The sequence below is a fragment of the Arthrobacter sp. FW306-1B-F12A genome (assembly GCF_058781865.1).
This window is the reverse complement of the sequence record NZ_JBYSXD010000031.1, coordinates 1-53,747: the sequence shown is the minus strand read 5'-3', so window position 1 is coordinate 53,747 and position 53,747 is coordinate 1. Positions and strand designations below refer to the sequence as shown.

Sequence of the window (53,747 nt, the reverse complement as noted above, 5' to 3'; positions counted from 1 at the left end):
TCCGACTGGACTTGAACCAGTAACCCTTCGATTAACAGTCGAATGCTCTGCCAATTGAGCTACGGAGGAATGAAGCGTGTACAAGCCTAACAAAGGGCTGCCGGGAAACGAAATCGGCGCCAGGGCGGCCCTCAGCTGTCCATGCGGAGCGCGCGGCGCTGCATTTCCAGCTGCATGAGTTCCCGGTTGAGGCGCTGGAACTCCTCAGGCTGGGCCGAGGCGTCCAGACGCTGCAATTGGCCCATCTTGTCCGCCTTGACCCTGGTGATCTGCAGCTCGAAAAGCCGGGCCAAAATGTCGCGGCAATAGCGCTGAAGCGCTTCGGGCGTGCTGGCCGGCAGTGGGACGACGGCAAGCTCGGAGACCAGGCCTTGGAGCGGTTCCGGAACCTCCTGGCGAATCCCTTCCACCCAGGCCACAGGGTCTCCCGCGTGTGCCAGCCCGGCGGCCCGGATGGCGGTGTGCACGGCTGAGTAGGCCGGAGTGACGAAATGGGACGCTTCAAACCGTTCCCATGCTCCGCCGCTAAGCGCAGCTTCGCCACCCAGTACGGCCGGGTTCTGGATGACCACTTCGAGGGCCTGCCGTTCCATGGCGGCAATGGGATCCCGCGGATCCGGGCGCATGAACGCGATGGGAGCGTTCGACGGCGGTGCTGCCGCCGGCTGGCCGGACTGGCCCGGCGCTGCGCCTTGCCCGTGCCCCGGGGTTCCTGGAGTGCCTGCAGATCCCGCAGTTCCTGTATTGCCCGCCGCGCCGGAAGCAGCGCGTTTGGCGGCCAAGCCCACGGCCCGGCTGACTTCCTCGATGGGCATGCCGAGCCAGCCTGCCAGCTCGCGGACATAGGCGGGACGGATACCGGAATCACGAATCTGCGCCACGACGGGGGCCGATTCCCGCAGGGCGGCGACCCGGCCTTCCACGGTGTCCAGGTTGTGGCGTTTGAGTGAGGCCCGGATGGCGAATTCAAAGAGGGGCCGACGGGTGCCGATCAGGTCCCGGACAGCCGCGTCGCCCTTAAGCTGGCGAAGATCACAGGGGTCCGCTCCGCTCGGTTCCACGGCCACGTACGTCTGCGCGACGAAACGCTGGTCTTCTTCAAAGGCGCGCAATGCGGCCTTCTGCCCGGCGGCGTCGCCGTCGAAGGTGAAGATGACCTCTCCCCCGGTGCCGTCGTCGGACAGCAAGCGGCGGGCGATCTTGATGTGGTCCGTACCGAAGGCCGTACCGCACGTGGCCACAGCGGTACCGACGCCGGCAAGGTGGCAGGCCATGACGTCCGTGTACCCCTCCACCACCACCAGTTGCCGGTCTTTGGCGATGTTCCGCTTGGCGAGGTCGATGCCGTAGAGGACTTGGGACTTCTTGTAGAGCACGGTCTCCGGAGTGTTCAGGTACTTCGGTCCTTGGTCGTCCTCGTAGAGCTTGCGGGCGCCGAATCCGATGGTGTCGCCGGCGATGTCCCGGATGGGCCAGATGAGCCGGCCCCGGAAGCGGTCGTAAATGCCCCGGTTGCCTTCGGAAAACATCCCCGTCAGCTTCAATTCGGCGTCCGTGAACCCGCGTCCGCGCAGGTGCTTCAGCAGCGAGTCCCAACCCTGGGGCGCGTAGCCGACGCCGAACTGTTCGGCCGCGGTCCGATCGAAGCCGCGGCCGTGGAGGAAGTTGCGGCCCTCTGCGGCACCTGCCGTGAGCAGTTGGGCACGGAAGAATTCGTCGGCGATCTTGTGGGCATCCAGCAGCCGTTGGCGCTTGCCGACCTCTTCGCGGTTGGGACCCGTGCCGCCGTCTTCATAGCGGAGCTCGTAGCCGATCCGGGCTGCGAGCTTTTCCACGGCTTCGTGGAAGGAGCTGTGGTCCATTTTCTGGACGAAGGAGATGGCATCGCCGTCTTCGCCGCAGCCGAAGCAATGGTACCGGCCCACTTGCGGACGGACGGTGAACGACGGCGAGCGCTCGTCGTGGAAGGGACACAGGCCTTTGAAGGTCCCCAAGCCGGCGCCCTTGAGGGTGACGTAGCCGTCCACTACTTCCTTGATATCGGTGCGCTGGCGTACTTCGTCGATATCTTCACGTTTGATCAGGCCAGCCACGTCACCATCCTAGTCGCTCCGCCCGGTCAGCCGCGGGCCGCCGTCGGGCTACCAGAGCGAGGGGAGGCTGCCCACGAGGCGTTCGTACATCGCCAGCGCCGAAGCGTCCGTCAGGGACGCCACCTGGTCGATGACAACGCGAAGCCGGGCGCCGTCGTCGGGGGCGTCCCGCCAATCCGCGGCGAACATCGGTTCCAGATGCCGGTCTCCGCTCGCGTTGAGCACGCCGACGAGGGCGTGCAGGACTTCGCGCTGGCGCTCATAGACGGGCTGCCGATGGTCGGTGGAGATCACGAACGTCGTGGCAAGGCCCTTCATGGCCGCGATCTCGGTGACGGTTTCCTCGGGGACCATGAGTTCCGCAGCGTACCGGGTGAGGTGGTCCGGGCCGAAATGCGCCCTCGTGGTCTCCAAGGCACTCTGGCAGAACCGGCCGATCAACTGGCTGGTCATGTCCTTCAGCGCGGCCATCGACTTGCGGCTGCCGTCGGCTTCGCGGACCCACACGCTCGTGGCTTCGAGGCGTGCCAGTGCGGCGTCGATTTCAGCGGGATCGTTGTGGGGCAAGTACCACTGCTTGGTGTAGCCCACCACGCGGGCCCGGTGGTCCGGATTGTCCAGCCACTTCAGCTGGAAATGGCCGGCAACAATGGCGTCCTCGACGTCGTGGACGGAGTACGAAATATCGTCGGCCAGGTCCATGACCTGGGCCTCGATGCAGGAACGGTTCCCCGGCGCTCCGTCACGAAGCCAGGCAAACACGGGCAGATCGTCCTCGTAAGCGCCGAATTTGCTGCTCCGCTGTCCGTGGATGACGGGGGCATCGACGGCGGACCACGGATACTTGGACGCGGCGTCAAGGCTGGCCCGGGTCAGGTTCAGGCCCGCGGGCCGGCCGTCGGGGGCAAGGACCTTGGGTTCAAGCCGGGTCAGCAGGCGCAGGGTCTGGGCGTTGCCTTCGAAGCCACCGATTCCATGGGCGACCTCGTTGAGCGCCGATTCCCCGTTGTGCCCGAAAGGCGGATGGCCAAGATCGTGGCTCAGGCACGCCGTGTCCACAACATCCGGATCGCAACCGAGAGCGCGGCCCAATTCGCGGCCCACCTGGGCCACTTCAAGGCTGTGCGTCAACCGGGTGCGCACGAAGTCATCGGTATCCGGGGCCACCACTTGGGTCTTGGCCCCGAGCCGCCGGAGGGCTGACGAATGCAGCACCCGTGCCCGGTCCCGCTCGAAGTCCGAGCGGTAGGTATTCTTCCGGGGTTCCTGGACCCAGCGTGCCGAGTCGGCCTCCACATAGCCTGGAATGCCCGTTGCGTTTTCGGCCGGGCGTGCTGCAGACATCGCTTCAGTTCCCATGGGTATCTGCCTCCTCCGCTTGCCGTGCACCGGCGTCTCTTCAGCCCGTGCCTATGCAGCCAGTTTTCCACGACTCGGGCCGTGCGCGTGCACGCGCCGGTCCGGGCCGCGCTTTAGCCGCCTGAGACGTCGAGTTCGGCTGCGGCGATATCGCGCGTCTGGTCCGCGTCCATCTGCCGGCTGAGAAGCCAATCCTTGGGCAACGCCGGCTTTTTGGGGGAACCTGCGCGTCCGCGCGGGCCTTCCGAATCGATGCCTGGGTACGGCAGGTCCATGTCCAGCTGGTCCAGCAGCTCGCGCAGGACCTCGAGCGTCGGCACCGTGGCCAGTTTGGCACGCAGCTCCCCTCCCACCACGTAGCCCTTGAAGTACCAGGCCATGTGCTTGCGGATCTCACGCAGCGCCTTGTACTCGTCGTTGCCGAAGGTTTCGATCATGAGCTCGGCGTGGCGGTAGACGCCCTCGGCTACTTCGCGCAGCCCCGGACGGTGGCGCTGGTCGCTTCCCTCAAACGCGGCTTGGAGGTCGCCGAAGAGCCACGGGCGACCTTGGCAACCGCGGCCCACTACGACGCCGTCGATCCCGGTTTCGCGCACCATGCGGACGGCGTCTTCGGCGGACCAGATATCCCCGTTGCCCAGGACGGGAATGTCCGGGAGGGCTTCGCGCAGGCGTGCGATGGCGGACCAGTCGGCCTGACCGGAGTAGAACTGAGCGGCCGTGCGGCCGTGGAGCGCGACGGCGGCAACGCCCGAATCGCGGGCGATCCGGCCGGCGTCGAGGTACGTGAGGTGGTCCTCGTCAATGCCCTTGCGCATCTTGATGGTCAGCGGGATGTCGCCCTTGGAGGCTTCCTTGACAGCGGTCTGGACGATCGAGGTGAAAAGGTCGATCTTCCAGGGGAGGGCGGATCCGCCGCCGCGCCGGGTGACCTTGGGCACGGGGCAGCCGAAGTTGAGGTCGATGTGGTCCGCCCGGTCTTCTTCGACGAGCATGCGCACTGCCTGGCCAACGGTGACGGGGTCCACGCCGTACAACTGCACGGAACGGACTTTTTCGTCGTCGTCATGGGAGATGATGCGCAACGATTCCGGAGTGCGCTCCACTAAGGCACGGGAGGTCACCATCTCCGCCACGTACAGGCCGCCGCCGTATTCACGGCACAGCCGACGGAAGGCCGAGTTGGTGATTCCGGCCATCGGGGCGAGGATCACGGGGGTGTCCACCGTGATCCGGCCGAGCTGCAGCGGGGGCAGTTCGAGCTTGGGCGAAGGGGGCGTTGCTACTACAGTCACCCGTCCATTGTCTCAAAGCGGGGCAAATCGACGGGACGGTCGAAGTCGTGCCTGGCCGCTAGAGCAGCCAGCCGTTGTCTTCGGCGATGCGCACGGCCTCGGCACGCGTCCGGCCGCCGGTCTTGGCCATCGCGGCGGACAGGTAGTTCCGGACGGTCCCTTCGGAAAGCATTGCCGACTTCGCGATGTCGGCTACCGTTCCGCCGTCGTACGCTGCCTTGAGCACCTCCCCCTCGCGTTCGGTCAAAGGGCTGTCTCCCGCGGTCAACGATTCCGCGGCAAGCACCGGGTCCACCACCCTGAGCCCTTGGTGTACGCGGCGTACCGCTTCGGCCAATTGCCGGGCGGGCGTGTCCTTGACGACGAATCCGGAGGCGCCGGCCTGCATGGCGCGCTTGAGGTAGCCGGGCCGTCCGAAGGTGGTCACCATGAGGACCCGGCAGGACGGCGCGGCCCGCCGCACGGCCGCTGCCGCGCTGATCCCGTCCAGGCCAGGCATCTCGACGTCGAGCATTGCCACGTCGGCGGAGTGCTCGACGACGGCGGCCGCCACCCCTGTCCCGTCGCCCAGTTCGGCGACCACCTCGATGTCCGGCTCCAGCCCCAGCAACGCGGCCAATGCTCCGCGCACGAGCGCCTGGTCGTCTGCGATCACCAATCGGATACTCATACCTCCACCGCCAATCTGAACCCTCCCAGGTCGCTCGGGCCAATGCTGACCGTTCCCCCGGCGGCACCCACGCGTTCGCGGATCCCGGCCAGTCCATTCCCGGAGCGGCCCCCGGAGGCCGGACCGACGCCGTCGTCCTCGACTAGAACGCTCGACGCCGTCAACCGGACGCGGCAGCGCGCGGCGCCGGAGTGCCGCACAACGTTGGTGACGCCTTCGCGCAGCACCCAGCCGAAGAGCTCCCGGTGACGCGCCGGAACCTGTTCGACGGTTCCCGGCAATTCGGCGTCGATCCCTGCCGATTCCAGGGCCGTCCGGGCGACTGCGAGTTCCGCCAGGACGTTGACGCCGCGGTAACCGGCCACCGTGGCGCGGACGTCGGCGAGCGCGCCACGGGCCAAGTCCTGCACCGCGGAGATCTCGGCGGCGGCCCGGTCGCGGGCCGGGTACTCGCCGGGGACGGTGTCCAGCATCCTGCCGGCCAATTCGGCCTTCACTGCTATGACGGTCAGGGAATGCCCCAGGATGTCGTGCATGTCCCGGGCGACGCGGCTACGCTCCGCCGCCACGGCTGCATCGGCCAGTTCAGTCTGCGCTTCCCGGAGCCGTGCGGTCTGCCTGATCAGCCGCGCGAAGGCGGACATCATGAGGCCGAGGGACACGATGATCCCGGCCTGGAGCAAGGCCTGCTCCCCGTTGCCCGTCACCAACTGGGTGGTGAAGGAAGCGAGGGCCAATCCGACGATGAGGAAGAAATCCGCGCGCGGCGGAAGGGACGTCATGGCGATGGCGCAGGCCAGGAACGTCCAGGTCCACAAGGCTTCCCGTCCGATGATGAGGATCATCAGCCCGTTCAGCGCCAGCAGGATGAAGACGGACACGATCCCCGCCCGGACGCCCAGGCGCCAACTGATCTGTGGCAGGAAGACGTAGGCCGCGAAGAACACGATCAGGGACGCCGACGCCGCCGTTTTCCAGGCCAGCGGCTCGTCCACGGACCACACGATGTTCCACGTCGGCCAGGCCCAGAGCAGGATGGAAAGTCCCGCGCCGATGAACCAGCCCCGCGGCCCAGGACCGCGGAACATGGCACCGCGGAACATGTTGCCGACGAGCATGTCCCTGAAGGAGGTTCGGCCTTGGCTGCTGGTCATGGTGCCCACCCTAGCGGCCTGTTCAGACACGTTTCGTGTCGCGGCGGAACGCCATCGCAGCCCCGGCCACGAAGATCGCGAGCCAGATGAGGACGTTGACGATCCACGCCCAGTCGAACTCGCCGGTGATGGGGCTCCGGGCCAATTGCCCGATCCCGTACGCGGGCGTGAACTTGGCGATGTTCCCGAAGGTCTCCCCCATGATCTCGATCGGCATGAACAGTCCACCGAGCATGGCAAGGATGGCCAGGGCCGGGCCGAGGATCTGCATGACGTTCTGGCTCGGCATAAGGTATCCGACGAACAAGCCCAGGGCCGCGAAGACCAGGGAACCCAGCCAAGCGACCAACCCCGCGGTCAGCCAGGTCTGGGCATCCATGGTGACACCGGCAAGGGCGCCGATGACGAACTGGGCCACGACGGCGACAAGGGACAGCGTGAGGGCGGCCATGGCTTTCACCGCGATGTACGCACCGGGCAGGAGGGGCGTGAGGCGAAGCTGGCGGCTCCACCCTTGGGCACGCTCCACCGCCACTTGGCTGCCGGCGCCCGTAGCTGCGGTCATCGCGGCATAGACCGTGAGGCTGATGAGGATGTACTGGCCGTAGCTGTGCCCGTTGGGCAGGAGCTTGTCCTTGTTGGAGAGGCCGAAAATGAAGAAGAAGACGGCCGGCATGAACACCGTGAACATGATGGTCCGGCGGTTCCGGAGCATCCGCTTGATTTCGATCCACAGGAACGTGCTGTTGACCCCGCCGGAGGACGCTTTCCGTTCCTGGAGGACTGTTGCCGCGCTCATACGAGGTCTCCTTCAAAAGTGATGCTCGTGGATTCCGGCACCGCATCGTCTCCGGTGAGGGCCACGAAGGCCTCCTCGAGGTTGTTGGCCGCCACTTCCACGTCGTGGGCGCCCGTGTTGTTGAGCAGGAAACGCACGACGGCGTCCGAGTCGCCCGTGCGGACGGTGAGGCGGCCGCCGTCGTAATCCATGCTTTCGACGGGCGGCATCCCGGCCAGGAGCACGCGCTCAGCCGCCGGAAGCGAAGCCTTGACGGTTCGGCCCGAGGCAAGGTTCTTGATCTGGGCGGCGGTGCCGTCCGCCACGATGCTGCCTTGCCGGACCAGCACAATCCTGTCCGCGTAGGCGTCGGCTTCTTCGAGGTAATGCGTGGCGAAGATGACGGTCCGTCCGTGCTGGGCGTCGGTCCTGATGGCGGTCCAGAAGTCGCGTCGGCCCGCCACATCCATGCCGGTGGTCGGCTCGTCCAGGATCAGCAAACCGGGATCGGAGACGAGGGCCATGGCGAAGCGCAGCCGCTGCTGCTGGCCACCGGAACACTTCTCCACCTTGCGGTCGGCGATCTCCAGGATGCCCGCCCGCGCCAGGACTTCGTCCACGGGCCGGGAGGAATCGAACATGGCAGCGTTGAGCTGCACGGTCTCGCGGACGCTGATGTCCCGCAGCAAGCCGCCGGTCTGCATCACGGCTGCCACCTGGCCGCGGGCGATGGCTCCCCGGGGAGTGTGGCCGAAGATGGAGACGCTACCCTGGTCCGGGGCGCTCAATCCGAGGATCATGTCGATCGTGGTGGTCTTGCCCGCCCCGTTGGGACCGAGGAACGCCACCACCTCCCCCGGCTGCACGGTGAGGTCCAGGCCGCGTACGGCGTGGACCTTCCCGAAGCTCTTGTGCAGTCCGGCGGCTTGGACGGCCGGCACACTCGCTGTTGTCATGACTCTCCTTGGCTTTGGTTTGCTCCACTACCCATCAAAGCCGGGATCCGTGTCCGGCGCCCGGGCGTGTGTCACCAATGAAGGATGACAAATGTCATCGGAGGCTAGCGGCGCTCGGCTTCCCTGCGTGCCCGCCTGGTCATGACGACGGCGGCAAGCTCGCCAGTATCGAAGGACTCGAAGGCATCGGTGGAACCGGCGTTTTCAAGCTCGCGGACCTTCCCGTCGTCGTCGAGAGCTGGCGCCGCATCCGCCGCGACGGCAGCCGCGAGCCGCCTCGGACCGGTCGCCTTCACCACCAGCACGGCGATCAAGGTGGTCACGGGGATGGCCAGCACCAGGCCGATGGAGCCCACCAGTGTACGGATGACTTCCTCGGACAACTCGGCACTCGTGAGGGCATCAACCAGCGGACGGTCGTACAGCATGACGATGATCAGGAGGGGTAGCGCTGCGCCGGCGTAGGCAAAGGCGATGGTGTAGACCGTGGAGGCGATGTGGTCCCGGCCGATCCCCATGGCCGAGGTGAACAGCTTTCGCGCGCCAGTCTCGGGTGCGAGCTCGTAGAGTTCCCACACGGCCGCGGACTGGGTGATCGTCACGTCGTTGAGCACTCCGAGCCCGGAAATGATCAGACCGCAGAGAATGATTCCGGAGAGCGAGATCTTGTCCGACATGTTCACCAGCGTGGCGCCCTCGCTGCTCGCGATCCCGGTCAGGTTGGCCGCATCCGTGGCCCAGGCCGCCAGCAGCGCCGTAATGCCGAGGCCGAAGATCGTACCCAGCAACGCGGTGGAGGTCTTGGCCGAGAATCCGTGGGCGAAATAGAGCACCCCCATCATGATGGCCGTGGAGCCGACCAAAGCCACGAGCAGCGGCGGCTTGCCTTCCACCAGTCCAGGAAGCATGAAGCTCACCATCACCACGTAGGCTCCGGCCAGCCCGAGGAGCGCCCTGAAGCCGCGCCAGCGCGCCACCGCAATGACCACCACGGCATACAGGATCGCCAGAAGTGCCATGGGAACGGTCCGCACGAAGTCGAGGAAAACGTACGACGGCGAGCCGTTGCCTGCCGCTGCGCCCTGCACCCCGGAGAGGTTCAGGTAGCGGATGCTGTCCCCCACTTTGACGCCGTGGGACTTGGCCACGTCCGGGTTGATGACCACTTTCACCGGGCTGCCGCCGTTATCCGGTTGCGTGGACGCGAAGGTGCATTGGGACCCCTGCGGCTGTGCGCCGCTGCTTTGGTTCGTGCCGTTCGTACTCGGCGCCTGCGTACCTTGCGTGCAGCTTTCCTGAGTAACCGCCTGGATCTTGCCCGTATCGAACGTCACCCCGGGAGCGGCCGTGTAGGGGCTCGCGAACGTGATGCCCTCTTTGCTCCCCGATGGCCACATGACCACCATGGCAACGATCGTGAGTACCGCGATCGGAGCCAGCACGGCCACGAGGAGCCAGTTGGCCCGCCTGCGTGACGCGAGCGCCGTCGGGCTTGGCTCGAAATGCTCTGCGTGTCCGTGTGAATGGCCGTGACCCATTAGCTGCAAAACCTCATGCCCACAAGCCTACGTGGGGCAGCGCTGTGTCCCACCCAACTAGCTCGCAGTTGGTGTCGTTATCAGCGCTCAAAACGACACCTACTGCTAGCCAGTTGGGCGCGGTTGATACGCGAGTGCTCAGGCGGGTTTGATGTTTTGGTTGACGTGGAAGAGGTTTCCTGGATCGTACTTGCCCTTGATGGCTTGCAGCCGCTCGTAGTTGACCCCGTAGTTGTCACTGATCCTGCTCTGGTCTTCCGCATCCATGAAGTTGATGTAGCCGCTGGCAGCCGAATGCGGACGGAGCGCCTCCGCGTAGTTGCGGGCCCAGGCAATGTTGGCTTCGTTGTCCGCGGGGTCCGGCCATTGTGCCGCGATCACCGGGGCGAACTTCATGCCGCGGTTCGCGAAGGCGGTGTCCTGGGCTCCGACCCGGGCCGCCGCGCCGTCGATCGGGTAGACATGGACGGCGGTGTTGAGGCTGGTCACCGTGGACCCGAACTCCGCATGCGCACCAATGACGCCATCGTTGAGTTCGCTGATGAAGTTGGCTTTCCAATATCCTTGCAGCCCCTTGGGATTGAGCCCATCAAATGCCACATTGAGTGCCGGGTACGGCATCGGGGTGATCAGGGATCCGGCTACGGGTGCGGCTTCGAGGAACGGCGCCCAGCGGGATTCGCCTTCGGCCATGTCTCCCGTCCACATCCCGACCACGACGCACACTGGCTTGCCGTGCCATTCTCCCGGAAGGAACGGCACCGGCGGGCCTTGATGGAAGCCGAGGAACGCGCCGAACTCTTCGGGAGCGGAGTCCATGTAATCCCGGTAGAACTTCGCCACCGTCTCGGTGTTCTCAGCTCCATAGATGACAATGCCCACATGGACCATGTCCACCGGGTGCAGCTTGTACTCCAGCGACGTCACCACACCGAAATTTCCCCCGCCTCCCCGCAAGGCCCAGAAGAGATCCTCGTTCCGGGTTTCGCTCGCAGTCAGGAACTTGCCGTCCGCTGTCACCACGTCGGCGGAGATCAAGTTGTCACAGGACAGGCCGTGCTTGCGGGCAAGATAGCCGATGCCGCCACCCAGGGTCAGGCCTGCGATGCCGGTGGATCCCACAATCCCGCCAGTGGTAGCGAGTCCGAAGGCGTGGGTGGCGTGGTTGAAATCTGCCCAGGTTGTTCCCGCCTCGGCACGGGCCGTACCGGCGTCGGGGTCAACACGGACCCCGGTACGGTTGACGAAATCTATGACAAGGGCATCGTCCCAGGTCCCGAAACCGGGGGCGCTGTGGCCGCCGCCGCGGATAGCCAATGGCAGGGAATTGTCCCGGGCGAAGTTCACGCTCGCGATGACGTCCGCCACTTGGGCCACCCGGACGACTCCCGCCGGACGCTTGTCGATCATCCCGTTAAAGACGGCACGGGCGGAGTCATAGTCAGGATCGCTGGGAGTGACGAGTTGCCCACGGAGCTGTTCACGGAGTCCGTCGAGGGCTGTTCCATTCATGGGTGTTACCGCCGATTCTCTTCATGAGACCGGATTCGTTCCACCCGCCGCTACCCCACCAGAGCAACGGCCGGGGCTTACGTCGTCATGCCTACACCCAGGGCAGCGGCGCCGTCAAGGGTTCACCCAACTGGCTCGCAGTTGTTGTCGTTATGAGGGCTCAAAACGACAACAACTGCGAGCCAGTTGGGCCAGCCGCAAGCTATTCGCTGACCACCAGGGTGTCCGCACCGCGGAGCTTCGCCTTGCCCTGCTCGAGCAAGGGATCGACGACGGCGCACACGGCCGTCATGGAATCGTCCACTTCAAGGAGCACGGGGTGCTGGTAAGCAATAAGCGCCAGCAGGTCGCGGACCGCCTCCCGCGCCTCGTCATCCGGCAAAAGCGGGTCGTGGCCAAGGAACACTTCCGAGGGCTCGTCCGAGCTGCCCTGGGCATAGCTGATGGCGAAGGCCTGCAGCTTGCCCTTGCGGGTGGCCGGAACGCCGGCGCCAAAGGCACTCGCCTTGGGCGCTCGCAGCACGACGGCTCCGTGGGCCCCTGTCAGATCGTCGAGGAACAGCCGCTGCACGGTGGGGATGCCCAGCTCGCCGGGGTTGTCCCAGTGGTGCACGGCTGTGTAGTACCGGCCGACGACGTCGCTCAGTTCCACCGATCCCGTGGCGAGGTCCTCCACCCGCTCGGAAGCGGCTTCTTCGGAGCCGTCACCAAACACAGGCAGCCTGAGCGGCTCGGGATCCACCACCACAAGCCGGGAACGCTGGATGGGTGCAAGCCCTGCCCACTCGGCGAAGGCGGCACCGGCCGTGCCGGGCTCCACTTTGCTGCGCAGCTTGGTGACGCCCGACGGCGACTGCCCGGCTTCGCGCCGCAGCATGGTCAGGAGCGTGGCCCCGATCCCGCTCCGGCGGTGGTCCTTGGCAACCTCGATGTAGGCCCAGAGACGTTCCGCGTGCAGGGACGCCTCGTGGACCACCCCCGCGGCCACCGGAATTCCGATGCCGTCAACGACGTCTTCCGCCACGATGCACCGGCGCCAAGGCTGGCCCTGGCCGCTGTTGCTCGACGGCGCAAGGGCGGCGCGGAATTGCTGGGCCGGCAGGGTCTCCGGCCCACCCCACATTTCCAGGAGCGCGAGGTCGTCGCCCTCACGCCATTCGCGGTACTCGATGGACACGCTTAGGCGCCGATCAGTCGTGCGGCCAGGTAGCCCTCCACCTTGTCCAGGGACACACGTTCCTGGCTCATGGTGTCGCGCTCACGAATGGTGACGGCCTGGTCATCGAGGGTGTCGAAGTCCACGGTGATGCAGAACGGGGTACCGATCTCGTCCTGGCGACGGTAGCGGCGGCCGATGGCGCCGGCGTCGTCGAAGTCGATGTTCCAGTTCTTGCGCAGCTGGGTGCCCAAGTCCTTGGCTTTCGGGGACAGGTCCTCGTTGCGGCTCAGGGGCAGCACGGCTGCCTTGACCGGCGCCAGGCGCGGGTCAAGCTTCAGGACGGTACGGACGTCGACGCCGCCCTTGGCGTTGGGTGCCTCGTCTTCTGTGTAGGCGTCCACAAGGAAGGCCATGAAGGAGCGCGTCAGGCCGGCGGCCGGTTCAATGACGTACGGCGTGTAGCGCTCGTTGGTGGCCTGGTTGAAGTAGCTGAGGTCCTGACCGGAGGCCTTCGAGTGGGTGGAGAGGTCGAAGTCGGTGCGGTTGGCGATGCCCTCGAGCTCGCCCCACTCGGAGCCCTGGAAACCGAAGCGGTACTCGATGTCCGTGGTGCCCTTGGAGTAGTGGCTGAGCTTGTCCTGCGGGTGCTCGAAGAAACGCAGGTTCTCCGGCCGGATGCCCAGATCGGTGTACCAGGACATGCGTTCTTTCATCCAGTACTGGTGCCATTCCTCATCCGTGCCCGGCTCGACGAAGAATTCCATTTCCATCTGTTCGAACTCGCGGGTGCGGAAGATGAAGTTGCCCGGCGTGATCTCGTTGCGGAAGGACTTGCCGATCTGGCCGATGCCGAACGGCGGCTTCTTGCGGGACGTGGTGAGCACGTTGCTGAAGTTGACGAAGATGCCTTGCGCGGTTTCCGGGCGCAGGTAGTGCAGGCCTTCTTCGCTGGCCACGGGGCCCAGGAACGTCTTGAGCAGGCCGGAGAACTCCTGCGGTTCGGTCCACTGGCCGCGGGTGCCGCAGTTGGCGCAGGCGATGTCCTTGAGGCCGTTTTCGGCGGGACGGCCCTTCTTTTCCTCGTACTCTTCCTCGAGGTGGTCGGCGCGGTAGCGCTTGTGGCAGGAAAGGCACTCGACCAGGGGGTCGGAGAACACCTCGACGTGGCCGGAGGCTTCCCATACCTGGCGGGGCAGGATCACGGAGGAATCCAGGCCCACCACGTCTTCGCGGCCGCGGACAACGCTCTGCCACCACTGGCGCTTGATGTTTTCCTTGAGCTCGGCACCGAGGGGGCCGTAGTCCCACGCGGACCGGGAGCCACCATAGATTTCACCGGCCTGGAACACGAAGCCCCTCCGCTTGGAGAGGGAAATGACCTGGTCGAGGACGGATTTTGCTGCCATGGGTACTCCAATGTTCTACAGGGCCGCTGGGTGCGGTCCGTGGTTGTGCGCGAAGGTAATGCTGTGCAGGAAGCTGCGTGTCCTAGCCTACCGGCCTTTGGCCGCTGTCCTGCCTCCGGGACTGGCCCGAATGGCGCTTGGCGGGACGGCGGGGAGAGAGCGCGCCCTTCGGCCAAGGCAGCGTGGCAACGATGATGGCGAACAGGGTCAGCAAGGTGCCAAGGATCGTGGGGAAAGCCACCACGGTTCCCGGAGCCGGCAGGACCAGGTCAAGCGCGAGGGATCCGAGCAGCTGCCCGGCAATCATCCCCAGCCCCGTCACCAAAACACCGAGGCTGCGGACCAACAAAGCAGCCAGGCCGATAAAGACGCACCCCATCGGGCCGCCCACGTAATACCACCACTCAGCAGGAAGGGCGTGCCCGGGACCAAGCAACGACACCTTGATGAGCCAGGCGATCCAGAGAATGACCGTTCCGGCCACGAAATTCACCAGCGTCGCGGCGATGGGGCTGCCGTAGTGCACCGTGGCAGTCCCGTTCATGGCTTGTTGGAAACTCATGAGGCAACCCGCCACGACTGGCAACAGGATCGGGAACAGCAAGGACCCGACGTCGGCCGCAGCCCCGAGGCGCGGCGACACGGCCCAGGCGACGGCGGCGATCGTCAGGATGCTTCCCAAAATCCTGACCCCCGTGATCGAGCGTTTCCCGCCGGGACCGATGCCGAGCCGGTCCACGAACAGGCCGCTCACGGTCTGCCCTGTGATCACGGCTACCGTGAACAACGCGACTCCAAGAAGGCCAATGGTGAACGATTGGGCAATCACGTAGAGGGCGCCGATCCCGCCAGCCACCACATAGAACCGCGGAAAGCTGCGCTCCTTGACGGCAGGCACTATCCGGCGCAAACCAGCGCGGCCTTTCGGTAGCGCAAGGCCGATCACGGCGATCAATACCAGCCCGGTAGTGAAGCTGACGACGGCGGCCGCCACGCCGTCGTCGAGCTTTGCCCCCAGCGCACTGTTGATCCGGCCTTGGACCGGAAGCAGGGTACCGTTGGCCACCGCGAGAAGCAGGCCGGTGAGCAACGGACGGGAGGTGCTTCGGATGGCGGGACGGGACGATTGCGGCATTTTCACCACCTCACTTCAGGCATCATTGCTTGTATGAGCAACCCGGAAATCGAAGAAATCCCCATCCGCGACGACATGATCCGACTCGGCCAGCTCCTGAAGCTCGCCAACCTGGTGGAGGACGGCGTGGAAGCCACGGAACTCATCAAGAACGGCCTGGTCAAAGTCAACGGCGAGATCGACGATCGGCGCGGCCGCCAACTCCATGTCGGCGATACGGTGACCGTCAACGGACAGACGGTGCGGATCGCGGCCGCTTCCTAGGGCAACGCGGGGTCACTTACGGCCCATAACGTACCTCGGGATGGGCCGTAAGTGACCCCGCGTTGCTACGAGAGGACCTTGTGCTCCAGGAATTCGCCAACGTGGCCGATTTCCTGCTGGTTGATGCCGTGCCACATGCCTGTGTAGAGCACCTTGGTCAGATCCGTGTGCTTTCGGACCCAGTCCATGGTGTATTCGATCTTGTCCGGGGTGATAACAGGATCCTGCTGGTCCCGTCCCCAGAAGAGCGGCACGGAACCGTCCAGTTCGGCGTCGCGGAATGCGGGGTCCGCATCGGCGTCGACGGCGAAGCCTGAAAGCCCGACGACGGCGGCAAAGTCCGCCGGGCGCTGCCGCAACAGCGAGGTGGCCATGGCCATGCCCATGGAAAAGCCGAGAAGCGTCACCGAGCTGTGGTTGGACTTGAAGGAGTCCAACCAGGAAAACACGTACTCCGCGGCGTCCTTGACGGCGTCGAGGGAATAGTCGATGGACGCCGTGAGCGGGAACCACGTGAAGCCCGGGCCCGTCGCGATCGGCGCACGGAGCGAAGCGACGACGAAGTCCTGGGGCAACAAGCCTGCAAGGCTGAAGAGGTCCTGCTCGTTGGACCCGTAACCGTGCAACAGAACCAGCAATGGCTTGCCAGCCCGCTCCTCCTCTTCGAGGGACCACAAAACGACCGGGGCAGGAAAGGCGGAAGCTTGACTCATGGGACTATTCTTGCAGTTACCCATGAGTAACAAGCTACGGGCGCGTGGCGTTGCAGCAAGAGGCAGGATATGGACGTGAGTGACATTGATCCCACGGTGGGACCAAAGCCGGACGAACGGATTCATCCGTGGACCCGCTACGTGGCATTGGGTGATTCCTTTACCGAAGGGATCGGCGACCCCGAGCCCAACAACCCCGGGGGACATCGTGGCTGGGCCGACCGCGTAGCCGAGGAACTGAGCCGGGGACACCGGGATTTCGCCTACGCCAACCTGGCCATCCGCGGGCGGTTGCTCCAGCAGATCCTCGACGAACAACTTGGCCCGTGAATGGACCTCAAGCCGGACCTCGTGAGCATCTCCGCAGGCGGCAACGACCTCATCCGTCCCGGCGGCGATCCCGACGCCTTGGCCGAGAAACTCGATGCCGCAGTGCAGACCCTGAGTTCCGACGGCGCCACCGTGGTTCTCTTCAACGGTCCGGACACCGCGTCATCGGTCCTCGGCCGGATCCGCGGCAAAGTGGCCATCTACAACGAAAACCTCCGCACGGTGGCCGCCCGCCACGATGCCGTGATCGCCGATATGTGGTCCCTGCGGCAACTCTCCAACTCCCAGATGTGGGACGAAGACCGCCTGCACTTCTCGCCGCTCGGCCATCACACCATCGCGGCGATGGTCCTCGATTCACTCAACGTGCCGCACAACCTCGAGCCGCTGTTCCCCAAGCCACTCCCCCAGCGGAGTTGGCGCGAGGCCCGCTCGGGCGACCTCGTATGGGCACGGGAGTATTTTGTCCCGTGGGTCATCCGCCGGATCCGGCACCGCTCCTCCGGCGACGGCATCCTGCCGAAACGCCCGACGCCGGGACCCGTCTTCGGTCCTGCCGACACCATCCTGCCCCGGAGCTGAACCGGACCCCTGTGGGTCACAGGAAGCGGGGCTAAGCTGGTGAAAGACTAGGGAGGCCCTCCACCGTGAACAATGTGATCTTCTGGATCATCGTCTGCTCTTGGCTGATTCCCATGGGGATCCGCATGTACAACCGATCGCGCCAGCGCAGGCTCCGGGACTTCCCTCCGCAGGATTACCCCGGGCAGCCCTATCCTCCACAGCACTACCCCGTCGGATACCCGGAGCAACCCCCGGTCATCTTCCCGGCTGAGCCGCAACCCCCGGTGGGAATGCCCGCCCCTCAGGCCGCTCCGCCGTCGTCGGCTACTCCGCAAGCGAACAGCGCGCCCCAGCCGGACAGCGCGCCGCAAGGCTACCGGGCACGGAAGCTGGCCGAACTCGACCAGGAGTACAGCGACGGGAAAATTGCCATGGAGGACTACATGAAGCTCCGCCAGGAGATCATGAACGGCTGATTCAGCCGAAGAACGCCTCCCGCAGCTGGGGGCCGAGCTGGCCGATCTCGGTGAGGAAACCGTCGTGCCCGATGGGCGCCTCGATCACATGAACGGGGACTTCTCCGGGCAAGGCCTTGGCCAGCTCGTGCGATTGTTCCGGGAAATAGAGCCGGTCCGAGTCCACCGAGGCAACGAAGAACTTCGCCGTGGCCACGGACAACGCGTCCTCCAACGAGCCCCGGCCGCGAGTGATGTCGTGGCTCATGAGCGCCTCGGTGATGGCGATGTAGCTGTTGGCGTCGAAGCGCTGGACCAGCTTTCGTCCCTGGTGGTCGAGGTAGCTCTCCACCTGGTAGCGGCCCCGGTCCCCTAAGGCCGCAGCCTGCAGGGGCGCCTCGCCGCCTTGGGCGTTCCTGCCGAAGCGGAAGTCCAGTTCATCCGCCGAACGGTAGGTGATGTGGGCGATCCGCCGGGCGAGGGCCAGCCCCGCCTCGGGCGCGGCCTGGCCATAGTAGTCGCCGCCCTTGAAGTCGGCGTCCTGCCGGATGGCGAGCGTCTGGGCCTGCGCGAACGCAATCTGTTCGGCAGTGCTGTACGCCCCGATCGAAATCACGGCACATCGCTTGACGCGGTCCGGATAGCTGACGGCCCATTCCAGTGCGCGGGCACCGCCCATGGACCCGCCCACCACGGTGTGCCAGCTGTGGATCCCCAAGGCGTCGGCGAGCCGGGCTTCGGCTACAGTGCTGTCCCGCAAGGTCACAAGCGGGAAGCGGGAGCCCCACGGCTTGCCGTCGGGAGCGCTCGACGACGGCCCGGTGCTGCCGTAGCAGCCTCCCACGATGTTGACGGAGACCACGAAGTAGCGGTCCGTGTCGATGGTGGCGCCGGGACCAACGAGTTGCTCCCACCAGCCTTCTTCGTCGCTCTCGCCACGGGCCACATGGGTGCTGCCGGTCAGTGCATGCTCCACGAGGACGGCGTTGGAAGCGTCGGCGTCGAGCCGGCCCCAGGTCTCGTACGCAAGGACGACCTCAGGGAGGAAACCCCCGGCCTCCAGTTCGAGCCCTCCTACGGAAACATACTTGAGGGTTCCGTCCTGGGTACCTGAAAGGGGTATGGCTGTTGCAGCAATTGTCATTCGTCGACACCTCACATCGCGCTTGCCCGCCGCCAACACAGCGAAGGGCCAGGTCTTCACCCGGGGCACCCCGCCGCGAAAGGAGGGTTGCCGGCCAGCAAGCCGGGGCTGTCGCTGGCACTCATGACCTATGGGAAGAGTCTAGGAAAACCGGACCCCTTCTGACGAAGATTATGACAGCTTTGTGACACTTGGCCGCGTTTTGTTCACGAAGCCGGGGTTGTAGATGTCTGAAATTGAAGAGACGGGTGATGCCTGTGTGACTGGAGATAGAATTGGGCGCAGCAGTCTGCATCCTTCGGATGTCTCCGCCGCCACTGTGCGTCACAGGAAGATTGAAGCTCGTGAAAAAGCCATCCGGCGTCGTTCCGATAGCCCTGTTCTTGCTGGTATCAGGTTTCACCGTGGGAGTGCCGCTGCCGGCGCACGCCGACACGACTCCGGCAGCAGGCGAAGACAGATACGTGGTCCACTACGCCGAAGGCACCGACGTTGACGGTAAGGCCGCGGAGCTGCACTCCCAGGGAGTCTCGGTGGACAAGACGTTCACGCATGCCGTGAAGGCCGCGGTCGTCACGGCGACGCCAGCGAAGGCCGCTGAGTTGGCGAAGTCGAGCCGGGTTGTATCGGTGGACCGGGATATGCCGGTGCGGATTTCGGACACCCAAGCGCCGGCACCCTGGAACCTCGACCGGACCGATCAGCGCACCCTCCCTTTGTCCGGGAGCTACACCCCGCCTTCGAGCGGCGCCGGGGTTCAGGTCTACATTGTGGACAACGGGGTGCTTGGCACCCATGTGGACTTCGGCGGTCGGGTGACCGCGGGGTGGAGTGCCTTCTCGGGGCAGCCCGCCAATGCCCCCTGCACCGATCCGGCAATGCCCGACGCCGGCCACGGGACGCACGTAGCAGGCATCACGGCCGGCAGCACCTACGGCATGGCCAAGTCGGCAACCATCGTGCCGGTGCGGGTCCTTGGTTGCGACGGTACGGGATACTCCTCCGACGTCATAGCCGGCCTCGATTGGATGGTCCAGCAGCACCAGCCCGGTCAACCCGCCGTCGCCAACCTCAGCCTCTCCGGACCTGCGAACCAGAGCCTGGACGACGCTGTCCAGGGCGCGATCAATAACGGCATTACCGTCACCTTGGCGGCCGGCAATTCCAGCACGGACGCGTGCACGCTGTCCCCCAGCCGCGTGGCTGCCGCGATCACGGTGGCCGCGAGCGACAGCTTCGACCGGCAGGCATCGTTCTCCAACTACGGTCCCTGCGTCGACCTGTACGCACCAGGAGTCCAGATCACCTCGGATTGGCAGACGTCAAATACCGCAACGGCTGTCCTGAACGGAACCTCGATGGCCTCTCCGCATGCGGCAGGAGCGGCCGCGATGCTCCTCGCCATGCATCCCTCGTGGAGCCCCGCGCAGGTCTCGGCAACGTTGACCGTCGGCGCAACAGCCGGAATAGTCCAGTCGACCGGAAACTGCATGCCTAACCGGCTGCTGTACGTCAGCCCGTCGCTCTTTTCGCCGTCGCAAGACCCGTTGGGCGGATTTGCGGCTACAACCCCCTGCAGGCAGCTTGACACGCGGGACGGGACCGGTGGCGTCAACGGGCCGGTCGCCCCCGGACAGACGATCAGCGTCAAGGTTGCTGGACGCGGCGGCCTCCCGGCTTCCGGAGTTTCCGCTGTCGCAATGAACATCACGGTGGCCAACCCGACGTCGAACGGCTTCATCACCGCGTACGCCGGCGGAACAAATCGTCCGGCGACCTCGAACCTGAATTTTGCCCCAGGGCAGATCGTCCCGAATTTCGCGATCACGCCGGTGGGGTCGGATGGCACGATTTCCTTCACGAACAGCTCCAACGGCACGGTCCAGCTCATCGCCGACATCACCGGTTACTCCCTCACGCCTGGCGCGTCGCCCGCTCCCGGGACGTTCTCCGCCCAGGCCCCGTTCCGGCAGCTGGATACCCGTGACGGCACCGGCGGCGTCGGCGGACCCGTTGCCCCCGGACAGACCATCAACGTCAAAGTCACAGGCCGCGGCGGTATTCCCTCTTCCGGTGTTTCCGCCGTCGCGATGAACATCACGGTGGCCAATCCCTCGTCGTTCGGCTTCATCACCGCTTACGCAGGCGGGACTCCGCGACCGAACGCCTCGAACGTGAATTACGCGGCGGGACAGATCGTTCCGAATTTCGCCATTACGCCGGTCGCTCCCGACGGGACGATTTCATTCACGAACACCTCCGGCGGAACCGTCCAGATCATCGCGGACACCTCGGGCTATTACCTTGCGGGCACACCGTCAACCGCCGGTGCGTTTTCCGCGCAGGCCCCGTTCCGGCAATTGGATACCCGTAACGGCACCGGCGGGATCAACGGACCTGTTGCCCCCGGACAGACCATCAACGTCAAGATCGCGGGACAGGGTGGCATTCCAGCGTCCGGTGTTTCCGCTGTCGCGATGAACATCACCGTGGCCAACCCGACGTCGTTCGGGTTCATCACCGCCTACGCCGGAGGAAGCCCGCAGCCGAGCACCTCGAACGTGAACTACGCGACGGGACAGATCATCCCGAACTTCGCCATTACGCCCGTTGCTCCGGACGGCACGATTTCCTTCACCAACAACTCCAACGGCACAGTGCAGCTCATAGCCGACACTTCCGGGTACTACATCGCGGGCTAACCGCGAGATGGGGCGCCCATCGGAGTGGGCGACCCATCACGGAACGAACCGGCGACTGGCCTAGCTGCCCTTGGCCGCCCGGAATCCTGACTCGAGGTCCGCGAGGATGTCGTCGATGTGCTCGATCCCGACAGACAGCCGCACCAGTCCCGGGCTCACGCCGGCCACGGACTGCTGTTCTGGGGTCAGCTGGCTGTGAGTCGTGGACGCGGGGTGGATGACCAGGGAACGGACATCGCCGATGTTTGCCACATGGGAATGCAGCTCCAAGGCGTCCACGAAGCGCTTGCCGGCGTCGATCCCGCCCCGGATGGTGAAGGACACCACGGCGCCGGTTCCCCGGGGCCCGTACTTCCGTCCTCGTTCGAACCACGGGCTGGAAGGCAGCCCCGCATACGCGACCGATTCGACGTCGTCGCGCCCTTCCAGCCATTGCGCCACTTTGGTGGCGTTGTCCACGTGGCGTTCCACCCGCAGGCTGAGGGTTTCGATTCCTTGGGAGATCAGGAAAGCGTTGAACGGTGAAACTGCCGAGCCGAGGTCGCGCAAAAGCTGGACCCGGGCCTTGAGGATGTAGGAGAGGTTCGCGCCGAGGGCACCGTCCTTGCCGAGGTCGCGGGCATAGACCAGGCCGTTATAGCTCGGGTCCGGGGTGTTGAAGTTGGGGAACCGCTCAGGGTCCTTGCCGAAATCGAAGTTGCCGGAGTCCACGATGACACCGGCAATGGCGGATCCGTGCCCGCCCAGGTATTTGGTGGCCGAATGCACCACGATATCAGCGCCCCACTCGATGGGCCGGATCAGGTAGGGCGTGGCGAGGGTGTTGTCCACGACGAGCGGGACTCCAGCCTCGTGCGCGGCGCGGGAGACGCCTTCGATGTCCAAAACGTCCTGGCGGGGGTTGGAGACGACTTCGGCGAAGAACAGCTTGGTGTTTGGCTGCACGGCCTCGCGCCAGTGGTCGAGGTTGTCCGGGTCCTCGACGAAGGTGACCGAGATTCCGAATTTCTTCAGCGTGTGGGCCAGCAGGTTGTAGGTGCCGCCGTAGAGGCTCGGGCTGGCCACCACGTGGTCGCCGGCCTCGGCGACGTTGAGGATGGCGAACGTTTCCGCGGCCTGGCCGGAGCTCAGCAGGAGCGCGGCCACGCCGCCTTCCAGGCTCGCTATGCGCTGTTCCACCGCATCCTGCGTGGGATTGCCGATCCGGGTGTAGATGGGCGCCAGCTCGGCGAGCGCAAAGCGGTTGGCAGCGCTTTCCGCGCTGGGAAACACGAACGAGGTGGTCTGGTAGATGGGGAGTGCCCGGGCTCCGGTGGCGGAGTCCGGCTCCTGGCCGGCGTGGATCTGGCGCGTTTCGAATGACCATCCTTGGGACATGCGGACTCCTGGTTGTCTGGGCTCTTGCCGTGCTTCAGCTTGCCGGGCCGAAGTATTCAGCCTGCCGGTGTTCGGTTGCCGCCAGTCTAGGGATGGTGTTGCGGGCTCAAGAAGCTTTGTGACGAACACAGTAGTTTTCGGTCCCGGCGCGTCCTGAAGTGACTCTGAGCTGCCTTTTCGATACATCCCACCTTGGTTAGGCTTGACTTAGCTGAGAGCTCCATCACAAAGTGCCAAGATGAAGCCATGCGCATGGATCACGTCTCTTACGCTTGTGAACGAGATGGCCTTTTGGCCACCACCGAGCGGATTTCCGCAGCATTGGGAGTGGACGCAGTCCGGGGCGGAGTGCACCCGCGCTTCGGTACCCGGAACATGATCATTCCCCTTGCTGACCACAAATACCTGGAAGTTGTCGAGGTCCTTGACCACCCGGCATCCGACAAGGCACCTTTTGGACAAGCCGTCCGTGCACGCTCCGCCGCGGGAGGTGGTTGGATGGGCTGGTGCGTCGCTGTGGACGACCTGAGCCCGTTCGAACAGCGGCTTGGACGCGCCGCCGTTCCTGGCAACCGCAAGTTCCCGGACGGCCGCGAACTCGTCTGGTCGCAAATCGGCATCCTGGGGCTCATCGCCGATCCCCAGGTTCCCTACTTGCTGCGGTGGGAGGGCGACCCTGCACTTCACCCGTCCCTCGTCTACCCAAGCGACGTCAAGATGTCCAGCCTCACCATCGCCGGCTCCGCGGAGCGTGTCACCGAGTGGCTAGGGGAACCCGTGGAGAAGCCTCTCGAGGACGTTGCAGTCCAATGGATGGCTCCGCACGGAACGCCGGGAATCATGTCGGTAACGTTCGAAACCGCCAACGGAGCCGTCACCATCTGACGGACCATCGGGCCAGGAGTGCCCGGGAAAAACTTCGGCCGCCATATGCGGGTGCCAATGACGTCACCCCGCAGTGGCGGCCGAAACCTTTTAACGCGCCTCAGCCCAGCCCGATTGCCTTGCCGAAGACGCTGAAGCCGACGAACGCCACGATGTCCAGGAGAGCATGGGCCACCACCAGCGGCATGACCCTTTTGGTCTTGGTGTAGATCCAGCCGAACACGAGGCCCATGACGGCATTGCCGATGAAGGGCCCGAAGCCTTGGTACAGGTGGTAGCTGCCGCGAAGGAGCGCGCTGAGCACGATCGCCAGCGGAGTGCTCCACCCGAACTTCCCGAACCGGTCCAGAAGGTAGCCCACCACGATGACTTCTTCGACGACCGCGTGCCGCACCGCGGAGAGGACCAGAACGGGCACTGTCCACCAGTAGGAGTCCAGGCCGCTGGGGATGATCGCCGTCGTAATCCCGAGGGCGCGGCCGGCCGCGTAGAGGCCCAGCGACGGGATCCCGATCAGCGCGGCGAGGCCCAGTCCTTGCAACGCGTCACGGCCCGGGCGGGCGAAGTTGAAGCCCAGCCGGGTGAAGCCCGAGGGACTCTCCGCGGTTTGGCGGTGCAAGGACAGGAAGTAGAAGACCAACACCACCGGGACCAGGGCAAACGCGATGTCCAGCAGCTGGTAGGTGAGATCGAAGTACTCGCGCGTGCTCTGCGAGCGGTTGAGCGTGGACGTCGCATGGGCCAAAGGCCCTTGGGTCATCTTGTCCAACAACTGCACCACGGAGTACACGGCCGATTGGCCCAGGGACAGGCCAAGGACGATCAGTACTTCGGCGCGCAACCGGCGCGTTGAGGCTAGGAGCATGCTCCTATCTTGCCTTCATTTGCCTGAGGTTTCCCGTGAGCCGGGTCCACCAGTGTCCGCCTGCGCGGGCCGGGCCACTCCTGAGCCTATGCTTGGTGGGATGAGCGCGCCAGCACGAATCTTCATGATCCGGCACGGCCAGTCCGCCGCCAACGCCGACACTTCCATCTACAACCGTGTGCCCGATTACCGCATCCCGTTGACGGAGCTTGGCGTAGAGCAGGCACGGGCTGCGGGTGAGGCGCTGCGCAGGAAGCTCGACGGCGAACCCGTATGCGTTTACGTCTCTCCGTACCTTCGGGCCTACCAGACCCTTGAGGCACTGAATCTGGGCAGCCTCACGGAAAGAGTCATCGAGGAGCCCCGGCTGCGTGAACAGGACTGGGCCAACTTCCAGATCGCCGGAGACATCGGGGACCAGAAGGAGCTCCGCAACCTCTACGGGCATTTCTTCTACCGGTTCCGCGAGGGCGAATCAGGCTCCGATGTGTACGACCGGATTTCGTCCTTCATGGAAACCCTGTACCGGCATTGGGAAAAACCCGACTACGCGCCCAACACCCTGCTGGTGACCCATGGCCTCACCATGCGGCTCTTCTGCATGCGGTGGTTCCACTGGTCGGTGGAGTACTTCGAATCGCTCAACAACCCGGGCAACGCGGAGCTACGGACACTGATCCGCAACGACCAGGACAAGTACGATCTGGACACGCCGTTCAGCCAGTGGGTGCAGCGCAGCACCGATGAAACCGTGCTGAACGCTCCCCCGATGGTCTTCTGACGGGCACTTATCGAAGCTAGTCGTCCTTGGCCACGATCACTTCGGTGCCGCTTGCTTCAAACGCAGCCTTGTCTTCTGCCGTGATGCCCGAATCGGTGATGAGCCGCCGGAAGTCGTACCCTGCCATTGCCGCGAAGGCACGCTTGCCGATCTTCGTGGAGTCGGCCAGGACATAGGAGTCGGTGGCACGCCGGGCCATGACGGTATTCACCATGGCTTCTCCCTCGTCGGTGATGGTGGGCCCGATCTTGGGATCGACGCCGTTGACCCCGATGAAGGCGATGTCCAAGGCAACCTTCTGCATGATGACATCGGTGTAGGGCCCCACAAGTTCGTAGGAACGCGGGTTCAGGATGCCGCCGGTGACCATGATCTTGATGTTGGGGCGCACGGCAAGCTGGGCTGCGATGTTGATGGCGTTGGTGACCACCGTCAGCATGGGCCGGTTGGAGGGCGCGTTCAGGTCTTCGCGGGTGGAAAGCACCTGGGCCAAAGCCGTGTTGGTGGTGCCGCCGCTGAGTCCGATCACGGCCCCGGGCATGATGAGCTCCGAAGCGGCCAAGGCAATCTGCTGCTTGGCCTCGGCGTGGTCATCCCTGTTGTAGCGCCCCGGAAGTTCGTACGCCACGGATCCCGTGGTCGCACCCCCGCGGGTTCGGCTCAGGAGCCGCTGCTTGGCGAGGCTGTCCAGGTCACGGCGGGCCGTCGCCGGCGAGACGGCCAAGCGGGTCACGATATCCTCGACCTCAACATGCCCTGACTCGGCGAGGAGATCAAGGATGGCTGTCAGTCGATCGTTGCGGGTCATCACGAACCTTCCGGAAATTGGGACTAGTTCACTTTCGCGAACAGCGTCAGCAGACGTGCGGTTTCCAACACCAGGGCGTCACGTCCGGCCTTGATGTACTTGCGGGAGTCCACCACGGAAGGGTTGGCATCCAGGTACTCACGGACGGCGCGGGTGAAGAACCCGTTCAAGTGTGTGGATACGTTGATCTTAGTCATACCGGCCCGGATTGCCGCCACCAGCGTTTCATCTGCTACGCCGGAGGACCCGTGCAGGACGAGCGGCAGCTGGACGGCTTCCTTGAGCCGGGTGATCAGGACCAGGTCCAGGGCTGCGCTGCGTTCGGTCATGGCGTGCGAGGAACCAACGGCGACGGCGAGGGCGTCGACGCCGGTGGCTTCCACGAAGGAACGGGCTTCGGCCGGATCGGTGCGGACCCCCGGGGCATGGGCACCGTCCTTGCCTCCCACCTTCCCGAGCTCGGCCTCGACGTAGACCCCGTGGTCCTGGGCGTAGGTGGCGACCCGACGCGTGACTTCGACGTTCGCGTCGTACGGCAAGTGCGCGCCGTCGTACATGACGGATCCGAAGCCAAGGTCGACAGCCTGCAGGGCAAGTTCTTCGGATTCGGCGTGGTCCAGGTGCAGGGCCACGGGCACCGAAGAGTCCCGGGCGATGGACATGGCACCCCGGGCGATCGGTACGAGTCCGCCGTGGAAACGGACACAGTTCTCCGAGATCTGCAGGATCAACGGAACACCAGCCGACTCCGCCCCGGCAACCAGGCCTTCCGCGGTTTCGAGGTGGATGACATTGAAGGCGCCCTGTCCGATTCCGTTGGCCGTGGCGGTGTCCATGAGTTCCCGTGTACTGACGAGCGTCACAGGGTCTCCTTCCAGCTGAGAATGAGTTGGTCTTCGAGGTCCGCGTAGAGCGGCGAGATCTCGCCGGCGGCCGGCATGAGCACCGCGGCGGCGGACCAGGCTGTTGCCCGGCGGAGGATCGTGGGGATGTCGGTGATGCCGTCGGCGAGCGCGACGGCGGCCGCCGCCACTCCGGCGTCGCCGGCTCCTGTGGGGTTGCCGCTGAGTGGTTCCGGGAGCCGGGCGGCCCAGTACCCTCCGCGGGCGGCATGGTGGAACGCGAGCATGCCGTCGGCGCCGGCACTGACCAGGACCGTCTTGGCCCCGAGCCCGATCAAACACTCTGCCGCTACGTCCAGGCTGCTTTCCCCTGTTGCTTCGAGGAGCTCGTGGTTGTTGGGCTTGAGGAGGACCGCCCCGGCGCGTGCGGCGGCGATGATCCCCGGACCGGAGGTATCGACGACGGCGGGAATCCCGGCGTCGTGCGCCAGGCGCACCAGCGCCGGGTAGAAGTCGGCCGGCGCGCCGGGTGGCAGGCTCCCGGAACCGACAAGCACTCCCGCGCTTTGACCGTCCAGGGCGTCGACGACGGCGGCGGCCAGCGCCTGCCATTCTGACGGTTGGAGGGGACTGCCCTCTTCATTGAAGATGGACGTTTCGCCGCCCACCGTATCGACGAGGGCGATGCTGCGCCGAGTGTCCGCGGCGACTGGAACCAGGCGATGCGGCACGCCGCTGCTGAGGAGTTCGGCAGCGAATTCGGCACCCGCCGTGCCGCCGCAGGGCGCGAGTGCCAGCACGGGATGGCCCAGCTGGTGCGCCACGCGCGCAACGTTGAGGCCTTTTCCGCCGGCGCGGCTGAGGGGCGCGGCAACACGATGGCTTGCTCCGGGGGTGATCCCGGCGACGTGGTAGCTCAGGTCGATGGCCGGATTGGGCGTGACGGTGATGACCCGTTTCATGGCCTGGTTCATCGGCTCGTTCATCGCCCCGTCCCCGTGCCGGAGGCGGCCTTCGCAGCCGGGAGCAGCGCCCGGGCCCTCATGGCGGCGCCAAGCAAACCCGCATCCTGGCCCAGTTGGGCGCGCATGATGATGGGCCGGCGTTGGAAATCGAGCAGCTCATCGAGGCGGGAACGCAGTGGCTGCAGGAGTCCTTCTCCGGCTTCGGCAAGCCCGCCTCCAACTACCACTGCTTCGGTGCCGATGATGCTCACGCATTGGCTGAGGCTGAAAGCGAGGGCGTCCACGGCGTCGGCCCAGATCCGGGCCGCAAGGGCATCGCCGGCCGTGGCCCGTTCGAGGACTTCACGGGCACCGGCGCGCGGAGTTCCGGCTTTGTCGCTGTAACGCCGGGCGATCGCTCCGGCGGAGCCGACGGCCTCGAGGATCGTGTGGCCCGGACCGTCGGGGTCCGGAACGAGGGCGTGCCCCAGTTCCCCGGCGAAGCCGCCTGCGCGTACCGGGTACCCGTCGGAGATGACAGCGGCGGCGATCCCGGTGCCGACCACCATCACCACGACGTTGCGAAAATCCCGGGCCGCTCCGAAACGGAATTCGGCTTCGGCGGCCGTGCTGACATCGTGCCCGAAGGAGACCGGCAGTCCGAGGCGTTGCGCGGCCTTTTCCCCAAAGGGAAAGTTCCGCCAGCCCAGGTTCGCCGAATAGATCCCCACTCCGGTGTCGGAGTCCACGATTCCCGGGACCACAATGCATGCTGCCTTCGCCGGGTGGGCGGGGAATTCAGCGGCAAATTCCGAGGCCAATGCCTCAACGGCGTCCAGGATCGCCTCGCCCGGCCGCAAAGGATCATGCGGCGTAGCCCTGCGGCGTAAACCCAGGACATTCCCGGCTGTGTCGACAAGGCCTGCCTTCAGATCGGTCCCTCCGACATCGAAGGCCAGGACTGCGGATTCAGCGGCTCCGAGAACCATGGGATTGCCTAGGCCGTGGCGTTCAGGACAACAGAGCGCGTGAGGTTGCGCGGGAGGTCGGGGTTGAGGCCGCGCACGCGTGCCCGCTCCAGGGTGACCTTGTGGACCCGTGCCAGCTCGGCGAGCGGGTGCTTGCCGGTGTTGACGTAGAGGGCGCCTGTGCGGCCCATGTCGGCGTCCAGTCCCTCGGGCTGCGTGCCGAAGATCCACGTCACCCGGCCAGGGGCGGCGATGGAAATGGGACCGTGCCGGTATTCCATTGCCGGGTAGGATTCGGTCCAGCCCTGAACTGCTTCGCGCATCTTGAGGCCTGCTTCGTGGGCCAGGCCAACGGTCCAGCCGGTACCGAGGAAGGTGAACTGTTCGGCGTCGAGCAACTCCTGGGAAACGGGCTCGGCCACTGCCGGACGGGCGTCCTCGATTGCCGTGCCGAGTTCGATGCCCAGGCTCGTCAGGAGGTACACGAGGGCGGTCGTGGCGAAGCGGGTCTGGACCACCGATTTCTCGTCCGCGTAGGGAAGGCCGATCACGGCGTCGGCAAGGGTGGTGATGGGCGAATTCACGTCGCCGATCACCGCGATAGTGCGGACTTTTCCACGCAAGGCTTCCAGGAGCTCAAGCACCTCGGTGGTGGTGCCGGAGCGGGTAATGGCGATGACGGCGTCGTACTGGCGGCCCGCGCTGTTGTGATTGAGGAAGGCTTCGGACGCTGCGAACGCGTCGGTGACGCCCTTGCCTGCGGCTTCGCGGGCGGCGGCATAGCTTTGCGCCATGAACCATGAGGTACCGCAACCGACGACGGCGATCCGCTCGCCGTCGGCGGGAAGCAGGTGCTCCGCTTTGGATTGCTCGATGGCCCGCTGCCAGACCTCGGGCTGCGAAACAAGCTCTTCTTCCATGAAGGCCCCGAGGGTGTTGTTACTCATCGCACTTACCATTCCTGTCCGCGCTACTTCGACGCGCTCTTCAACACTCAACCATTTGACGTTTTATGATCCATATAAACACTAAACGATCATATTCAATCGCACAAGGATCGTGCGGCACCTCGGACACGCCCAAGCAAAAGCAGGGCCCCTCCATCTGGAGAGGCCCTGCCTGTGCTGCGAAAGCTGTGGGGAGAAGCGTTGCGGAGGCGCCGCTAGACAGCGCGGACGCCCGCCCGCCACACGGCGAAAGTCAGCGGGATACCGGGCCGGTACGCCAGGTGGGTCGCCGACGGCGCCTTGAGCATGTGCAGGTCGGCGCGGTGCCCGACGGCGATCGAGCCCACCGCCCGTTCGCCGTCGACGTCATTGCCTGACTCCCTGCCGAGCGCAAGCGCACCGCCATACGTAGCCGCCCGGACAGCCTCATGGACGCTTAGGCGCATCTGCAAGACCGCCGTGGTGACGCAGAAGGCGATGGAGCTCGTGTAGGAGGTGCCGGGGTTGCAGTTCGCGGCCAAGGCAATCTGCACCCCAGCGTCGATCAGTGCCCGGCCCGGGGCGAGCGGCTGGCGGGTGGAGAGATCGCAAGCAGGCAGGCAAGTGGCAACCGTGCCGCGCGTGCCCGTTCCGGTGGAGGCATCCCAGCCGCTCCAGGTCCCGGCGAGCGCCCCGATGTCTGCCGCCGAGAGGTAGTTGACGTGGTCGACGCTGGCCGCACCGAACTCCACGGCCAACTGCACGCCAGGTCCTTCACCCAGTTGGTTGCCGTGGACGCGCAGGCCCAGGCCCGCGTCGCGGCACGCGGTCAGGACGCGGCGCGACTGCTCTTCGGTGAAAGCGCCGCGCTCGCAGAAGACATCGGCCCACTTCACGTACGGCCGGACGGCGTCGAGCATCGGACCGCAGACGAGGTCCGTGTATTCCTCGGCGTCGGCTCCGGCCGGGACCAAGTGCGCGCCGAGGTAGGTGACTTCGTCCACGGTCGCTGCCGCGATGCGGGCACTGCGGGCCTCGTTCTCAAGGTCCAGTCCGTAGCCGGTCTTGCTCTCGAGGTAGGTGGTGCCCTGGGAAACGGCTTCTGCCACGCGCCCGGCAGCGAGCCGGGTCAGTTCCTCGTCGCTCGCTGCGCGCGTGGCGCCCGTGGTGACGGCGATACCGCCGGCGCTGTAGCTCTGGCCGGCCATTCTGGCCTCGAATTCGGGGGTCCGGTCCCCGGCGAAAATCAGGTGCGAGTGCGAGTCAACCCACCCCGGGAGCACGGCGCGGCCTTCCGCGTCCATGTGCCCATCAGCCGAGGGAGCCTCCGACGCCGGACCGATCCAGGCAATCCGCTCACCCTCGATTACTACGGCGGCATCCTTGAGGACGCGATGCTCCGCGTCCTGGGTCATCAGTTCGCCGATGTTGCTGATCAGTGTGCTCGTCTGCCCGCTCATGAACCTATTGTTCAACGGCGGATGGACCAACGGGCCGCTGCCAGCTCCCTCGGTGTCCGGGATGCCGGACTGATGCCCGGTGCGGTGCCAACAGTCCCCGAACCCAGGATCTCCGCGGCAGCGAGTTCGGCGATGGCGGAAGAGGTCTGGAATCCGTAGCCGCCCTGTCCGGCAAGCCAGTAGAAACCGGGAGCCTCGGCGTCGAATCCCACCACCGGAACGCCGTCGGCAGCCTCGGTGCGCAACCCCGTCCAGGCTTTTGCCACCGAGCGGATGCCCAGCGACGTGATCGAATTCAGCCGGGCCACCAGCTCCTCCACGTCGCCGGGCCGCGGCCGCGCGTCCTCGGGACCGCTCGGCACCGTTTCCGACGGGGAAATGAGCACCTGTTCCCCCTCGCGCCGGAAGTAGTAGGTGTCATCGGCCGCCGCCACCATCGGGGTGCCCGGCCGAAGCGGGCGCTCGACGTCGACGATGGCCGCCGTGCGCCGGAACGGCTGCAAGCCGAGCTTCTCCACGCCGCTGAGCACCGCGAGCTCGTCCGCCCAGGCACCTGCCGCGTTGACGACGACGGCGGACTGGAAGCCTTCCAGCCCGGCGCCCAATTGCCAGCCGGAACCAAGCCGTTGGGCAGAATGGACCCGGGCGCCGGTAATGATGTCCACTCCCCCGGCCTCGGCGCGCTGCCGGTGGTCTTCCAACAGCACGGGCGCATTGCAGGCGAATGACCCCGTGTCCAGGCCGGCGGCCGTGAAGGCCTCCGGATTCAGTGCCGGGCACAGCTCAAGGGCTTCGGCGTGCGTGATGGGGTGCATGTGTCCGCTGGCTTCCGCCTTGACGGTGGCTTCGTCGCCCACCAGCATGAACGAGCGCGGTTCCAGGACCGGTACCGGCAATCCGGCGTCGCGGGCTGCCATCAGCTCCAGCGTGCGGACGGTGAGTTCCTGCACGACGGCGGGTCCATAGCTGGGGATGAGCTGCCGGGCCGAGCGGGAGGACGTGTGGTACGCCAGTGTCTGTTCGGCTTCCACGAGGGCTACCGAACACTGGCCGGCCAGCGCTGAGGCGAGCGACAACCCGGCGATTCCTCCACCGACAATTACCACATCATAATTTGCAGCCATCCCCCCATCCTGTCAGCGCGCAGGCCCAGATGCGAGTAGCGCCCGGTGCCGAACAGCGCCGGTGCCGGCTATTCCAACGCGGACGGCTTGATGCCGCTGTAGGGGGTCCACCACGTGAGCGGTTCCGTGACAGTGAAGCGCCGTCCGGAGATCGAATCCGCGGGAACCCGCACGAAATGGTCCTTCTTGCCTGATTCCCAAGGAAACAGGGGCAGGGAGAACGTGTTGATGACGTCGTCGAGCTGTTTGACGGGCGCCGCCTTGCCATGGAGCACAACGCTCCACGCGACGCCCGTGTTGGCGTCGACGCCGTCCACCTCCATGGCCACCGGGAATTCGCCCAAGGCCGCGGCGAGCTTTGTGCCCGCTCCGGTCCTGAAGACCACCGTCCCCTGGTCCACGGTGTAATTGATCGGAAAAATGTCAGGGTGGTCTCCCAGCCACACGGCCAGCCTGCCGACGGACACGCCCCTCAGGAGATTCCAGCATTGCTGCGAATCCAACACTTCGGTCACGGAAGGTGCTGCATCTTTGTCCATGCTGCAGATACTAGGCCTCCTCTCCCCCTCGGGACAGGGCTTAGGCGAAGGGGTTCAGCGCAGGTATTGGAGTTCCTTGAAATGGCCGATGTAGTCGGCCAGGAGCGCTTCTGCCACCCTGACCGAGTCCACGAGCGGGTTCATGGCCATCGCCTTGTAGGCGGAGCGCCGGGAACCCGTGAGCGCAGCGTCGATGGTGGCGCGTTCCACCGCCTTGGCGTTGACGACGAGCCCGCGCGCGTAGTCCGGAAGGGGCTTGGCCGGGAGCACGCGGGCTCCACCCGCATCCACGAGGCACGGCGCCTCGATGACGGCGTCGGCGTCGAGTTCCGCCAGGGTGCCTTTATTGGGGACATTCAGGATCAGTCGGGCCGATTCGCCCTGGCTGATGGCGCGCATGATCGCCAAGGCCACGGCCTCGTAGCCGCCGGAAACCAGGTCTTCGGCGTCGCGTTCGAACGTGCCTGCCGCGTCCCTGTTGCTCTGCATGTATGTCTCTTCGCGATCGAGCTTGGTCTTCTCCCAGAGCCTGAAAGCCGCTTTCGACGACGGGACCCCCTGGGCGGGCTCCGCACCGCCGTCGTTTGCTGCCGCGAGCCCGCTGTAGAAGGACGACTGTTGGCGCGCCAGGTAGGCGCCGCGGGTAATGTGGGCGCGCCGGTCGGCGTCGAGCGCTTCCCGCCTGAAGTAGTAGTAGTGCAGATATTCGTTGGGAACCGCGCCCAGGGCTTTGATCCACGAAGCGCCGAACAACCGGCCCTCCTCAAAGGACTCGATGGCGCCGTCGTCGGCCAGGAGCCGCGGCAAGACATCCGCACCGTCGACCACGAGCCCGCGCAACCAGCCCAGGTGGTTCAGGCCGATGTAGTCGATCTCCACGGAGCCATCCCGAAAGGCAGCCGCGCCGCGGTGGATCCCGGCCGCGAGCAAGCATCGCCTGGCGAGCCCCACCGGCGAATCGCAAATCCCCACCACCTTGTTGCCAAGGACCCGCGTCATGACCTCGGTGATGACGCCGGCCGGGTTGGTGAAGTTGATGAACCAGGCGTGCGGAGCATGCTTCTTCACCGACTCGGCGATATCCAGGACCACGGGAATGGTCCGGAGGGCGTAGGAAATCCCCCCTGCACCGACGGTCTCCTGCCCGATGACTCCGTGTTCCAGTGCGATCCGCTCATCGGCGGCGCGCCCCTCGAGTCCACCCACCCGGATGGCGGAGAAGATGAAGTCGGTGCCGGGCAAGGCTGCCGGCAGCGCCGTGAACGTCCTCACAGCTGGTGCGTCGGGCACCCCCTCGGCCATGTCGGCGAGGACCCTGGCCACCACGCCCAGGCGCGCGGGGTCGGCGTCGAACAGCCTCAGTTCGGTGACCCGGCCGGGCCCATGGTCGGACAGCAACGCTGAATAGACCAGGGGTACCCGGAATCCCCCGCCGCCCAGGATGGTGAGGATCATGGGAACTCAGAGCCCCGCGGCTGCGCGGCTCTTCACGAAGGCCTGGACACACGCCTCGACGTCCTCGGAGCTGTGCGCGGCCGAGAGCTGCACGCGGATCCGGGCCGCTCCCTTGGGTACCACGGGGTAGCTGAACGCGGTGACGAACACTCCGTGGTGGAGCATCTCGTCGGCAACCTTCGCTGCCGCCACGGCGTCGCCGAACATCACCGGAATGATGGCGTGCTCGCCGTCGAGCAGCTCGAAGCCTTCCTCGCTCATGCGGCGCCGGAACAAGGCAGCGTTCTCGAAGAGCCTGGAGCGGAGCTCGCCCGAACCCTGGACCAGCTCAATGGCCTTGATGGTGGCTGCGACGATTGCCGGGGCCAGGGAGTTGGAGAACAGGTAAGGGCGGGCCTTCTGGCGCAGCATGGCGACGATTTCGCTGCGGCCGGAGACGTAGCCTCCGGAGGCGCCGCCAAGGGCCTTGCCGAACGTGCCGGTGTAGATGTCGATCCTGTCCGAAACACCCGCGTGTTCCGGGGTTCCGGCACCGGTGGCTCCCATGAAGCCGACGGCGTGGGAATCGTCCACCATGACCAGGGCGTCGTGCTTTTCGGCGAGATCGCAGATGGCTTCGAGCGGCGCGAGGTAGCCGTCCATGGAGAAGACGCCGTCCGTCACGATGATCTTGCGCCGGGCCGGAGCTTCGCCGCTCGAGGCTTCGATCAGCTTGGCTTCGAGGTCAGCCATGTCCTGGTTGGCGTAGCGGAAGCGCTTGGCCTTGCTGAGCCGGATGCCGTCGATGATCGAGGCGTGGTTCAGGGAATCCGAGATGATGGCGTCCTCGGCCCCGAACAGGGACTCAAAGACACCTCCGTTGGCGTCGAAGCAGCTGGAGAAGAGGATGGTGTCCTCGGTTCCGAGGAACTGTGAGACCCGGGCTTCGAGCTCAAGGTGCAGGTCCTGGGTGCCGCAGATGAAACGGACGGAGGCCATGCCGAAGCCGCGCTCGTCCATGGCGGACTTGGCGGCAGCGATGATGTCCGCGTGGTCTGCCAGGCCCAGGTAGTTGTTGGCGCAGAAGTTCAGCACGGTGTTCGCCGGCTGGCCGAGCTGGCCTGCGGAGATGTGGCTGGCCTGCGGCGAGTCGATGTGCCGCTCGGTCTTGAAGAGGCCTGCGGTGCGGATCTCTTCAAGTTCGCCCTGCAGCTGGTCTTTGATGCTTGAGTACATGGTGGCTCCTGGTACTGGGGTCTTGGGGAGGACTTTACGGTGTCTTAGAATTCGGCGTTCTAGAGTTCAGTCCAGTCGAGGACAACCTTGCCGCCTGTGCCGGCGCGGGCGATTTCGAAGCCCTTTTCCCAGTCGGTGGCGGACAGCTTGTCCGTGACGACGGCGGAGATGTTGCTGTGCAGCACGGGGTTGGAGGACAGCATGGCACTCATGGCGTACCAGGTTTCGTACATTTCGCGGCCGTAGATGCCCTTGAGGGTCAGCATGTGGGTGACCACTTTGCCCCAGTCGATGTCGATGGACTGGCTGGGCAAGCCAAGCATGGCGATGCGTCCGCCGTGGTTCATGTTGTTGATCATCTCAGGCAGGGCCGTCGGATGCCCGGACATTTCCAGGCCGATGTCGAATCCTTCGCGCATGCCGAGCTCGAACTGGGCATCCTTGACGCGCATCTTCGACACATCAACGGCGAGGTCCACGCCCATCTTCCGGGCGAGTTCGAGGCGGGGAGCGGACACGTCCGTGATGGCGATCTTGCGGGCACCGGCGTGGCGCGCGACGGCGATTGCCATGAGTCCGATGGGGCCGGCGCCTGTGATGAGCACGTCCTCGCCGACGAGGGGGAAGCTCAGTGCGGTGTGGACGGCGTTGCCGAAGGGGTCGAAGATGGCGCCAAGCTCCGGGGTGACGGAGGGATCGTGGTGGACCCAGACGTTGGTCTCCGGAATGACAACGTATTCGGCGAAGGCGCCGTCGCGCTGCACGCCCACGGACACCGTATGGATGCACATCTGGCGGCGGCCTGCGCGGCAATTGCGGCAGATGCCGCAGACCACGTGGCCTTCACCGGAGACGCGGTCACCGACCTTGACGTCGCGGACGTCCTCGCCCACGGACACCACTTCGCCGTAGAACTCGTGTCCCGCGATCAAGGGAGTCTCGATGATGCTCTGCGCCCAAGCGTCCCAGGACTGGATGTGCAGGTCCGTTCCGCAGATACCGGTGGTCATGACGCGGATCTTGACGTCGCTGGGACCTGCCTCCGGTTCGGGCCGTTCGACGAGTTCAAAACCAGCGTGGGGACCGGACTTGTAGAGAGCCTTCATGGGTCTTCCTAACTCAAGGGATTGGGCCGTTTGTGTGCCGTTTCACTTCATTGAAGCCCCACGGACGGTTTAGCACAACTAGGTTTTTCTCAATCAACGATTTAGCATTTGCTAAATGGAAGTACATCAGCTCCAAATGCTCAGGGAACTAGGAGATCTCGGCAGTGTCAAGGCCGTGGCCGAGACGCTCATGGTCACTCCCTCGGCCGTTTCCCAGCAGCTCGCCCTCCTGCAGAAGTCGGTGGACGTGCCCTTGACCCGCAAGGAAGGCCGCGCCTTGGTGCTCACCGATGCTGGCCGGGTCCTCGCCGACGCCGGAGCCGCCGTCGTGAGCGCCATGGCCGACGCCCAGGCGGCGATCGGCGCGTACCATGACTCCCCGGGCTCCACCGTCACCGTGAGTGCCTTCCACAGTGCGGGGCAGGCTTTGTTCGCTCCGCTCGCGGCCTTGTTGACGACCGCGCGCACCGCGGGTCCGGAAAACAGCGTTCCCCGCGTGAAGCTCGCCGACGAAGACGTTGCCCAGGAAGACTTTCCGGGCCTCGCCGCGCGCTACGACCTCGTGCTCGCGCACCGGATGGAGCACAGTCCCGGCTGGCCCACCGACAAAGTAGCCGTCATCCCGCTCGCCGACGAACCGCTCGACGTCGCGTTGCCTGCCGGGCACCCGCTCGCGGCGCGCCGCGAACTCAGGCCGGCCGACGTCGTCGGGCAGCCCTGGGTGACCAGCCGCGACGGATACTCCCCCGCGGACGTGCTGGCCGCCGTCGTCGCTGTCAGCGGGCGCCCGGCCGATGTCCTGCACCGCATCAACGACTATTCCACCGTGGCCTCGCTCGTGGCGGACGGTGGCGCGATAGGTTTGCTCCCGCGGTTCACCGCCCAGCGCGTCCTGGACGCCGGCGTGGTGCTGCGACCTCTCGCGGGGGTGAATTCCGTGCGCAAGATCGACATCCTGGCGAGGCCGGAGACCCTGAAACGGAAATCGGTCATGACGGTCTGCGAAGCACTACAGACCGTCATGACCGAACTCGCCGGCGGCACGCGGCGCTAGAGTTCCCGGACCCGGGCCGGCTGCCCTGCGTTGAAATACTCCACGAGCTCTTCCGGCAAGGCCGGAACCAGCTTCGCGCAACCGTCGCCGCGGAGGGACTCGGTGGCAAGCACTCCCGCGGCCACGGCCTCCCGGGCCGCGATCGGCGAGGTCGCCGTGGTTCCCCCGTCCTTGGCGAACCGCAGGAACTCTGCGATCAGCAAGGGGTCCGCACCGCCATGGCCGCCTTCCCCGTCACGGACCACGACCTTCTGGTCGGGCTCGGCGAAACCTGAGGTTGTCCGGGTGGTCCATACATAGATCTGATCGCCGGCCCCGTCACCGAAGTTCTCGATCCTGCCCTTGGTGCCGATCACGGTGTAGTTCCGCCAATAGTCCGGGGTGAAATGGCACTGCTGGTACGAGGCGAGCACACCGTTGTCCAGGACCATGTTCATCATCGAGATGTCCTCGACGTCGATCGTCTCGGCGAGGTCCGTCTGTTCGGTGGGGGGCCAATTGTCCACCGAAAACCAATCCCCCATCCGGCGGCCCGTGTTGTCGCGGCGGGACGCGACGTCCCCGTAGACGGCCAGATCCCCGATTGCCTGCACCTTGGTGCTGTATCCCCCGGCGAGCCAGTGGATGACGTCGATATCGTGCGCGCCCTTTTGCAGCAGCAGCCCGGTGGTGTTGGCGCGCTGGGCATGCCAATCCTTGAAATAGTAGTCCCCGCCGTTTCCCACGAAGTGCCGGCACCAAACGGCCTTGACGTCACCGATGGTCCCGGCCAGGATGATGTCCCGCATCTGCACCACCACCGGCATGTGCCGCATGTTGTGGCCCACGTACAGTCGTGTCCCGGTGTCGAAGGCCGTCTGGAGGATGAGGTCGGCTGCTTCGAGCGTGACATCGAGCGGTTTCTCGCAGAAGGTGGGAATGCCCGCTTTGAGCGTCCGGACCGCGACGGCGGCGTGCTGGTTGTCCGGGGTCAGGACCAGCACCGCGTCCAGGCCGGAGGCCAACAAGACGTCCAGGTCCTCGGTGATGACCGCCGTCGGGATCTTCTCTGCTGCGTCAGCCCTGCCGCGCTCGCCCAGATCGCACACAACCGTGACTTCCGAACCGTGGCCGGGCTTGTGCGCGTGGCGCCACAGCGACGACCGCAAGCCGAATCCGACGATGCCTACTTTGAGGTCCATAAGTACTTTCCTAACTAGATAAGTTGATGCGCGGGCGGTGTTTGACCCACGCGCTGCACGATTCCCTGGTTGACCAGCTCGCGAACCCTCCGGTAATGAAGGGGGTCGTAGCTGAAACTGTCCATGGCGAGGCTGCCGCCGGAGCCGTTCGTATCGATGAGCGCCAGCACCTCTTCGCGACCGGCCAGCTTGGCCAGGAGCGAGAGAGCCCGGTGGTCCCACATGGCCTGGGCGAACACCTTGTAACGGATCGACTCCCACGGCACCCCGTCCGGTCCCGGGTAGACCAGGAAGGCATCGCCGCCCGGGAAGGCGCCTCCGGCACACGTGTCCTTGAACGGGTCCACGGGCGCCAACGAATGGGCCGAGTTATAGAAGTTGAATCCCCAATGCAGGAACCCCGCACATTCCAGGGCGAAGAGATGATGACCCAACACCCTGTTTCGCACCGAGGGCATGGAAATGAACCGGTTGGCAACGCCGGTGTCCTGGGCGACGCAGTAATAGACCCACAGGTCCTTCACTCCGGCGGCCAGGAACGGCGCCACGGCGTCGCTTGCCACCACGGGATTCGGCACGGCCCCACTGCGATAGAACTCAAAGTCGCTCAGGGCATCAACCACCGTCAGCCCGTCCAGGAGATCCGCAACGACGCCCTTTGCCCGTTGGTACCCCGCCAGGGCCTCGGCGCCCTCCGGTTCATCGGATATGTGGAAAATGACCCGGTCAAGCGACCAATGCTCCGCCAGGAAGGAACGCAGGGCCGGCAGCAGCTCGGCCATGAGCTCGCGGTACGAGGACGACGTCGCCGTTACGTCCCAGCCGAACCGCCGCTCCAGGCATTCCGCGGTTTCGACATAGATCGCCGGAGTCGCTTTGGCCCCCCATTGGGTAAACAAGTGGGCGATTTCCAGGTACTCGATGCCGTGTTTGGCGCAAAGGCCAACCCAGCGCTCCAGCTTGCTGAAATCAAAGTGGTAGCCGGAATCATCGCGGATCCCGATCAGTTGGGTGGCCAGCCGCGTTCCCCCGATGGCCGTGTCCAGCGGAGGCGTCCACGTGGGTGTCAGCAGCGAGTTGGCGCCCATCCTTGCCGCGGACCCCATGAAGGCATCGATGATCGACCAATGTTGCTCACTGAAGACCTCGACGCCGTAATGGCTCGCCAGGCCGTCGCAGTGGAACCAGTGGGCGTTCACGATCTCCAGTTCCGGGGCGTGGGCATGCACCACAGTGACGCAGAGGTGGGTGGCGAAGAGCGTGTTGCCTTCCGCGTCCCGTACCGAGATCCCGAGTTCATGCTCACCGGCGTTCTCCGCGGATGGCACCACGAAGTCGATCCATGCGGAGGTCCATTGCCCGTAGAAGGGCTTGATCATCCCGTCCGGGGCTGGCCGCAATAAGTCCGGATACAGTCCGGGGGTGTCCCGGTCGTAACCGGCATCATGCTCCGGGAATGCCGCCAATAAACACGGCACCAACTCAACTTGAGAAATGGAGGTAAATCCTGCCGCCGGACCGTCGACTGAGACTTCCAACGCACCCGACAGCCGGAAGTCGTGCTTCATGGGCGGCCGGAGGGCCACCTGGACCGAGGCGGTCTCGCCGGGGAAAACGGACATCGGAATGGTCCTGTCGAACGGCCGGGGTGGAGCGTCCGGGTAGACCTTTTCCAGGGCATCCACGAGCACGAACGACCAACCGTCTTCCGGGGCCGGGTTCTGTTCCGTCAAGGCTGCGGTCCTTTCCTAAGTGAGGCTCTACGTGGGTCTCTACGTGGGTGTCCACGTGAGTCTCTACTTGAGTCCGGAGCGGCCGATGCCCGCCATGACACGCTTCTGCATGAGCAGGAACATGATCAGGATCGGCGCCATGGCCATGAGCGATGCCGCCATGAGGATCGGGTAATTGTTGGCGTGCTCACCCTGGAGGTTCGAAAGCCCGACGCTCAACGGTGCGGCGTTCGCCGTCGACGTCACCACCAAAGGCCACAAGAGGTCATTCCAGGACCACAGCACAGTGATGATGACGAGGGCCCACAGGCCGTTGGCCGCGAGTGGCAGCATGACCCGGAAGAAGATCTGGAACGGATTGGCGCCGTCGAGCCGTGCCGCGTCTTCGAGTTCGTCCGGGAGCCCCATGAAGAACTGGCGCATCAGGAACAGGCCGAAAGCGCTGAAGATGCCCGGAGCCACGATGCCGGCAATGCTGTTCAGCCACCCCAGGTTTTGGATGATCTGGTACTGCGGGATCAGGAACAACTGGGACGGCACCATGATGATCGACAAGACGACGGCCAGGATGAGCCCTTTGAAGCGGAACTGCATCCGCGCGAAGGCGTAGCCCGCCATCGAGCAGAGGAGCACTTGCCCGATCACCCGGATCACGGTGATTGCTACTGTCACCCAGAGCTGTGAACCGAAATTCATGGAGGTGAAGACGTCCACGAAGTTGTGCCATTGGACGACACTGGGCCACAGCATGGGCGGCGTGCTTTGGACTTCTGCGTTCGTCGAAAGCGACATGACGATCTGGTACAGGAGCGGCGAGATCATGGCCAAACCGCCAATGCCCAGTACACAATGTGCCAGCACGTTCGAGCCTTGCTTGCCGCCTTTGGCGCCGCCTCGGCTCTTGCCGTTGCTGCCCTTGGTGCCGCGGCTTGAGGGTCCCGGTGGTTTGCCCCCGGCGCGAGAGGGGCTGAATGCAGCTGTTCCGCTCTGCCGCGATTCGACGCCGCTTTTTGTTGAGAGCATCGATTCAGACATAGTTGACCCACCTCTTCTGGATGCGGAATTGGAAAGCGGTCAGAAGAGCGATGATCAGCAGGATCAAGATGCCGATGGCTGCCGCATAGCCCTTGTCGTTCTGCAGGAAGGCCTGGTTGTAGAAGATGTACACGAGGCTTTGCGTCTGCGGCATGGCCAGGTTCGCTTTCCCCATCATCACGTACAGCAGATCGAACAGCTGGAAACCGCTGATCACGGTGACGATCGTGACGAAGAAGATGCTGGGCGTCAACAACGGAACGGTAATGCTGAAGAACTGGCGGACCCGGCTGGCCCCGTCCATCTCCGCGGCTTCGAAGAGCTCCCGCGGAATCTCGCGCAGTCCCGCGCTGATGATGATGAGGTTGAATCCCAGCGACATCCAAAGCCCCACGGTAGCCACGGCAAGCAGCGCGAACCCCGGCGTCGATGTCCAGTAGGGGCCCTGGATCCCGAACAAGCCCAGGAACCAGTTGATGGGTCCGAAGTCACCGTTGTAGATCAACCTCCATACGATCCCGACGGCGGCCGGCATGGTGATGTAGGGAATGAAGTACAGCGTCCGGTACAGGGCCGCGAAGCGCAGGCCGGGACGCTCGATCAAGGACGCAAGGATGACCGCGATGGGAATTCCCAGCAGCACGACCACCGTGTAGACCAGCGTATTGACGATTGAATGCGGAATGGTGGAATCCGCGAACATCCGCACATAGTTGTCCAGGCCGATGAACTTGGTTCCGCCGAAGACTCCCCACTTGGTGAAGCTGTAGTAGAACGTCTGGACGATCGGCCAAAGGTAGAACACGCCGATGCCCGCGACAGTAGGCACCACGAACAACCACGGCCACCAGCCATCCGATTTCGATTTTCCTTTGCGGCGATGCCCCGCTGGTAGGGCTGCACGGACGCCCTTGGCTACCGGCGTCAGGGTCTGGGCTTTCATGATTCTTTGGCCAGGGCGGCATTCATCTGGCTGGCAAGGTCCTTTGCGACGTCGGCAACCGGCTTGGTCCCGGCGAACGCCTGCGGCAGCAGGGTGTTCTCGAGTTCGTTCCAGGCGGCTGTATTGGCCGACGCCGGGTAGGGCGAGGCATCCTTGGCCAGGTCAAGGAATACGCTGAGGTCAACGGAGGGAACAGACTTTACCCAGGCGTCCTGGGTGCCGTTGAAGGCCGGGATGACGGTTCCCGTTTCCGCCTGGATCTTGGCAGCATCCTGGGTTCCCAGGAAGGCCACGAATGCCTGCGCCGCGGCAGGGTTCTTCGCATTGGCGGGAATCACGTTGGCAAGTCCGTGGATCACGCTCTGGTTGCTCTTCGGCCCCTTCGGGAGGCTGACAATGCCCAGATCGTCACCGAGTGCCTTTTGGGCTGGCCCGACGGTCCAGGAACCGTCCATGGTCATAGCCAATTTCCTGGACGTGAACATGTCGCTCGAGGACGTGTCCGTCAATTGCTGCATCGAGGGTGAAACCCCGGACTCGATCAGGTCGCGCCAGAACTGGAGGCCGGCGATTGATCCGGCGGAGTCGTATCCGGACTTCTTGCCGTCGGTCGAGATGATGGTCCCGCCGGCTTCAATCATCGTGTTGTAGTAGCTGGTCTGGCCACCCGTGAGGTCGCCGGCATAGCCGTAGATGCCTTTGCCCTGGTAGAACTTGGATAGTTTCGCGCCGGCGGATTTCACGTCGTCCCACGTCCAGGTGGACGTCGGTTCGGACACGCCGGCCTCCTTGAAGAGGGCCTTGTTGTAGAAGAGCGCACTGGTGTCGAAGTCCTTGGGGACCCCGTAGAACGCCCCGTTGACGGTGTACAAATCCACGAGTGCCTTGGGGTAATTGGCCGTGTCCACTGCTTTGCCGGACACCAGGCCGTCCAGGGACAACAGCTGGTTGTTTTGCGCGTAAAGCTTGATGTGCGGGCCGTTCATCCAGAAAACGTCCGGAAGGGTGTTGCTGCTTGCCTGGGTTTGGATCTTCGTCCAGTAGGCCGAGCCCTTGGACGGCGTGACGTCGATGGTGACTTTGATGTTCGGGTATTGCTTGTTGAATTCGGTCACGATCTTCTGCATCGCGGGCTTTTGCGCAGCGTCCCAGATGGCGTAGCTCAGCTCCGCGCTCAGGTCCTTCGCGGGAGCAGCGTAGGCGGCCTTGGCTGCGCTACCCCCTGCGGCACTGTTCCCGCCGCAAGCAGCGAGCGAAACGACGGCAGCACCGGCAGCCGCAAAGGAAAGGAATGACCTGCGGGTCACGTTGTGGTTCATAAGAATTCTCCGATGTCTTGGTCAGAAGACCGACGGTCCTTCGGGGCGGGCCCGCATTCGGCGAACAGCCAACCCAACTGGTGTTGTGCAGTTGATCACATCATGTTAATCGTTTAAAGGCAAGATTTCGAATGATCTTTTCTTAACTTTTTCGGGCACAAAACGTCACCAAAGTGCATGGAGGGCGGTTAGAGCGATCACCGGGCGCATGCCTCGACCTGCCAAAGGGACAGCCCCGGCTCACGCCGGGAGCGTCGGGTTTCTCATCGGAGAGTCGGATTCACGCCGAGGGCGCAGAGTCCCTCACGATGAGCTTCCACGGGAATTCCAGAATGCCGGCAGGCACATCGGGATTCTCTGCGCGGTCGAGCAGGAATGCGGCCAAGCCATCGAAAAAGCCCTCAGGACCAACGGTGGTCAACGACGGCGTCATGCGCTCGCCTTCCGTGGTGTTGCCGATCCCGATCACTTCGACGTCTTCCGGAATGCGGAGTTGCAGGCGTTGGGCCGCATGGATGGCTGCGATCGCGGCGAAGTCGGTGGTCGCATAGATCGCGGTCGGTCGGTCCGCACGCTGCAGGAGCCGAAACGCTGCGTCGAACGCGCTGAGTCCGTCGCGGTCATACGCCTCGACGTAGTCGTCCCGGTACTCCAAACCAGCCTTGGCAAGGCCGCGGGTGTAGGCACCCAAGCGGATGTCCAGGGTGCTCATCGACGGTGCCGATGAGATCAGGCAAGCCACGCGGCGGTGCCGCGCGGTGAGGTGCTCCACTGCCAGATCGCACGACGAACCAACCACCGGCCGCACGACGTCGAATCCCTCAGGTTCCATGGTGTCGCTGAAGACCACCAGGCGCTGCAACCTTGCCGCCTGTGCCAGCAGTTCGACATCGCCGGGCTCGTCGGCGCCGTCGATGAATGTCACGTCCGCGTTTTGCCGTTTGAGGGCCACCCGCCAGTCGGTATCGGCCAGGATCATCGGCGTAATGCCTCGTCGGGCCGCAGCCGTACCAACAGCGCGGCTCACATCCAATGCCCACGGATCCGAGATCATGGTGAGCGACAACATGAGCAGGTTCGTTCGTCCGGTGCGGATTGCCCGTGCCGATTGGTTGGGGCGATATCCGAGGGCGAGGGCAGCCTCTTGAACCCGAAGCACGGTAGCGGGGGCCACCCCGGAACCGCTCCTGCTGCCGTCTTTGCCGCTCCTGCCTGAAAGCACATAGGACACGGTCGCCGTCGAGACCCCGGCTGCCGCCGCCACGGACTTGATCGTGGGGCGCATTCGTCTCCTTCGTGGCTAAGCCGCCGGACCACGGGCGTGGTGCGCGGTAGTAGCATCATAGCTAGACGAGCGGGCGCAGGGTCAGCTCGAACAGCGTTCAGGAAGAGACGCTCCCGTAGCCCAACCGCCGTCCGCCATCACTGAGCCCAGCAGGCAAGGTACCTCCGATAATGCGTGTGGCCGTGACTGTGGTGCCGCTCTTCGTGCCGGAGACTGCTACAGTGTCGCCCGTCTTCAGGTCGGTGGCCTTGATGGTTTGGGGCGATGGCCGCCGGCCTTGCGTGCCCGTTCCGGAAGCGGGGAGCTTGACGATGGTGGTCGACGATGTGATCGCGTAGCTCTGCGTGAAGCCGTCATCGCTCTTGACGGAAATGCTCGAATCGCTGACGGACTGCACGGTGCCTCGCTGCGACACGAGCGTCGTGTAGCTGCCGTCCTTGTTCTTGACCGTGAACTCGCCGTGGATCCCCGGACCTGCGATGCCGCGGGGAAGCACGGGGAACGGCCTGGCCTTGCCGGGCGACGGCGTGGCGGGCGACGTAGCCCCGGGCGACGGCGTGGCGGGCGACGCCGTACTTGTCGGCGTCGCGCTTACCACGTACGTGGGGATGATCTGGCCGGCAGCCCAGACTGCGGCCACACCACCGCCGCTCAAGACGACGGCAATACCGCCGGCGATGAGGGCCTTACGAACCCCCGGAGTCATGGTGGACATGGCCGAATCCTTTCTCCGCTCCTCCCCGGGCCGGTAAGGGGCGGGCAGCAAAGAACTGATGACTCCATGATGACGCTTGAAGCTGTGTGGGGGCTGTGGATCCAGACACAACTGAGTCGCAGTTGTTGTCGTTTTGACGGCTCAGAACGACATTAACTGCGACCCAGTTGGGTGAGGCGCGGGTTGGGCCCACGCCGCCCGGGTTCCCTGGCCGAGCGAAGCGAGGTCAGGGAGGCGGCGGGGATCAGCCTTCGACGCCGAGCCGCTCCAGGATCAGCTGCTTGACGCGTCCCGCGTCGGCCTGCCCTCGGGTGGCCTTCATGACTCCGCCGACGATCGCACCGATGGCCTGAAGCTTGCCGCCGCGGATCTTCTCCGCAACGTCGGGCTGGGCCGCCAGTGCGGCGTCGATCGCTTCCAGCAGGGGGCCGTCGTCGGACACGACCGCGAGGCCGCGCTTCTCCACGATCTCGGCCGGGGTGCCCTCGCCGGCGAGGACGCCGTCGAGCACCTGGGAAGCCATCTTGTTGTTGATCTTGCCGCCCTCGACGAGCTTGTTGAGCTCCACGATGGTTTCCGGCGTGACGCCGAGTTCGGAAGGATCGACGTCGGCCGTCTTGGCGCGTCCGACGATCTCGCCCATCCACCACTTGCGGGCCACGGAGGCGCTGGCACCGGCGGCGATGGTCTCCTCGATGGAGTCCATGACGCCGGCGTTCACGACGTCGCGGAACTCGAGGTCCGAATAGCCCCAGTCGGCCTGGAGCCGCTTGCGGCGCGCCGCGGGCGGCTCGGGCAGCGTGGCGCGGAGTTCTTCGACCCATTCGCGGGATGCCAGGACCGGAACGAGGTCCGGCTCCGGGAAGTAGCGGTAGTCGTCGGCGTCGGACTTGGCCCGGCCCGACGTCGTCGTGCGCGTGTCCTCGTGCCAGTGGCGCGTTTCCTGGATGACCGGCTCGCCGGAGTCCAGGACCGCTGCGTGGCGCTGGATTTCGTAACGGACGGCGTGCTCGACGGCGCGCAGCGAGTTCACGTTCTTCGTTTCGGAACGGATGCCGAAACGTTCGCGGCCGTGCGGGCGCAGCGAGACGTTGGCGTCGCAGCGGACGTTGCCGCGTTCCATCTTGGCGTCGGAAACGCCGAGGTTCTTGACGATTTCGCGTACTGCGGCCACGTAGGCCTTGGCGAGCTCAGGTGCCCGGCTACCCGCGCCCTCGATCGGTTTGGTGACGATTTCGACGAGCGGAACACCGGAACGGTTGTAGTCCACCAACGAATAGTCGGCGCCCTGGATGCGACCCGTGGCGCCACCCATGTGGGTCAGCTTGCCGGCGTCCTCCTCCATGTGCGCGCGCTCGATCTCGACGCGGAACACAGTGCCGTCCGAGAGCTCGATGTCCAGGTAGCCGTCGTACGCGATGGGCTCGTCGTACTGGGACGTCTGGAAGTTCTTCGGGGTGTCCGGGTAGAAGTAGTTCTTCCGGGCGAAGCGGCAGGACTCGGCGATCTTGCAGTTCAGGGCAAGGCCGATCTTGATGGAAGACTCTACCGCCGTTTTGTTCACCACGGGCAGGACGCCGGGCATGCCAAGGTCAACCTCGTTGACGTTGGTGTTCGGCTCGTCGCCGAAGACATTCGGAGCGGAGGAGAACATCTTGGTCTTGGTGTTGAGCTCCACGTGGACCTCGAAGCCAAGGACGGGGTCGTACTTCTCCATGGCCTCTTCGAAGCTGAGGATGGCGTCGGTAGACATCAGTTGGAACCTCCGGCGGTGTTGAATGCGGTACCGAGACCTGCGTTTTTCAATTCAGGTGCCTTCGCCAACAGCGGGCCACCCCACTTCTCTTCAAGCAAGGATTCAAGGACAGCGCCCACGCGGTACAGGCGGGCGTCCTCGCGGGCAGGCGCCAGCAGCTGGATGCCTACGGGCAGGCCGTCTTCGTCGGCCAGGCCGCCAGGCAGGGACAAGCCCGGGATACCGGCCATGTTCGCCGGGATGGTGGCGACGTCGTTGAGGTACATGGCCAGCGGATCGTCCAGCTTCTCCCCCAGCTTGAAGGCCGTCGTGGGAGCCGTCGGCGAAATCAGGACGTCGGCCTGCGCGAACGCGGCGTCGAAGTCGCGCTGGATCAGCGTGCGGACCTTCTGCGCCGAACCGTAGTAGGCGTCGTAGTAGCCGGCGCTCAGGGCGTAGGTGCCCAGGATGATGCGGCGCTTGACCTCATCGCCGAAACCGGCGGCGCGAGTGGCACCCATGACACGTTCGATCGTCATGGGACCGTCCTTGGGCAGGACACGCAAGCCGTAGCGGACGCCGTCGAACTTGGCCAGGTTGCTCGAAACCTCGGACGGCATGATCAGGTAGTAGGCGCCCAGCGCGTACTTGAAGTTGGGGCAGGAAACCTCGACGATTTCCGCGCCGGCCTCCTTGAGCAGCTCAAGGGACTCGTTGAAACGGTTCTCGACGCCGGCCTGGTAGCCCTCGCCGTGGAGTTCCTTGACGATGCCGACCTTCATGCCGGTGACGTTGCCCGTCTTGGCTGCGGCAACGAGCGTGTCGAAGGGGTCCGTCAGCGAGGTGGAGTCGAAGGGGTCGTGTCCACCGATGACTTCCTGCAGCAGGGCCGAGTCCAGCACGGTCCGCGAAACCGGGCCGATCTGGTCCAGCGACGACGCCATGGCAATGGCGCCGTAGCGGGAAACGGCACCGTAGGTGGGCTTCATGCCGACCGTGCCGGTGACGGCGCCAGGCTGGCGGATGGATCCGCCGGTGTCCGTGCCGAGGGCCAGCGGAGCTTCGAAGGCCGCGACGGCGGCCGCGGAGCCACCGCCCGAGCCGCCGGGGATGCGGTCCAGGTCCCACGGGTTGCGGGTGGGGCCGTACGCCGAGTGTTCCGTGGAGGAACCCATGGCGAATTCGTCCAGGTTGGTCTTGCCCAGGATGGGCATCTTCGCTGCGCGCAGCTTCTTGATGACGGTGGCGTCGTAGGGGCTGTGCCAGCCCTCGAGGATCTTGGAGCCGGCCGTGGTGGGCTGGCCGATGGTGACGATGAGGTCCTTGACGGCGATGGGTACGCCGGCGAGTTCGTGCAGCGCTTCGGCTTCGGCACCTCCGGCGGCGCGTATCGCGTCCACCTCGGCGGCTACGGCGAGCGCCTCTTCAGCGTTGACGTGCAGGAATGCGTTGACTTGCCCGTCAACGTCGGCAATCCGGTCCAGGTACGCCTGGGTGACCTCGACGGACGTGACCTCGCGCGCGGCCAGCTTGGCGGCCAGCTGAGCCGCGGACAAGCGGATGAGTTCGGAGTTGTTCAATTCAGTCATTCGCTTAGTCCTCATCCAGGATTGCCGGAACCTTGAAGCGGCCCTCGAAGGAATCCGGAGCCCCGGACAGCGCCTGTTCGGCCGTGAACGTGTGGCCCACAACGTCTTCGCGGAACACGTTGTTCAACGGAATCGGGTGGGACGTAGCCGGGACATCGTCCCCGGCGGCTTCGCTGACGGACTTCACCGAATCGACGATGACGGCGAGCTCGCCCGCCATCCTGTCCAGCTCTTCGGCACTCATTTCAATGTGAGCCAGACGCGCAAGATGCGCGACGTCGTCACGGTTGATCGCAGCCATGGATCTCCCCTGCAAAGTTCAAATGGTTTTCCGGACTAGTCTACGTGGGTTGGACGACGAACAACGCGGGGTCACTTACGGCCCATCCGGAGGTCCCGAATGGGCCGCAAGTGACCCCGCGTTGCTGGGTGCTTTGTTACCCGATGCCGATGGCCCCCGTCAGCATGCCCACTGCGAGCATGACGACCGAGATGACCGCTGTGCGCCACAGGACCTTCTTGTGGTGGTCGCCCAGTTCCACCCTGGCAAGCGAGACGAGCAACAGGATCGCGGGGACCAAGGGGCTCTGGAGGTGGAAAGGCTGGCCGGTGATGGAGGCCCGGGCCATTTCCGCGCCGCTGATGCCGTAGTGCGCGGCGGTTTCACTCAGGACCGGCAGGACGCCGAAGTAGAAGGCGTCGTTGCTCATGAAGAACGTCATGGGGATGCTGAGCAGGCCGGTGATGACGCCCATGAACGGACCCATCTCGGCGGGGATGATGTGGACCAGCCACGCGGACATTTCCTTGACCATGCCCGTGCCGTTGAGGACACCCGTGAGGACAGCCGCCGCCATGACCATGCTGACCACGGCCACGATGGACGGTGCGTGGGCCACCAACTGCGCGCCTTGTTCCTTGACCTTCGGGAAGTTCACCAGCAGGGCAATCGCGGAACCCACCATGAAGACGTAGGGCAGCGGCACAAGGTTGGCCACGAGCATGACCATCACGGCGACGGTGAGGCCGAGGTTGAACCAGAAGAGCTTCGGGCGCAGGGTCTTGCGGTGGGGATCGAGTGCGGTGTCGGTCAAGCCGATGTCGGCGAGGTCAACCAAGGTTTCGGTGCGTTCCAGGACCTCGACGCCGGAGCCTCCGCCGGTCCCGCCGCGGCCCGAGGATCCGGTGCCGGTACCGCCGCGGTTCGTGCCGCCGTCGAACACGTCCCCTGCGTCGGCGACGTCGCCCCAGATCTCGGGAGCGGTGGCGCGGAGGCGGTTGCGTTCCTGCAGGCCCAAGAGCCAGGAGAACACGAAGACGACGACGAGGCCGGCGATGAGGGACGGGACCATCGGAACAAACACGTCGTTGACGTCGATCTTGAGGGCAGTGGCCGCACGGGCAGTGGGACCACCCCACGGCAGGATGTTCATGGTGCCGTTGGCGAGGCCGGCCACACAGGTCAGGACCACGGGGCTCATCTTCAAACGGAGGTAGACAGGCAGCATCGCCGCGGTGGTGAGGATGAAGGTGGTGGAGCCGTCGCCGTCGAGCGATACAGCGGCCGCGAGGATGGCAGTGCCCAGGACCACTTTGGCGGGGTCGTTGCCCAGCTTGCGGAGAATGAACTTCACCAACGGGTCGAACAGTCCGACGTCGATCATGAGTCCGAAGTAAACGATCGCGAACATCAGGAGTGCGGCCGTGGACGTCATGGACTTCATCGAATCCATAACCATTGGCCCGATGCCAAGACCGGCACCGGCAAACAGGCCGAAGATGGTGGGAACGATGATCAGCGCCAGAACGGGCGTCAACTTCTTTGTCATGATCAGGATCATGAACACCGCAATCATTGCGAATCCAAGCAATACCAGCACAGCCGGCTCCTTACTACAGTGAACGGCATCACGTCGATGTGATGCGCGATACAGAACCTATAGTGGCGACGCTCACAGCAAGGCGTTTGTGGGATTTGATGGACATACTGCTGATTGAGAGCATTTTGCTCATTGTGCTCAATGCTTCAATGGAGAGGTAGACGTAGAAGTACAGCGCCGCTGCTGCCCAGCTCCAGCCGGCCAATCCCCGCCGGAAGGAGGCAGCATGCCCAGGCTTGCCCTGCGGTTCTCGACGCAGACCCTGCTCTTGCAACTGGGGGTCGTTCTCTTGGTCGTGCTGCTTAGCGGCACCGTGCATGCGTGGCTCGTCTATGGGCGGATCGGCACGGAGGCGGAAAACCAGGCGCTGACTTTGGCACGCACCGTGGCTTCGGATCCCGCGCTCCGTTCCCAGGTCCAAGCCATCAGCAACGAGCCGGGAACGCCGCCTCCCGCAGTGCTCGCGGCCGGCCCCATCCAGGCTGCTGCCGAGGCTGCCAGGAGCCGCACTGGTGCTTTGTTCGTGGTGGTCACCGACGAGACCGGCTTGCGGCTTGCCCACCCGGACTTGGTCCGGCTGGGCGAACGGGTCAGCACGGATCCCTCGGATGCGCTGTCGGGGAAGGAAGTCACCACCCGGAACACAGGCACTCTGGGACCATCCGCAGGTGCCAAGGTCCCGGTCTTCGCTCCGGGTTCCGCAGGGACAGGTTCCGCAGCCACGGTGGTGGGCGAAGTCAGTGTGGGCTATTCGATGGAGTCGCTCAGCCAGAGCCTTGCCAAGGACATCGTCCCGATTGCCGTGACCGCGGCAGGCTCCCTGGTTGCCGGGGTTCTGGCGTCATTCCTCCTCCGCCGCCGTTTGCAGCGCCTGACGCTGGGCCTCGAACCCGAAGAAATCAGCACCCTGGTTCATGACCAGGTTGCCGTGCTTCAAGGAGTGGACGACGGCGTGATCGGCATTTCCGCCGATGGCCGCATCACGGTCTTCAATGCCGCGGCCAGGCGGCTGCTCGGCATGCCGGAAGGCGCGGTAACTCCCGGCTCCCCTGCCGCGGCGGGCTCGGACTGGTCCGGCACGGACTTGGCGGGCACCGATTGGGAGAATGCCCCCGTCCCCGCGCAGCTCAAAGCCCTCACGCAACCCTCTGCGCACGACGCCGAAGCCGTGGAAATCGTCGCGGGCGGGCGGGTCTTGGTTGCCAACGCCCGCAAGGCGCTGCACCGCAAAGAGGATCTCGGCTGGGTGGTCATGCTCAGGGACCGTACCGAGCTGCAGCAGCTGACGCGCCAGCTCGACGCCGTGGGCACCATGTCCGCCGCCCTCCGGGCCCAGCGCCACGAATTCGCGAACCAGCTCCATACGATCGCCGGATTCATGAGCATCGGCCAGCACGGCCAGGCCAAGGACTACCTCGCCAGGATCTCCGCCACCGGCCCCCTGAAGTTTCCCGTGCAGCAAGCCGAACTCCTCCAGGATCCCTATCTGCAGGCGTTCGTCGGCGCGAAGAGCGTGGAAGCGGACGAGCGAGGGGTGGCGTTGCGGATCGGCCCGGAGACGCTGGTGCGGGAGCACGTCACCGAGCCACAGGACGTCACCACCGTGCTTGGCAACCTGATCGACAACGCCGTCAATGCCGCCGTCGCCGGCTCTTCGACGCAACGCTGGGTGGAGCTTGAGCTGCTCGACGAATCAGGGCCCGACGGCGGCACGCTGCACATCGTCGTCGCGGACTCCGGCGACGGCCTCGGCGGTGTCGAGCCCGAAAGGGTTTTCGTGGAGGGGTTCACGACGGCGGAACCCGCCGAAGGCGTCATCGCCAGGGCAGGCGGGCAGGGACTCGGGCTCGCGCTGGTCCGGCAACTCGCCCGGCGTCGCGGTGGCGACGTGCGCGTCCTGGACCCCGGCTCGTCCGGCGGCCCGGGCGCCGTCTTCATGGCCACGATGCCGGGGGTTACCGGCAAGCCGGGCGATGCCTCATTGGCAGAATCCTCCGCAGCAGCCGAACCACCCGCAGCTGAACGCAAGGAAGGACACCAATGAGCGAAGACTTCAGGGTGTTGATTGTGGATGACGATTTCCACGTCGCCAAGCTCCATGCCGCCTACGTGGACTCCGTGGCCGGTTTCCTGGCCCTGGCCCCGGTGGGTTCGACCGCGCAGGCACTGCAGTCCGTGCATAGCCTTCGGCCGGACCTCGTGTTGCTGGATGTCTACCTGCCGGACGGTTCGGGCCTGGATCTCCTGGGGCAACTCGATGTGGATGCCATGATGCTGACCGCGGCTTCCGACGCCGTGTCCATCAGGACAGCCCTCCGGCGGGGTGCCTTGGCATACCTGCTCAAACCGTTCACCGCCGAATCGCTGTCGCAGCAATTGCGCTCCTATGCCAGATACCGGCGGATCCTGGGCCGGCAGCATGCGGTGGACCAGGACACAATCGAACGGGCCAAGCGGGCGCTCGTCGCGGGGGACGTGGCGCCGTCGGGAAAGCCGCGATCGGCGACCGAAGCATCGGTACTGGAATCCTTGGCGCCGGGGGAACAATACTCGGCCACGGAAGTAGCGGAACGGGTGGGCGTCTCACGCGCCACGGCGCAACGGTACCTGTCCTCGCTGGCCGACGACGGCGCCGTCGAAATCCAACTGCGCTACGGCAGCACCGGCCGCCCGGAACACCGCTACGGCGTCCCCGCGCGACTCTCCCCCAACTGACTCGCCCACCCAAGTAGTTCCCACCCAACTGACTCGCAGTA

General features: G+C 65.1%; 46 protein-coding genes, 1 pseudogene and 1 riboswitch. Of the genes and pseudogenes, 9 read left to right on the top strand and 38 right to left on the bottom strand.

Going from position 1 to position 53,747, the window contains the following annotated elements; translation table 11 throughout:
- Window positions 1-131: 131 nt before the first annotated feature.
- From dnaG to AC3WJU_RS15025, 12 genes are all read right to left on the bottom strand, one after another.
- Window positions 132-2,093 carry a DNA primase gene (gene dnaG / locus AC3WJU_RS15080; RefSeq protein ID WP_284989738.1) on the bottom strand — a complete coding sequence of 654 codons (1,962 nt, stop codon included), beginning with the start codon at window positions 2,091-2,093 and terminating at the stop codon, window positions 132-134.
- Window positions 2,094-2,141: 48 nt separating this feature from the next.
- Window positions 2,142-3,452: a deoxyguanosinetriphosphate triphosphohydrolase gene (locus tag AC3WJU_RS15075; RefSeq protein ID WP_370872192.1), complete on the bottom strand. Its 1,311-nt coding sequence runs from the start codon at window positions 3,450-3,452 to the stop codon at window positions 2,142-2,144.
- A gap of 113 nt (window positions 3,453-3,565) precedes the next feature.
- A complete protein-coding gene (gene dusB / locus AC3WJU_RS15070) occupies window positions 3,566-4,747 on the bottom strand; it encodes a tRNA dihydrouridine synthase DusB (protein WP_284989739.1) in 1,182 nt (393 codons plus the stop codon).
- Window positions 4,748-4,805: 58 nt separating this feature from the next.
- Complete coding sequence (locus AC3WJU_RS15065) at window positions 4,806-5,417, bottom strand: response regulator transcription factor (protein ID WP_306961379.1); 612 nt, start codon at window positions 5,415-5,417, stop codon at window positions 4,806-4,808.
- Window positions 5,414-6,571 carry a sensor histidine kinase gene (locus tag AC3WJU_RS15060; protein WP_492260235.1) on the bottom strand — a complete coding sequence of 386 codons (1,158 nt, stop codon included), beginning with the start codon at window positions 6,569-6,571 and terminating at the stop codon, window positions 5,414-5,416. The genes AC3WJU_RS15065 and AC3WJU_RS15060 overlap by 4 nt, the downstream gene beginning before the upstream one ends.
- A gap of 22 nt (window positions 6,572-6,593) precedes the next feature.
- Complete coding sequence (locus tag AC3WJU_RS15055; RefSeq protein WP_059387865.1) at window positions 6,594-7,370, bottom strand: ABC transporter permease; 777 nt, start codon at window positions 7,368-7,370, stop codon at window positions 6,594-6,596.
- Entirely contained in the window at window positions 7,367-8,305 is a 939-nt protein-coding gene (locus tag AC3WJU_RS15050) for an ABC transporter ATP-binding protein (RefSeq protein ID WP_492260234.1), read from the bottom strand. Before AC3WJU_RS15050 ends, AC3WJU_RS15055 begins: the two co-directional genes overlap by 4 nt.
- Before the next feature lie 104 nt (window positions 8,306-8,409).
- Window positions 8,410-9,843, bottom strand: a complete 1,434-nt coding sequence (locus AC3WJU_RS15045; RefSeq protein ID WP_492260233.1) for a YibE/F family protein — start codon at window positions 9,841-9,843, stop codon at window positions 8,410-8,412.
- A 138-nt stretch (window positions 9,844-9,981) separates the two neighbouring features.
- Window positions 9,982-11,355, bottom strand: a complete 1,374-nt coding sequence (locus AC3WJU_RS15040; RefSeq protein WP_492260232.1) for an FAD-binding oxidoreductase — start codon at window positions 11,353-11,355, stop codon at window positions 9,982-9,984.
- A 202-nt stretch (window positions 11,356-11,557) separates the two neighbouring features.
- Window positions 11,558-12,532 (bottom strand): GNAT family N-acetyltransferase, encoded by a 975-nt coding sequence (locus AC3WJU_RS15035; RefSeq protein WP_306961368.1) that lies wholly within the window; start codon window positions 12,530-12,532, stop codon window positions 11,558-11,560.
- Window positions 12,533-12,534: 2 nt separating this feature from the next.
- The gene (locus tag AC3WJU_RS15030; protein WP_059387867.1) at window positions 12,535-13,920 is read right to left on the bottom strand and encodes a glycine--tRNA ligase; all 1,386 of its coding nucleotides are present in this window, start codon (window positions 13,918-13,920) and stop codon (window positions 12,535-12,537) included.
- An 82-nt stretch (window positions 13,921-14,002) separates the two neighbouring features.
- Window positions 14,003-15,055: a DMT family transporter gene (locus tag AC3WJU_RS15025; RefSeq protein ID WP_492260231.1), complete on the bottom strand. Its 1,053-nt coding sequence runs from the start codon at window positions 15,053-15,055 to the stop codon at window positions 14,003-14,005.
- Window positions 15,056-15,088: 33 nt separating this feature from the next.
- On the opposite strand from AC3WJU_RS15025, the gene AC3WJU_RS15020 reads away from it, so the two are divergent.
- Window positions 15,089-15,319 carry an RNA-binding S4 domain-containing protein gene (locus AC3WJU_RS15020; RefSeq protein WP_059387868.1) on the top strand — a complete coding sequence of 77 codons (231 nt, stop codon included), beginning with the start codon at window positions 15,089-15,091 and terminating at the stop codon, window positions 15,317-15,319.
- 65 nt (window positions 15,320-15,384) lie between these two features.
- On the opposite strand, the gene AC3WJU_RS15015 is transcribed toward AC3WJU_RS15020, so the two are convergent.
- Window positions 15,385-16,032: an alpha/beta hydrolase gene (locus AC3WJU_RS15015; protein ID WP_492260230.1), complete on the bottom strand. Its 648-nt coding sequence runs from the start codon at window positions 16,030-16,032 to the stop codon at window positions 15,385-15,387.
- Between the two features lie 69 nt (window positions 16,033-16,101).
- Here AC3WJU_RS15015 and AC3WJU_RS15010 point away from each other — a divergent pair.
- Together AC3WJU_RS15010 and AC3WJU_RS15005 are read left to right on the top strand one after the other, a co-directional pair.
- A pseudogene (locus AC3WJU_RS15010) lies at window positions 16,102-16,944 on the top strand (SGNH/GDSL hydrolase family protein).
- Window positions 16,945-17,009: 65 nt separating this feature from the next.
- Window positions 17,010-17,402, top strand: coding sequence for a hypothetical protein (locus AC3WJU_RS15005; RefSeq protein ID WP_306961359.1), 393 nt, complete (start codon window positions 17,010-17,012; stop codon window positions 17,400-17,402).
- A gap of 1 nt (window position 17,403) precedes the next feature.
- On the opposite strand, the gene metX is transcribed toward AC3WJU_RS15005, so the two are convergent.
- Entirely contained in the window at window positions 17,404-18,525 is a 1,122-nt protein-coding gene (metX, locus tag AC3WJU_RS15000) for a homoserine O-acetyltransferase MetX (RefSeq protein WP_492260229.1), read from the bottom strand.
- A gap of 13 nt (window positions 18,526-18,538) precedes the next feature.
- A riboswitch (SAM riboswitch) is annotated at window positions 18,539-18,654 on the bottom strand.
- 215 nt (window positions 18,655-18,869) lie between these two features.
- Here metX and AC3WJU_RS14995 point away from each other — a divergent pair.
- A complete protein-coding gene (locus tag AC3WJU_RS14995; protein WP_492260228.1) occupies window positions 18,870-21,227 on the top strand; it encodes a S8 family peptidase in 2,358 nt (785 codons plus the stop codon).
- Window positions 21,228-21,287: 60 nt separating this feature from the next.
- Here AC3WJU_RS14995 and AC3WJU_RS14990 read toward each other — a convergent pair whose 3' ends face one another.
- Complete coding sequence (locus AC3WJU_RS14990; protein WP_492260227.1) at window positions 21,288-22,604, bottom strand: bifunctional o-acetylhomoserine/o-acetylserine sulfhydrylase; 1,317 nt, start codon at window positions 22,602-22,604, stop codon at window positions 21,288-21,290.
- A gap of 246 nt (window positions 22,605-22,850) precedes the next feature.
- Here AC3WJU_RS14990 and AC3WJU_RS14985 point away from each other — a divergent pair, with 246 nt between their 5' ends.
- A complete protein-coding gene (locus tag AC3WJU_RS14985; RefSeq protein WP_028266517.1) occupies window positions 22,851-23,489 on the top strand; it encodes a VOC family protein in 639 nt (212 codons plus the stop codon).
- A 100-nt stretch (window positions 23,490-23,589) separates the two neighbouring features.
- Here AC3WJU_RS14985 and AC3WJU_RS14980 read toward each other — a convergent pair whose 3' ends face one another.
- The gene (locus AC3WJU_RS14980) at window positions 23,590-24,354 is read right to left on the bottom strand and encodes a CPBP family intramembrane glutamic endopeptidase (RefSeq protein ID WP_234750766.1); all 765 of its coding nucleotides are present in this window, start codon (window positions 24,352-24,354) and stop codon (window positions 23,590-23,592) included.
- 100 nt (window positions 24,355-24,454) lie between these two features.
- Here AC3WJU_RS14980 and AC3WJU_RS14975 point away from each other — a divergent pair, with 100 nt between their 5' ends.
- Window positions 24,455-25,135 (top strand): histidine phosphatase family protein, encoded by a 681-nt coding sequence (locus tag AC3WJU_RS14975; RefSeq protein ID WP_059387874.1) that lies wholly within the window; start codon window positions 24,455-24,457, stop codon window positions 25,133-25,135.
- A gap of 16 nt (window positions 25,136-25,151) precedes the next feature.
- Here the strand turns inward: AC3WJU_RS14975 and AC3WJU_RS14970 are convergent, their stop codons facing one another.
- The 11 genes from AC3WJU_RS14970 to tdh all read right to left on the bottom strand — a co-directional run bounded on the left by AC3WJU_RS14970 (window position 25,152) and on the right by tdh (window position 36,522).
- Window positions 25,152-25,943 carry a DeoR/GlpR family DNA-binding transcription regulator gene (locus tag AC3WJU_RS14970; RefSeq protein ID WP_059387875.1) on the bottom strand — a complete coding sequence of 264 codons (792 nt, stop codon included), beginning with the start codon at window positions 25,941-25,943 and terminating at the stop codon, window positions 25,152-25,154.
- 23 nt (window positions 25,944-25,966) lie between these two features.
- Window positions 25,967-26,806, bottom strand: coding sequence for a class II fructose-bisphosphate aldolase (locus AC3WJU_RS14965; protein WP_492260226.1), 840 nt, complete (start codon window positions 26,804-26,806; stop codon window positions 25,967-25,969).
- A complete protein-coding gene (locus AC3WJU_RS14960; RefSeq protein WP_492260225.1) occupies window positions 26,803-27,771 on the bottom strand; it encodes a 1-phosphofructokinase family hexose kinase in 969 nt (322 codons plus the stop codon). The genes AC3WJU_RS14965 and AC3WJU_RS14960 overlap by 4 nt, the downstream gene beginning before the upstream one ends.
- Window positions 27,768-28,718 (bottom strand): ROK family protein, encoded by a 951-nt coding sequence (locus AC3WJU_RS14955; protein ID WP_284989754.1) that lies wholly within the window; start codon window positions 28,716-28,718, stop codon window positions 27,768-27,770. Before AC3WJU_RS14955 ends, AC3WJU_RS14960 begins: the two co-directional genes overlap by 4 nt.
- A gap of 8 nt (window positions 28,719-28,726) precedes the next feature.
- The gene (locus AC3WJU_RS14950) at window positions 28,727-29,644 is read right to left on the bottom strand and encodes an SIS domain-containing protein (protein WP_492260224.1); all 918 of its coding nucleotides are present in this window, start codon (window positions 29,642-29,644) and stop codon (window positions 28,727-28,729) included.
- Window positions 29,645-29,859: 215 nt separating this feature from the next.
- On the bottom strand, window positions 29,860-31,083 hold the full coding sequence (gene hutI, locus AC3WJU_RS14945) for an imidazolonepropionase (RefSeq protein ID WP_492260223.1): 1,224 nt from the start codon (window positions 31,081-31,083) through the stop codon (window positions 29,860-29,862).
- A gap of 11 nt (window positions 31,084-31,094) precedes the next feature.
- Complete coding sequence (locus AC3WJU_RS14940) at window positions 31,095-32,207, bottom strand: NAD(P)/FAD-dependent oxidoreductase (protein WP_306961342.1); 1,113 nt, start codon at window positions 32,205-32,207, stop codon at window positions 31,095-31,097.
- Window positions 32,208-32,275: 68 nt separating this feature from the next.
- Entirely contained in the window at window positions 32,276-32,746 is a 471-nt protein-coding gene (locus AC3WJU_RS14935) for a pyridoxamine 5'-phosphate oxidase family protein (RefSeq protein ID WP_059387879.1), read from the bottom strand.
- Window positions 32,747-32,800: 54 nt separating this feature from the next.
- Window positions 32,801-34,201: a 6-phospho-beta-glucosidase gene (locus tag AC3WJU_RS14930; RefSeq protein ID WP_492260222.1), complete on the bottom strand. Its 1,401-nt coding sequence runs from the start codon at window positions 34,199-34,201 to the stop codon at window positions 32,801-32,803.
- 6 nt (window positions 34,202-34,207) lie between these two features.
- Window positions 34,208-35,416 carry a glycine C-acetyltransferase gene (locus AC3WJU_RS14925; RefSeq protein ID WP_492260221.1) on the bottom strand — a complete coding sequence of 403 codons (1,209 nt, stop codon included), beginning with the start codon at window positions 35,414-35,416 and terminating at the stop codon, window positions 34,208-34,210.
- Between the two features lie 59 nt (window positions 35,417-35,475).
- On the bottom strand, window positions 35,476-36,522 hold the full coding sequence (gene tdh, locus AC3WJU_RS14920; RefSeq protein WP_492260220.1) for an L-threonine 3-dehydrogenase: 1,047 nt from the start codon (window positions 36,520-36,522) through the stop codon (window positions 35,476-35,478).
- A gap of 115 nt (window positions 36,523-36,637) precedes the next feature.
- On the opposite strand from tdh, the gene AC3WJU_RS14915 reads away from it, so the two are divergent.
- Complete coding sequence (locus AC3WJU_RS14915; protein WP_476910589.1) at window positions 36,638-37,576, top strand: LysR family transcriptional regulator; 939 nt, start codon at window positions 36,638-36,640, stop codon at window positions 37,574-37,576.
- On the opposite strand, the gene AC3WJU_RS14910 is transcribed toward AC3WJU_RS14915, so the two are convergent.
- The 11 genes from AC3WJU_RS14910 to AC3WJU_RS14860 all read right to left on the bottom strand — a co-directional run bounded on the left by AC3WJU_RS14910 (window position 37,573) and on the right by AC3WJU_RS14860 (window position 50,991).
- Complete coding sequence (locus AC3WJU_RS14910) at window positions 37,573-38,757, bottom strand: Gfo/Idh/MocA family protein (protein WP_492260219.1); 1,185 nt, start codon at window positions 38,755-38,757, stop codon at window positions 37,573-37,575. The two genes, AC3WJU_RS14915 and AC3WJU_RS14910, sit on opposite strands and share 4 nt — an antisense overlap.
- A 14-nt stretch (window positions 38,758-38,771) precedes the next feature.
- Window positions 38,772-40,490 (bottom strand): DUF4091 domain-containing protein, encoded by a 1,719-nt coding sequence (locus AC3WJU_RS14905; RefSeq protein ID WP_492260218.1) that lies wholly within the window; start codon window positions 40,488-40,490, stop codon window positions 38,772-38,774.
- Between the two features lie 63 nt (window positions 40,491-40,553).
- The gene (locus tag AC3WJU_RS14900) at window positions 40,554-41,525 is read right to left on the bottom strand and encodes a carbohydrate ABC transporter permease (protein WP_492260217.1); all 972 of its coding nucleotides are present in this window, start codon (window positions 41,523-41,525) and stop codon (window positions 40,554-40,556) included.
- Window positions 41,518-42,468 carry a carbohydrate ABC transporter permease gene (locus tag AC3WJU_RS14895; RefSeq protein WP_084784370.1) on the bottom strand — a complete coding sequence of 317 codons (951 nt, stop codon included), beginning with the start codon at window positions 42,466-42,468 and terminating at the stop codon, window positions 41,518-41,520. The genes AC3WJU_RS14900 and AC3WJU_RS14895 overlap by 8 nt, the downstream gene beginning before the upstream one ends.
- Complete coding sequence (locus AC3WJU_RS14890; RefSeq protein WP_306961326.1) at window positions 42,465-43,787, bottom strand: extracellular solute-binding protein; 1,323 nt, start codon at window positions 43,785-43,787, stop codon at window positions 42,465-42,467. The genes AC3WJU_RS14895 and AC3WJU_RS14890 overlap by 4 nt, the downstream gene beginning before the upstream one ends.
- 280 nt (window positions 43,788-44,067) lie before the next feature.
- Complete coding sequence (locus tag AC3WJU_RS14885) at window positions 44,068-45,072, bottom strand: LacI family DNA-binding transcriptional regulator (RefSeq protein WP_306961324.1); 1,005 nt, start codon at window positions 45,070-45,072, stop codon at window positions 44,068-44,070.
- Window positions 45,073-45,169: 97 nt separating this feature from the next.
- Window positions 45,170-45,787, bottom strand: coding sequence for a DUF5666 domain-containing protein (locus tag AC3WJU_RS14880; protein WP_492260216.1), 618 nt, complete (start codon window positions 45,785-45,787; stop codon window positions 45,170-45,172).
- Between the two features lie 244 nt (window positions 45,788-46,031).
- Window positions 46,032-47,540, bottom strand: coding sequence for an Asp-tRNA(Asn)/Glu-tRNA(Gln) amidotransferase subunit GatB (gene gatB, locus AC3WJU_RS14875; protein ID WP_284989768.1), 1,509 nt, complete (start codon window positions 47,538-47,540; stop codon window positions 46,032-46,034).
- The gene (gatA, locus tag AC3WJU_RS14870) at window positions 47,540-49,111 is read right to left on the bottom strand and encodes an Asp-tRNA(Asn)/Glu-tRNA(Gln) amidotransferase subunit GatA (protein ID WP_492260215.1); all 1,572 of its coding nucleotides are present in this window, start codon (window positions 49,109-49,111) and stop codon (window positions 47,540-47,542) included. The genes gatB and gatA overlap by 1 nt, the downstream gene beginning before the upstream one ends.
- Window positions 49,112-49,115: 4 nt before the next feature.
- Window positions 49,116-49,412: an Asp-tRNA(Asn)/Glu-tRNA(Gln) amidotransferase subunit GatC gene (gene gatC / locus AC3WJU_RS14865; protein ID WP_184736130.1), complete on the bottom strand. Its 297-nt coding sequence runs from the start codon at window positions 49,410-49,412 to the stop codon at window positions 49,116-49,118.
- Window positions 49,413-49,548: 136 nt separating this feature from the next.
- Window positions 49,549-50,991: a CitMHS family transporter gene (locus AC3WJU_RS14860; RefSeq protein ID WP_492260214.1), complete on the bottom strand. Its 1,443-nt coding sequence runs from the start codon at window positions 50,989-50,991 to the stop codon at window positions 49,549-49,551.
- A gap of 226 nt (window positions 50,992-51,217) precedes the next feature.
- On the opposite strand from AC3WJU_RS14860, the gene AC3WJU_RS14855 reads away from it, so the two are divergent.
- Window positions 51,218-53,035: a sensor histidine kinase gene (locus tag AC3WJU_RS14855; protein WP_492260213.1), complete on the top strand. Its 1,818-nt coding sequence runs from the start codon at window positions 51,218-51,220 to the stop codon at window positions 53,033-53,035.
- Entirely contained in the window at window positions 53,032-53,706 is a 675-nt protein-coding gene (locus AC3WJU_RS14850) for a response regulator (protein ID WP_306961313.1), read from the top strand. The genes AC3WJU_RS14855 and AC3WJU_RS14850 overlap by 4 nt, the downstream gene beginning before the upstream one ends.
- Window positions 53,707-53,747: the final 41 nt, after the last annotated feature.

Bases quoted from the DNA above. Each gene is read 5' to 3' on its own strand.
- AC3WJU_RS14910 (WP_492260219.1), bottom strand. From the start codon at position 38,757: ATGGACCTCAAAGTAGGCATCGTCGGATTCGGCTTGCGGTCGTCGCTG.
- AC3WJU_RS14850 (WP_306961313.1), top strand. From the start codon at position 53,032: ATGAGCGAAGACTTCAGGGTGTTGATTGTGGATGACGATTTCCACGTC.
- AC3WJU_RS14895 (WP_084784370.1), bottom strand. From the start codon at position 42,468: ATGAAAGCCCAGACCCTGACGCCGGTAGCCAAGGGCGTCCGTGCAGCC.
- AC3WJU_RS15050 (WP_492260234.1), bottom strand. From the start codon at position 8,305: ATGACAACAGCGAGTGTGCCGGCCGTCCAAGCCGCCGGACTGCACAAG.
- AC3WJU_RS14925 (WP_492260221.1), bottom strand. From the start codon at position 35,416: ATGTACTCAAGCATCAAAGACCAGCTGCAGGGCGAACTTGAAGAGATC.
- AC3WJU_RS14930 (WP_492260222.1), bottom strand. From the start codon at position 34,201: ATGATCCTCACCATCCTGGGCGGCGGGGGATTCCGGGTACCCCTGGTC.
- AC3WJU_RS14885 (WP_306961324.1), bottom strand. From the start codon at position 45,072: ATGCGCCCCACGATCAAGTCCGTGGCGGCGGCAGCCGGGGTCTCGACG.
- AC3WJU_RS15015 (WP_492260230.1), bottom strand. From the start codon at position 16,032: ATGAGTCAAGCTTCCGCCTTTCCTGCCCCGGTCGTTTTGTGGTCCCTC.
- AC3WJU_RS15040 (WP_492260232.1), bottom strand. From the start codon at position 11,355: ATGAATGGAACAGCCCTCGACGGACTCCGTGAACAGCTCCGTGGGCAA.
- gatC (WP_184736130.1), bottom strand. From the start codon at position 49,412: ATGGCTGCGATCAACCGTGACGACGTCGCGCATCTTGCGCGTCTGGCT.
- AC3WJU_RS14935 (WP_059387879.1), bottom strand. From the start codon at position 32,746: ATGGACAAAGATGCAGCACCTTCCGTGACCGAAGTGTTGGATTCGCAG.
- gatA (WP_492260215.1), bottom strand. From the start codon at position 49,111: ATGACTGAATTGAACAACTCCGAACTCATCCGCTTGTCCGCGGCTCAG.
- AC3WJU_RS14975 (WP_059387874.1), top strand. From the start codon at position 24,455: ATGAGCGCGCCAGCACGAATCTTCATGATCCGGCACGGCCAGTCCGCC.
- AC3WJU_RS15030 (WP_059387867.1), bottom strand. From the start codon at position 13,920: ATGGCAGCAAAATCCGTCCTCGACCAGGTCATTTCCCTCTCCAAGCGG.
- AC3WJU_RS15025 (WP_492260231.1), bottom strand. From the start codon at position 15,055: ATGCCGCAATCGTCCCGTCCCGCCATCCGAAGCACCTCCCGTCCGTTG.
- gatB (WP_284989768.1), bottom strand. From the start codon at position 47,540: ATGTCTACCGACGCCATCCTCAGCTTCGAAGAGGCCATGGAGAAGTAC.
- AC3WJU_RS15045 (WP_492260233.1), bottom strand. From the start codon at position 9,843: ATGGGTCACGGCCATTCACACGGACACGCAGAGCATTTCGAGCCAAGC.
- AC3WJU_RS15020 (WP_059387868.1), top strand. From the start codon at position 15,089: ATGAGCAACCCGGAAATCGAAGAAATCCCCATCCGCGACGACATGATC.
- AC3WJU_RS15075 (WP_370872192.1), bottom strand. From the start codon at position 3,452: ATGGGAACTGAAGCGATGTCTGCAGCACGCCCGGCCGAAAACGCAACG.
- AC3WJU_RS14915 (WP_476910589.1), top strand. From the start codon at position 36,638: ATGGAAGTACATCAGCTCCAAATGCTCAGGGAACTAGGAGATCTCGGC.
- AC3WJU_RS14900 (WP_492260217.1), bottom strand. From the start codon at position 41,525: ATGTCTGAATCGATGCTCTCAACAAAAAGCGGCGTCGAATCGCGGCAG.
- metX (WP_492260229.1), bottom strand. From the start codon at position 18,525: ATGACAATTGCTGCAACAGCCATACCCCTTTCAGGTACCCAGGACGGA.
- AC3WJU_RS15060 (WP_492260235.1), bottom strand. From the start codon at position 6,571: ATGACCAGCAGCCAAGGCCGAACCTCCTTCAGGGACATGCTCGTCGGC.
- AC3WJU_RS14955 (WP_284989754.1), bottom strand. From the start codon at position 28,718: ATGGTTCTCGGAGCCGCTGAATCCGCAGTCCTGGCCTTCGATGTCGGA.
- tdh (WP_492260220.1), bottom strand. From the start codon at position 36,522: ATGAAGGCTCTCTACAAGTCCGGTCCCCACGCTGGTTTTGAACTCGTC.
- AC3WJU_RS14985 (WP_028266517.1), top strand. From the start codon at position 22,851: ATGCGCATGGATCACGTCTCTTACGCTTGTGAACGAGATGGCCTTTTG.
- AC3WJU_RS14990 (WP_492260227.1), bottom strand. From the start codon at position 22,604: ATGTCCCAAGGATGGTCATTCGAAACGCGCCAGATCCACGCCGGCCAG.
- AC3WJU_RS14880 (WP_492260216.1), bottom strand. From the start codon at position 45,787: ATGTCCACCATGACTCCGGGGGTTCGTAAGGCCCTCATCGCCGGCGGT.
- AC3WJU_RS14960 (WP_492260225.1), bottom strand. From the start codon at position 27,771: ATGAACGAGCCGATGAACCAGGCCATGAAACGGGTCATCACCGTCACG.
- AC3WJU_RS14890 (WP_306961326.1), bottom strand. From the start codon at position 43,787: ATGAACCACAACGTGACCCGCAGGTCATTCCTTTCCTTTGCGGCTGCC.
- AC3WJU_RS14855 (WP_492260213.1), top strand. From the start codon at position 51,218: ATGCCCAGGCTTGCCCTGCGGTTCTCGACGCAGACCCTGCTCTTGCAA.
- hutI (WP_492260223.1), bottom strand. From the start codon at position 31,083: ATGAGCGGGCAGACGAGCACACTGATCAGCAACATCGGCGAACTGATG.
- AC3WJU_RS15065 (WP_306961379.1), bottom strand. From the start codon at position 5,417: ATGAGTATCCGATTGGTGATCGCAGACGACCAGGCGCTCGTGCGCGGA.
- AC3WJU_RS14970 (WP_059387875.1), bottom strand. From the start codon at position 25,943: ATGACCCGCAACGATCGACTGACAGCCATCCTTGATCTCCTCGCCGAG.
- AC3WJU_RS14950 (WP_492260224.1), bottom strand. From the start codon at position 29,644: ATGAGTAACAACACCCTCGGGGCCTTCATGGAAGAAGAGCTTGTTTCG.
- AC3WJU_RS14940 (WP_306961342.1), bottom strand. From the start codon at position 32,207: ATGGCTGCAAATTATGATGTGGTAATTGTCGGTGGAGGAATCGCCGGG.
- AC3WJU_RS14980 (WP_234750766.1), bottom strand. From the start codon at position 24,354: ATGCTCCTAGCCTCAACGCGCCGGTTGCGCGCCGAAGTACTGATCGTC.
- AC3WJU_RS15055 (WP_059387865.1), bottom strand. From the start codon at position 7,370: ATGAGCGCGGCAACAGTCCTCCAGGAACGGAAAGCGTCCTCCGGCGGG.